Origin of the sequence: Candidatus Amarobacter glycogenicus (genome assembly GCF_016704105.1) — a bacterium.
Classification (GTDB): domain Bacteria; phylum Chloroflexota; class Dehalococcoidia; order Tepidiformales; family Tepidiformaceae; genus Amarobacter; species Amarobacter glycogenicus.
This window is the reverse complement of the sequence record NZ_JADJAT010000004.1, coordinates 223,699-280,671: the sequence shown is the minus strand read 5'-3', so window position 1 is coordinate 280,671 and position 56,973 is coordinate 223,699. Positions and strand designations below refer to the sequence as shown.

Here is a 56,973-nt window from a genome sequence, read left to right as displayed (position 1 = left end):
GAAAAGTCGGGGTTGTCGAAGTAGACGTTCGCAGTCATCAGCCGCAGCCGCGGAGCGCCAGTGGCCTGCGCGGGAATGGCCTCCGCCGGCCCGTAGTCCGGGAGCACCCAGGCGATGTGGAAGACAACGACGATGGCCGCGGCACCCGCCGGGACCCATCGCCGGCATGCGATAGCAGCAGTGGCGACCGGGTAGGCGGGGAGGTAGATCCAGAACGTATAGGCGTCGGCCCAGATCAGCAGGAGGTTCGTGTCCGGCCTGAGGATGCGCGCGCAGATGAATCCCAACAGTGGTGTCATCGCGAGGGCAGCAAGGGCGAACGCGAAGTCCAGCGCGCGGCTCCGCCGGGAGGCTTTCCAGGGAAAGCACCGGCCCAGGAAACCCCGAATCAGGCGCCCGCTCCCGCGGAGTTCACGGTGTGTGCTGCCAGTCCAGCATCATGGCATCGATCTCCTCGCCCGCCTCCACGACCGTCACGTCCTCCGGTATCACGGTCAGAGCGTTCGCGCTGCTCATCCCGGTGAGGATGTTGCTCCCCTGCGGACCGCTGAGGTCGGCATACCAGCGGCCATCCTCGCCCTGCGTGACGATGCAGCGGGCGAAGTAGCGCCGCGGGTCCGGATTCACGACGCGCTCCCGCACAATCGCGCGAACCGAGGGACGCTCCCACCCCTGCTTCCCCAGCATCTTGAAGATCGCGGGCCGCCCGAAGAGCTCGAACGAGACCATCGAGCTGACCGGATTACCCGGGAGCCCCAGGTGCGGGATCCGCCGGCCATCGGGCGCTGCGAACGCGCCGAAGGCCAATGGCTTCCCGGGCCGCATTCGCACCGTCCAGAAGTCGACCTGCCCTTCGCGGGCGAGGACATCCTTGACCACGTCGAAATCTCCGCGGGAGACGCCAGCAGAGGTCACCAACATGTCCGCATCGAGCCCTTCGCGGAGCTTGCTCGTCAGGTCTTCGATGGTGTCCTTCGCGATGCCGAGCACCCTGGGGACCCCGCCGAAACTGGCCACCTGGGCGGCGACGGCGGCGGAATTAGCATCGTAGATCCGCCCGGGGAGGAGCGCCTCTCCGGGCGGTGTCACTTCATCGCCTGTCGAGAGAATTGCGACGACCGGGCGGCGGAAGACCGCGACTTCAGTGAGGCCGAGGGAACTGAGGACGCCGATTTCCGAGGCGCGAAGGACGCGCCCTGCTTCGATGACGCGGTTGCCGGCCCGCACATCGCCTCCTCGTTCGCGTACGTTCGCTCCGTGCTTCGCGGCCTTGAAGATAGCGACTTCTCCGCCGGGCCGTGGCTGTTCGTTCGGGCCCCGCAGCACTTCGTCGGTCTCTTCGAACGGCACGACGGCATCGGCGCCCGGGGGGATCGGGGCGCCAGTCATGATCCGGGCCGCCTCGCCCGGGCCGATCGGCACATCCGAGACATAGCCGGCAGCGAGGTTGGTGATCACACGGAGGCGGACGGGTGCGGCTTCACTGGCGCCTGCTGTATCGGCCGCTCGCAGGGCGTAACCATCCATCCCCGTGTTCGCCAGGGGTGGCAGGTCGTACGGCGAAACGACATCTTCCGCGAGCACCTGGCCAAGCGCGGCAAGGAGCGGCTTCCGTTCAACGGGCAGCCGCTGGAAGTTCGCGAGGATCCGTTCGCGCGCCTCTTCGACGCTGATCATCTCGGAGTGAGTGGGCACGGGATCGATTGTCGGCCCCGTCGCGGCTGCTTGTCGATTCGCAGGCTCCGGGAGACAGCGATGCCGCCCGGGCGGGCGGCATCGCGAGAGGTCCTGAGAAACCGGCGGTCAGGCCAGGCGTACCGCCAGGCAGGTGGTGGTGCGCTGCACACCTGAGACCTTCTGGACCGCTTCGGTGATTGCATTGCCGAGACTATCGAGGTCATCGGCCTCGAGCTGGACGATCACGTCGTAGGGGCCTGTCACGGTATCGACGGCGGCGACGCGGGCGCCGGGGTAGGTGAACTCCGCGATGGCGGAACTGACCGCTTTAGCCTTGCCGACATCGGTTTCGATAAGGACGTAGCCTCGAACGGCCATGGGAGCCTCCTGAAGTCCGCGAGTCGCGGGGGCTGATCTTTCCGTGCGGTAAGGCGGCATGTCAAGAAGATGCCGGTCTGCGGCAGGTAGCGCCGAACCGGATAGCCCGGCGCACGGGTGGTTACTTCGATGCCAGCCGCACCCGGAAGGTCGTCCCCTTCCCCGGGGCCGATTCGACCGTGATCCGTCCGCCGTGCGCCTCGACGATCCATTTCCCGATCGCCAGGCCGAGCCCGGTCCCGCCCTTGGACCGCGTCCGCTCGCTATCGGAACGGTAGAACCGGTCGAAAATGTGCTTCTGGTCCGCTTCGGAGATCCCCGCACCGTCATCCGAGACTTCCAGCTCGACGTGGCCGCCTTGCGGCTGGCAGCGAACGCGGACGATGCCCCCAGGAGCCGCGTACTTCAGGGCGTTGTCCACCAGGATCATCAGGAGTTGCCGCAAGCGGACGGTGTCGCCCTGCATCGAGCTGGGGGAGATCGTGGATTCGAGGCGCGTGCCGCGAACATCGGCCAGTGCGGACATATCTCGCACCACCTCATCCGCCAGCGCGCCCAGGTCCATCGGCGCCAGGAGCAGGTTCCCACGGCCTTCGTCAGCGCGCGCCAGGGTCGTGAGGTCGGCAACGAGCACGCCGAGATGCTCAAGTTCAGAGGCGACGGCCTCGGCCTGGTCCAGCCGGGATTCCACCGTAGCCTCCGGGTCTTCGAGAAGGAGAGAGGTGTTCGCGCGGGCGATCGCGAGCGGCGTGCGCAACTCGTGTGAAGCGTCGGAGACAAAGCGGCGTTGGGACTCCAGCACGGCGCGGATTGGCCCCAGCGTCCGGCCCGCGAGCCACCAGCCACTGACGAGCGCCGCGAGGATTGCGACACCGCCGCCCAGGATCGTCACCGTCGTCAGCGTTTCCAACTGGTGCTGCTTCGAACTGAGCGACCGCCCGGTCACCAGGAATGTCCCATCGTCGAGGTCCACGACGAGCATGCGGTAGTCCTCGTCTTCGCCGCGGATGTCGCGCGGTCCCTCCACGCTGTTGACCAGCGAGGCGAGGTCGATCCCGCGAAGGTCCACGCGCCGGGGGTTCGAAAGGACATCCCCCGCGTCGTCGAGGAGGGCGTAGAACACGTCGCTCGAGATCAGCCGGAGGCGTTCATCATCGGTTTCGTGCTCGTCTTCATCGTGCTCATCTTCGTCGTCGTCCGCTGGCGGAGCCCCGGCAGAAGGAGTGGCTGCGGGCAGTGCGAGAGCCCCCGTCGCCGAGAGTTCGCGCGCCGCAGCCCGGAGGCTCTGGTCGATTTCGCGCTCCAGGTCGTCGCGCAGCAATCCATAGGTGATGGCGCCGATGCTGGCCACCGTAAGGACGAGCGCCCCGACATACCACGCGGTCAACGTCAGCCGTGCTCGACCGAACAATCAGCCCTCCCGGATCGCGTAACCGGCGCCCCGAACGGTGCGGATCAGCTTCATCTCAAAGTCCTTGTCGATCTTGGTCCGCAGGTAGTGGATGTACATGTCCACGACGTTGGAGTCCGTCAGGACGTCGTAGTTCCAGACGGTGTCGAGGAGGCGCGTGCGCGTCATCACCTGGCCGGCGTGCCGCATCAACTCTTCCAGGAGCACAAACTCCTTGGCGGTCAGGTCGATCGTCTTCCCGCCGCGTACGGCCTCCCGCGTGAGCAGGTTCAGTTCGAGGTCACCGACGCGGAGGATCTGTCCTTCGAGGGACCCCGGCGAGTTCCGCCGCCCGAGTGCCCGGACGCGAGCCAGTAGCTCCTGCGGCGCGAAAGGCTTCACGAGGTAGTCGTCCGCGCCGGCATCGAGCCCGGCTACCCGGTCCCGGACGGCATCCCGCGCCGTGAGCAGCAGGATGGGTGTGCGCACGCCGTCTCGCCGGATCCTCCGCGTGATTTCAAAACCATCCAGCGACGGAAGCATGACATCGAAAACAAAGACGTCGTACTGCTCCATCCCCGCCTGTGTCAGACCCTCGAGGCCATCGGCAACGCAGTCGACGACGTGGCCTTCGGCGGTGAAGATCCGCCTGATCGCCGTCGCGAGGCTGTCGTCGTCCTCAACCAACAGGATGTGCATGTGCGTCTCGATGACAGCAAACGACGGCAGTCGCTGCATGTGAGGATTCTTATCTTCGGCCAATCTCCATCTTAGTCCCGCCCTCCAGCATGGGATCCAACACCTGCGGAGGAACACGAGCATGGATAAGCGCGTCGCAATGATTACGGGGACGGTCTTCGCCGGAGTGCTGGCGGCCGGGGCCATCGCTGCGCCGGTTGGGCCGCTTGCCGGCGGTCCGGGAGATTCTGGCGAGAGCGCGCTCGTTCGCCTCGCAGATGCGCCGGGCGCCGTCCTCGCGGTCTTCAGCGATGAGGACGAAGACGACGACGAGTACGAAGACGAAGACCATGAAGACGGCGACGAACGCGAACACCGCGGCGAGCAGCACGAAGACGACGACGACCACGACGAAGAACACGACGAGGATGACGACTGATGGCCGCCATGCGATATCAGAACGCTCGCTGGTTCGTCGCCGGATTGACCGTGGCGGCAGTGGTGGGCGGCACGGCCTACTTCATGGATGAGCCGTATGCCGCCGCCACCGCGGAACCGGCCGCGACTGCGGTCGCACCGGTTCCCGCGAACTCGAACGCGGCGAGCAACCGGGTGACGAACACGACCAGCACCACCAGTAAGAAGTCGCGAGGCTCCTAGCCATGTCCCGTTCCACGCTCATCCTGACGTTCGCCGCAACGGTCTTCGCGACCCTGGCCCTGAGTTCGGTGGACTTCGGCCACCTGCCGTGGGCGCTCTCGAGGGCGGCGGGCCTTGCATCGTTCGCTGCGCTGACCGCGTCGGTGGCGTTCGGATTGCTCATCAGCACGAAGGCCGGCGACGGGATGCTCCCGCGCCCTTTTGTCTTCGAGATGCACCAGTTCCTCTCGGTACTCTCGCTCACGCTCATCGCGCTGCACATTGGCAGCCTGGTCTTTGACCGCTACCTGGGGCTCTCGGTCGTCGACCTCTTGGTGCCATTCACAAGCAGCGAGAACACGTTCGCGTTCGGTATTGGCGTGGTCGCCGCCTGGTTGACCGGCCTGACGACCGCCAGCTTCTGGGTTCGGTCGCGCATCGGAGTGAAACGCTGGCGAAAGCTCCACTACCTGACTTTCGCTGCCTGGGGCACGGGTCTCGTCCATGGCCTGATGGCGGGCACCGACACCGGTGCGCCGGTGGTCTACTGGAGCTATGTCGTCTCCGCCGCGCTGGTGTTGGCACTCACTGCGTTGCGCATCGTAGACGCCACGGCCAGGCGGCCCGCCGTTAAGAAACCCGCGACGACGGGCGCAGGGCGCCGTGTATATTCCGAATCGTGAGAATAACCGTCTGCGGTTCCGGCGCCGGGTGGGTCACGGCCACCCGCGCCAATTCCTGCTACCTCCTCGATGACGGCGAGCGAGGCCTCCTCCTCGACTGCGGGCCCGGGTCGCTCCTCGGTATCGCGAGGAGCGGCCTCCCGTTCCCAAGCGCCTCCGCCCTCGTCGTGAGCCACCTGCACATGGACCACATCCACGGCTTCCCTCAGTGGCTCGCGCACCTCCTGCGGCCACACGGCGTCGTTCCCCGCGTCTACGGGCCGGCCGGTACGCGTGCCTACGTGGAAGCCGCCGCCGGACTGACCGGGCTCGTCTCCGGGTGGCCCGGAAAGGACGAAGGGGTCCCGCTCGAGATCCCGGTTATCGAAATCGGCGACGGCGACGAGACTCGCCTTCCGGAAGCCGGGGTCCGAAGCGCCGTGGTGCCTCACGCCCCGGATATCACCGCACTGGCACATCGGTTGGCGTTCGCGGGCCGCATCATCACGTACAGCGGCGACACGAATGTGGTGCCCGCCGTCATGGTTCCCCTCGCCGATGGCGCCGACCTCCTCATCCACGAGGCGTACTCTGAGGCAGGCCTGGCCGACTGGACTGCCACGACAGCCGATGCCACCCGCCGGGAACGCATCCTCAGCGTCTTTGCCGCAACTCACTCACGCGTCGACACGGTCGCGAAAGTGGCGGCGGAGTCGGGGGTGAAACGGCTCCTCCTCACCCATCTCAACCCGGGCGAGCAGCCCGCGCGCCTCGCAGCCGAGGCCCGCGCCCACTTCGGCGGCGAAGTCATCGTCGCCGAGGATGGGCTATCGCTGGAACTCTGAGATCCCGATGCCTCAGGCCGGTGGAAGTTCGTAGGTGACCACGACTTCCCCGTTCGTCGAGCCGGAGACGACGGTCACCGGGATGCTGAGTTCGAACTGCCCGATGAAACACAGTGCCTCCGCTCCGGTGCGGCAGTAGTAGACCGAGGCGCTCACCGACACCGTCGTCTGGCCCTCAGCCAGCATCACCGGGATGGGGAGCGTGATCGAAGCATCGTCGCTGTTCCAGCTGAGCGACCTCTCGCCGAGATTCACCACAGCAGGGTTCCCCGAAGTCAGCTCGGCCCTCGAAGGCGCCGACCCGTTGAGGTGGAAGCTGGCGGGCGTGGTGAAGGTGAGCTGGACGTTGGATGCGCCCGGAGCCACCGTCAGCGGCGGGAGTTCGACATTCGTCATTCGCCCGGGGACATTCGTCGTCACGGCCGCGACATTCGTGAAGGAAAGTGTCGAGAGCTGTCCGGTAACGGGATCGAAGACGCGGACGACGTGGTTGTTCGTATCTGCGATGTAGAGCTTGCCGTTGGCAACGGAGAGGCCGCCCGGCTCATCGAACATCGCCGTCCCGGCGACGCCGTCTGCCCAGCCGCGTTCGCCGCCGGCCGCCGTACCAACCTGGCGAGCCGTGACGTCATAGACGCGGAGGCGATGGTTGTACGTGTCCGCGATGTAGAGCGCTCCATCGTCGTAAACGACGCCTTGCGGGTGTTGCAGCCCGGCACGCGCGGCTGCGCCATCGGTGTCGCCGTAGTCGAACAACCCGGTGCCGACGAGCGTGGCAACATCGCCATCTCCCGCGATGGGGACCTGGCGCAGCGCACTCGATTCCGGGTCCACCCAGTAGATGAGTTCACCGTCAGTCGTAATCCCAGAAGGCTGGGCGAGCGTCGCCAACAGCCTGCGGTTGCCGTCGTTGATGCCTTCACGGCTGGTGCCGGCAAACGGCGCGATTGTCCCGGTTGCCAGGTTGAGCGCCCAGAGCTGGTGGATCCCTGCCATGGAGATGAAGAGCGTCTTCTCCACGGCGACCACGTCCCAGGGCGATGCAAGCGCGGTTGCCCTCGCCTCTGCTTCCCCCTTCGGCAGACGCTGCAACTGCTGGCCGGTGCCCGCTATGGTCGTCACCTCGAAAGACGCCGTGTCGACTGCCCTGACGGCGTGATTCCGCGTGTCGGCCACGAAGAGCGTCCTTCCGTCCGCTGAGAGCGCGAGGCCCTGCGGCTGGCGAAAGGCGGATTCTTCGGCTGCACCGTCGGCGAACCCCTCTTTGCCCGTGCCAATCGCCTTCAAGAGTGCTCCGTCCAAGGTCGAGACGATGACCCGGTTGTTGCCGGAATCGGCCACGTAGAGCCGCTCCGAGCGAGCATCGGCGAGCGCCTTGCCGGGATAGGAAAGCACCGCCGCGGCGGGCGCCGAATCGAGGGCCAGCGGGATCGGCAAGGGCCGCAGGAGGCCGCTGGCCGAGAACTCCTCGTGGAGCGACTTCAGGATGGGCTGGAAGAGCGCGTAGACGCCCTCGCCGGCGTGCCCTCCGACCAGGTTCCCGGCCGGGTCGATGAGCACCAGTGTCGGCCACGCGTTCGCCCCGAAGGCATGCCAGACGGCGAACTCGGGGTCGTTGATCACCGGATGTTCGAGACCGTAGCGGCGGATGGCATCGCGGATGGAGTCGTCTTCGTGTTCGGTGGCGTACTTGCCCGAGTGGACACCGATGACCACCAGTGAATCGCCGAACTCGGCTTCGAGCCGCTTCAGGTCGGGGATAATGTGCTGGCAGTTGATGCAGCCCAGCGTCCAGAAGTCCAGGAGCACGATCCGGCCCTTGAGCTCCTCGAGTGTGAGCGGGCGCTGGACGTTGAACCAGGTGACGCCAGTCGGGATAGCGGGCGCGGTTTCCTTGCCGGCCCATGACTTGCGGGCGGGTTCATCAGCCACTTCGACGCCCCCCGCCGGCGACCCGGACCCATTCGAATCGCCGAAACACGCCGCGGCCGAGACTGCGCAAACCAAGAAGAGGCATGCAACCATGATACGGAGGGCGAGAGTGCGGCGCGTCACCCGGAAGTCGGACACCGTGACAGCGTATCCGGGAAGTAGGGCCAGGCGTGACCGCCGCGGTTCACGGACGGTAAACGAAGCGACGCCGTATACTTCAAAGTCCCATGTCTGTTGAACCGTCCCTCGAGGGCTTGCGCGAAGAGGCGCTGGCGGCGCTCGCTTCGGCTTCCAACGAAGCCGGGCTTGAACAGTGGCGCATCACGTTCTTTGGGCGCCAGGAAGGCCGCATGACGGCGCTCCTGCGCTCGATTAAGGACCGCCCCGTCGATGAGCGAGCCACTTTTGGCGCAAACGCGAATCGCCTCAAACAGGAACTCGAAGGTGCCCTCGAAGCAAAGCAACAGGACCTGAAGGATGCCGCCCTCAAGGCCCTGAGCACGGATTCCGCGATCGACGTGACGCTCCCCGGCCGCCCCCAGGTCCTGGGCCGGCTCCATCCCGTGACCCAGACCATGAGGGACTGCCTGAAGGCGTTCGGCGACATGGGGTTCCGCGTCGCGGAAGGCCCCGAAGTCGAGTGGGACCGGTACAACTTCGATGGTGTCCGCATCCCCGAAGACCACCCGGCCCGCGACATGTGGGACACGATCTGGGTGAACACCCTGATCGAGGGCAAGCGCCACATGCTCCTCCGCACGCACACCTCGCCGAACCAGGTGCGGGTGCTCGAACGGACGCCCGCGCCCCCCGTCCGCGTCGTCGTCCCGGGGAAGTGCTATCGCCAGGAAGCCACCGACGCGACGCACGAATGGATGCTCACCCAGATCGAGGGCCTCGCCGTCGACGAAGGCGTCCGCATGACGGACCTCAAAGGCGTGCTCTACGAATGGTCGCGCCAGATGTTCGGTTCCGACAGGAAGATCATCTTCCACCACAGCTACTTCCCCTTCGTCGAGCCCGGGGTTGAGATGGCCATCGATTGCTTCATCTGCAGGGGCGATGGCCGGGCATGCCACACCTGCCACGGCACCGGCTGGATCGAGATACTCGGGGCGGGCATGGTCCATCCCGAGATCATCGAGACCGCCGGCTACGACAGCTCGCGCGTCACCGGTTTCGCTTTCGGTCTTGGCGTCGAACGCGTCGCCCTCCTCCGCTGGGGCATCGAAGACATCCGCAACTTTTACGCCAACGACGTCCGCTTCCTGCAGCAGTTCTAGGAGGAGCTCCAGATGAAACTCTCACTGAACTGGTTGCGCGAGTTTGTCGACGTGGACCTGCCCGTGCCGGAGCTGGCCCGCCTGCTCATCGACGCCACGGCCGAAGTCGAAAGCTGGGAGACAATCGGGGCGCAGTGGGACGCTCAGCGCATCCGTGTCGCCGAGGTTGTTGCGATCGAACCCCACCCGAACGCCGACCGGCTCAGGCTGGTCACGGTCGAAGCCGGCCACGGCCGCCAGCAGGTCGTCTGCGGGGCGCCGAACGTCGCCGTCGGTCAGAAGATCGCGTTCGCGACCGAGGGCGCCGAACTCGTGGACGGACATACCGGCGAGCGGGCGAAGCTCAAGCTCCGCCCAATCCGGGGCGTCGAATCCGCCGGGATGGTGCTCAGCGAGAAGGAGCTCGGGTTGAGCGAGAATCACGAAGGCATCCTCGTCCTTCGCCCCGAAGCTCCCATTGGCCGGCCGCTTGTCGAAGAACTCGGCGACATCGTGTTCGACATCTCGACGTGGGCAAACCGGGCGGACCTCCTCGGCGTGCTCGGGTTCGCGCGCGAAACCGCCGCCATCACCGGAAAGGCGATGCGCCAGCCGGCCCTGTCACATACCCAGTCCGCGCACAAAGTGGCCGACGCGATTACGGTCGAGATCGAGGACCCGGACCTTTGCCGGCGCTTCACCGCCTCGCTCATCGAGAACGTCAGCATTGGCCCGTCGCCACAGTGGATGCAGGAGCGCCTGCAGAAGTCCGGCATGCGCCCGATCAACAACGTCGTCGACATCACAAACTACGTCATGCTCGAGACGGGCCAGCCCTTGCATGCGTTCGATTACGACCTGGTCCGCGGCAAACGGATCGTGGCGCGGCGGGCGAAGCAGGGCGAAAAGCTGACCACCCTGGACGGCGTGGAGCGCGAGTTCGACAACGAGATGCTGCTCATCTGCGACGGCGAGGGCCCCGTCGGCATCGCGGGTGTCATGGGTGGCGGCAACAGCGAAGTGAGCACGAACACGCGAAACGTCCTGCTTGAGATCGCCAACTTCCGGCCCGGGAGCATCCGCCGGACCTCCGCCTACCTGAAGCTCCGGACAGAAGCCTCGCTGAGGTTCGAGAAGGGCCTCGGCATGGAAATGCCGGAGTTCGCCCAGCACCGCGCGCTCCATCTCTTCGAGGCGCTGACCGGCGGCGCCGTCGCGGCCGGGCTGGTCGACATGTATCCCGGCAGGGAACCGCGCAAGACCGTCGTCGTCGAAGCGGCGCGCATCGAACAGGTCCTGGGCATCGCCGTCCCAACGGAGGACGTGCGCCGGATCCTCACCGACCTCGGCTTCGTTTGCCACTTCGTGCCGCCCGGCAAGTACAGCGTCCAACCGCCCGACTGGCGTCCGGACATCGAGATTGCCGACGACGTGATCGAGGACATCGGCCGCATCTACGGGTACGACAAGCTCCCGACGACGATGCTGCGCGGCGTATTGCCGGCGCCCGAAGTTGCGCCCGTGCGCGAATTGCGCGAGCGCGTCCGCGACCTCGCCGCCGCACTCGGCTTCCAGGAGACGATTAGCTACACCCTGACCGACATGGCGCGGCTGAAGCGGATGGTCCCCGAGAGCGACACCTTGCGTTCGAATCCCCTCGGCGTGGTGAACCCGGTGGCCGCCCAGCATGCCTACCTGCGGACATCGCTTCGCCCCTCCGTGCTCGAAACCTACGCGTTGAACCGCCGCAACATCGACGGCGCCCTTCGCGTCTTCGAGGTCGGCTTCGAGTACCTCCCGATTGAGGCCGACCTGCCCCACGAGGGGACGGTCCTCTGCGCCGTCCTCGGGGGGACGCGGGAGACCCGCTGGGCCCAGGCCGGCGGCGAACGGCTGGACTTCTTCGATGCGAAGGGGGCAGTCGAGTCGCTCCTTCGCGGGATGGGCGTGAAGGCGGCATTCGCGCCCCGCACCGAGTTCGGCTTCCTTGAAGGTCATACGGCCGAAGTTCGGGCGGGCAAGGAGGCGGTCGGTGTGGTCGGCCAGGTCCACCCCGACCACGCGGCGATGTTCGATATCGACGAGCCCGTCTTCCTGCTCGAACTCCGGGTGGAAGACCTCGTGCGGCACCTGCCCGAGCGGCCGGAGTACTCGGCGCCTTCGAAGTTCCCGGAGGTCCGCCAGGACATCGCGCTGCTCGTCGACGCGGCCGTCCCGGCCGGACGAGTGCTCGAGATCGCGCGGTCTCACCGCAGCGGCTCGATCAGCATCAGCGCCGGCCTGTTCGATGAATACCGGGGCAAGGGCGTGCCCGAAGGGAAGAAGTCGCTGGCCCTGCGGCTGCACTTCCAGGCGAACGACCGGACGCTCACCGACGGCGACGTGGCGAAGGTGCAGCAGGGGCTCGTGGTCCGGCTCTCGAAGGAGCTGGGGGCGGAGCTCAGGGGCAGCTAAGCCGGTGGTATGATGCAGGCCATGACCCGCGTACAGGAACTCCTCGAACAGGTGAAGGCGCTCACGCCAGAGGAACGGGCGGAATTCTGGCTGCTCGTTCCTTCGGCAGCAGACGGAGATTTCGAGCTCTCGACCGATTGGCGCGAGGAAACCCAACGGCGGGTAGAACGACTCGACTCCGGAGAAACTCAGGCCGTGCCGTGGGTCGACGTGACGCACCGGCTTCGTGAGCGGATTCGTGCCCATACGGATTGAGTTGGATCCTGAAGCTGAAGCAGAACTCGAAGCGGCCGTCGACTGGCACCTTTCGCACTCCCGCGATGTTGCCGAGCGGTTCGCCGACGAGTACGAGCGCGTCATCGAGGCTATTCACCGGTTTCCAGAGATTGGTCGGCCGATAGACGGTGGTCTCAGGCGCCTCAACATTGGTCGCACGGACTACACGATCATTTACCGGCTGCGAGATGACGTCGCCACTATCCTCGCTGTCGCCCACGCATCCCGCCGCCCGGGATACTGGCGCGAGCGCCTGTAACCGCGCTTGCTACCGCTGTTCGCGCATTCACGGTAGATTCGGGCCATGACCGCCAAAGCAACGAAGAAGTCCTCCACCGCCACGGAGATCGTGGTCGGCGATTTTCACCGCATCCTCGAACCCGATTCCAGGTGGGAACTCGGCGGCTTCGCGCTCCCCGACGGCAGCACCTGGCAGTACAGGGAACCCGGGGCGCTCGTCCTCGTCCGCAATGGCCGGCTCCAGGTCTCGGCCATGCCCTACACGCGCGGCAACAACAACGTCCAGATCCTCGACAACGCCAAGCACATGTACTTCTCCAGGGAACGCTTCGAGGTCCCGCCGGGCGGCCGCATCACTTTCGAAATCGAAATCTCCGCCCGCACCAGGGGGTGCGCTCCCGGCAACCTCTATGATGGTTATGTCAGCTGGAACCTCCTCGATTTCACCACCGGTTGGGCACTCGACTTCTTCACGGGCGGCGATGTCGTGGCCACGGTCTACGGACGCCTGCCGTTCCCCGGCACAGCGGTCCCCGACACCGGGCTGGCGCGGGCGTTCTGCATTTTCAACGAACTTGCATCGGTCCCCACGAAGCAAGGCCAGAACCACGCCTACCGCATCACCTACGACCAGGGCGCCGATCTCGTCGAGTTCGAGGCCGACGGTAAAGTCGTCGACCGTTATGACCATGTGCCCGACAAGATCACGGGCTTCATCGCCGCCCTCGGGCTGATGTCCGAAATCGACATCCTCGACGGCAAGTCCGTGAGCTGCCACGGCCAGGGCGTCGTGGGCCAGTGGAGCCCGATGAAGGTGACTCTGGAGCCGAAAGCGGAGTAGCCGCACCGACGTCCGGCGGCCCTTTACCGAACGTCCACCGTCGCGCCGTCACCACGTCCCTCGCGCGTTCCATCTCGAAGGCAAGAACCTCCGAGGTGATCACGATGTTTCCCGTTCGGCCCGGCGCTTTCGCCCTTGTCCTGGGCACCCTGATGCTTGTCGCCTGCTCGAGTCAGGCAGTGGTACCCCAATCACAAGTCCCCGCTGTGGCCGCGGACGGCACGGCCGAAGAGGTCCCGGGGAAGACCAGCGCCGCTCTCGGCCCGGAGATTGTCGCCGCCGCCGGCGAGGCTGCTTCGATCGGCTTCAACAACGCGGCCCAGGTCGTGACCTCCGACGATGGCAGCCAGCACTTCGTTTACATCACCGAGCGGTCGACCGTCTGGCACTACGACCCCGCCACCGGCGCGACGCCGATTTCGAGCTCGTCCGGCCGAAAGTCGCTGACGGCGATCGCCGCGGCCGACGGTGTACTCGTCGTCGCCTGGACCGAAGGCACGGGCGGCACGGAGTCCATCCGTGTGAGCGAGTCGAAGGATGGCGGCAAGACATGGACCGCGCCCAGCGTCCTGGCAACAGGCGCGACCGGTGTCTCGCTGGCTGCCGACGGCGGCACCGTCGTCGCCACCTGGCACCGCGGCAGCGAACAGAGCGCCGACATCCTCTTCGCCCGGCGCGACCCGAAGACGGGCACGTGGAGCGAACCGGTCCAGGTCGACACCTCGACGGCCGGCCCGGTCTGGGCCTCGGTCGACATCTCGGGGAACAACGTCTACGTGACCTGGCGGGACAACCGCAACGGGGCGTACCAGGTGTACCTGCGCCGGTCCACCGACGGCGGCAAGACCTGGCTCCCGGAACAGGTCGTTGGCGCGGCGAACACGGGCGACCCGACCGTCTGCGTCGGTGACAACGGCGTGGTCTGGCTGGCACACCACGGCAAAGGCAAGATCACGGTCCTGCGTTCGACCGACGGGGGTGCCACATGGGGCGCCGGACAAACGGTCGGCGACGGCTGGTTCCCTCGAATGAGCTGCGACGCCGGCGGCAACATGATCCTCGGCTGGGAGCAGGCCGAAGGCATGAGCGCACGCGCTGCAACGACCAAGGCCGCGGCCTACGTCACGGGGACCGCCGACGGCGTCCTGGGCAAAGCGCAAACGCTGGACGAAGCTTCCGGCACTACCGCCTCGGTGACTATCCGGGAAGACGGCTACGCCGACGCCGTCTGGATCCACCACCCGGAAGGCAACGACGAGGCGCTGACCGGGCAGCTCTGGCGGGCGGTCGTGGAGATCTCGTGACCGGATTCAGCCCACGGGAGCGACAGGAAACGCGCGTTCTCCACCGCCAACATCCCTCGGGGGGCCGCTCGCGAGACCGGCCCCTCTCAGGGCGCCCAGGAATTCTGCCTCGGATGGCGACTCCTCCTCCGCCTCATCCAGGACGAGCCACGCCTGGCCCCCGCCCGCGCCAATCAGCCAGTGGAGCCGAGCAAGTGTCTGGGGGTCGAAGTGACGTCTCTCTGGCCACCACACGAGCCGGGCAGCCGGCTCCGCGGTCAGTAACGTGGAGGCAAATGAGACGGTCGCGGCTTCATCGCTCCCGCTTCGGCCAACACCGAGTCGGGGGCGGCGACGATCATGATTGGTCCGTCGCGGGTGGTGAGACCGAGATCGCTGAGGGCGCCCATGCGGTCCGACCCCCGCGAAGATGCGCTCGACACGTTCGGCGGCAAACCTACCGGATCATCTTTCGGCGCTTTGCCGCGTTGCTGCCCTTGCCCTTCGGGGCGTTCTGACCACCCCCACCGAGCGTCCGGATCTGCTCGTCGCTCGGTCCGGTCGACTTCGCAAGGACGGGGACAGCCTTCTTCGCGGCCGGCTCGGAAACGGCGCCGTTTTCGGGCGGGGCGCCCGCCGGCGTGGCCGCTGGGTGCGAGGCGACGGCCTGGCCGTCCTGCTGGACGATTCGCACCTTGAAGACGGTCCGCGCGACCTGGCGCTGAATGTTCGCGACAAGCTGCTGGTACATGTCGTGGCCCTCGCGCTTGAAGGCCACGAGCGGGTCGATCTGGGCGTATGCCTGCAACCCGATGCTCTGGCGCAGCTCCTCGATTGCCGTGAGGTGTTCGCGCCAGTGCGTGTCGATCGCTTCGAGGAGGAGCCAGTGCTCCACCTTCCGCACACTCTCTTCGCCTATGGCGGCCTCGATGGCCTCGTACCGGTCTTCCGTGCGGTCGAGGATTTCGTCGCACAACTCTTCGCCGAGGTCTTGCATCTCCTGGATCGGCGGGACATCGTCGGCCGGGAGGATCTCGCCAATCTCGGCGCGCACCAGTTCAAGCGAGTCGATGTCGTTCGTCGCCACACCCTTGGTGATCCGCTCGATTTCCGGCAGCAGCATGTGATCGATCACGTTCACACGCGTGTCGACACCCTGGAGAATCATGTCTCGCTGGGTGTAGATCTGCTTGCGGTGCTCGTTGATGACATCGTCGAACTCGACGAGGCGCTTGCGGATATCAAAGTTGTGGCCTTCAACCTTCGTCTGGGCCTGTTCGATCGCACGCGTGACCATGCGAGACTCGAGCGGCATCTCCTCCGTCATGCCGAGCTTCTGCATCATCCCGGGCACCCACTCCGGCGAGAAGCGCTTCATGATGTCGTCGCCGAAGGAGACGAAGAAACGCGATGAGCCAGGGTCACCCTGGCGGCCGGCGCGCCCGCGCAGCTGGTTATCGATGCGCCGCGATTCATGGCGTTCGGTGCCGATGACATGAAGGCCGCCAAGCTCCGCGATGCCCGGCCCGAGCTTGATGTCGGTGCCTCGACCGGCCATGTTCGTCGCGATCGTCACGGCCGCGTTCTTGCCCGCATCGGCGATGATGTGCGCCTCTCGCTCGTGCTGCTTCGCGTTCAGCACTTCGTGAGCGATGCCCTTTCGTTGCAGCAGGCCAGCAAGATATTCGGACTTCTCGATGGAGGTGGTGCCAACCAGGACAGGCCGGCCTGCGGTGTGCATCTCCTCGATTTCGCCAACGACCGCATTGAACTTCGCGCGCTCGTTGATGTAGACGACATCCTGGTGGTCCTCGCGGACCATCGGGCGGTGCGTCGGGATGACCACCACGTCCAGGTTGTAGATCTTCGAGAACTCTTCGGCCTCGGTTTCGGCCGTTCCGGTCATGCCGGCGAGCTTCTCGTACAGGCGGAAGAGGTTCTGGAACGTGATCGTCGCGTAGGTGATCGACTCGCGCTGGACGGGCACCCCTTCCTTGGCTTCGCAAGCCTGGTGAATCCCGTGGCTCCAGCGCCGGCCAGGCATGAGGCGTCCGGTGAACTCATCGACGATGATGATTTCGCCGTCCTTCACCACGTAGTCGCGGTCGACTCGCTTGAGGAACTCCGCATCGAGCGAGGCCTCGAGGTGGCGGGCGAGGCGGGGGTCGCCGCCAAAGACGTTCTCGATGCCCAGGTTGCGCTCGACCCGAGAGATGCCCGCTTCGGTGAGGGCGATGTGCTTGGACTTATGGTCGATCTGGAAGTCGCGTTCTTCTTCGAGACCCTTCACGGCACGCGCGAAGCGGACGTAGGTTCCACTCGCCTCTTCGGCGTTGCCGCTGATGATCAGCGGCGTGCGAGCTTCGTCGATGAGGATGTTGTCGACTTCATCGATGATGGCGAAATAGAGGGGGCGCTGCGCCTTGTCATCCCATTCGCGGACCATGTTGTCGCGCAGGTAGTCGAACCCGAACTCGTTGTTCGTGCCGTAGGTGATGTCGGCGCGGTAGACATCGCGGCGGCTGCAGGGCCGGAGGTCTTCGAGGCCGCCTGTTGAGCCTTCCTCGCCCGGCCGGTAGCCGGGTTCGTACATGTACGAGACGCCGTTGTTCTGGATGACGCCGACGGTCATCCCCAAAGCGACATAGATCGGGCCGTACCAGGTCGCGTCGCGCCGCGCGAGGTAGTCGTTCACGGTGATCACGTGGACGCCGCGGCCGGCGAGGGCATTCAGGTAGACCGGGGAGATGGCGGTGAGCGTCTTGCCCTCGCCGGTCCGCATCTCGGCGATGCGTCCTTCGTGAAGGGTGATGCCGCCCATCAGCTGGACGTCGTAGGGCCGTTCCCCGACTTTGCGGAGCGACATCTCGCGGGCGACGGCGAAGGCCTCGGGCAGCAGGTCCTCGAGCGTCTCATCGGCTGCCAGGCCTTCCTTGAACTCTGCGCTCTTGGCGGCGAGGGCTTCATCGGAGAGGGCGGCAATCTCGTCCGCGTAGCTGTTGATCTCATCGACGATTGAAGAAAGCCGCTTCAGTTCCTTCTCGTTCGAGTCTCCGAGGAGGCGGCCAATGAATCCAAGCTTTGGCATATGGCCCAGTGTACTTCAAAGCGGAAAGACGGAAGAAAAGGAGGCGGGACTGCTACACCAGTCGCGCCAGCGCGGTCACCGCAGCCGCGGCAACCACCGCAACCAGCAGCGGAGCACGCCCCCAGACACAGAGCGCGGCCGCCACGAGCCCGAGCGCCCGTTCATCGATGACGACGCTGCGACCCGTGGAAAAGGCGCCGGTGACGACAAACGCCGCCAGCAGCGCCGGTGCGAGCGCGGCGACGAGAGGGAGCACCCGAGGAGGCAGTTCCCGGCCACCGGCCACTACCGGGCCTGCCGACTTGAGTGCCATGGCGGCTGCACCAACGATCAGGACTGCCATCCATGGGTCGCTCACCGCCGCCACCACCCCGCGAAACACGCGAGCGACGCCGCGACGATAGGCACCCCGGCTCTCGTGAACGGCACCAGCAAGAGGGCGATGCCCGCACCAGCGAGTGCGGCGACTGCCCCCTCGCGGCTCTTGAGCTGCGAAACCAGCAACACGAAGAAGAGGGCAGGGAAGGCGGCATCGAGTCCGTAATCTCGCGGGTCGCCGAGGAAGTTGCCGCCGAATACCCCGGCGACTGTCCCTGCCTGCCAGGAGAGATAGAGCACTACCCCGGCGCCGAGCAGCGTCCCCCGGTCGAACGTGCCGTCCCCCCGGTTTGCCACGGCCCACGATTCGTCGATCACAAGCTGTGCCTGCCCGAAGCGCGCGGCGCGCGATCCGCGGAGGACCGGCGCTACCGAGAGACCGATGGGGAGATACCGGCTCGCCAGGAGGATGGCCGCCACCACCGCCGCGCCAAGGCCACCGCCATCCCCAAGGATCGAGACGGTGGCGAACTGCGACGCCCCCGTGAACGTCGTTAGCGACATCACGATCGGCGCCATCACGCCGAAGCCGTTCGCCCGCGCGAGCACACCGAAAGAGGCGCCAAAAGCCACCAGTGCGACACAGAGCGGAAGCGCCGCCCGCACACCGTAGGCGAACCCGGCCTTCTTCCCGGCTGCGGGACGGTCACTGCTCATGCCTGCGAGCGAACCACGAACCCGGAGTAGCCGCTATCGCCGCCCTCCGCCGGCGGCACGTCGCCTCAGACCGCCGAAATGGCGCGCTCCCGGTCGAACGCGCGCAGCGCCATCCTCCAGAGTAGGAAGTCGAGCACGACGATTGCAGTGACGAACACGAGCCAGGTAACCGGCGTCGCCGGGATCGTCCGGGTGACGACGAGCATCACCGGGAGCATGGCCGGCAGGAGCACGAGGCCGCTGAGGTGTTCGGCGACGCGAATGTCCTTCGCGCGTGCCGAAAACGCCATCCCCACCAGCGTGGAGAAGGCTGCAAGGGCGGGCGCCAGCAACACGAAGCCCATCGGCCACGTCCAGTCGAGCACCGGCTCGCGCACGGGTCCGTGGACTGCGAGGAGCACAAAAAGCATGTAGGCGGTGTAAATCGTGAACGAAGCGCTGATCGTCGGGATGAGGATGGCGATAACCTTCCCCGCGAGGAACTGCCGGTCGGTCAGCGGAAGAGTCAGCAGCGGTTCGAGTGTGCCCTGGTCGCGTTCCCCGATCACAGCGAACGCGGCCATCGTCGCCGGGATAATCACCGGCGAGAGGAAGAAGCAGAACATCGCCTGGCCGACCGCGAGGTTTGTGCCGCCGACTGAACGGTCCGGGTCGAACAGGGCGAGGTTCGCCATCGGGAGGATGAGGAAGACGATCGGGAGGATGGTCGCCGTGAGGACGATCATCCGGTGGTGGCGGTATTCGCGGAGTTCCTTGCGTACGAGAGCGCGGACCGGTGGGGCGATGGGGAACGCGGTCATGCGGCAGCCTCCAGGACAGCGGTTTCGGTGCGTGCCATCAGCTCCAGGTACGCCTCCTCGAGGTCACCCGCCTGGACGACTGAGAGGATCTGCGCGCCCCCACCAACAAGCCCCGACACCAGGCGAGGCGTGTCGCGGCCGGCGTCTTCCACTCGGCATAGGAGGCCGTTACCTGTCCAATCGACACCGGCGACGCCGGGAAGGGACTCCACGGCGTGCTGCAGCCGGGTATCCGGCGGCGCGGCCAGCTCGACTCTGACCACGCCGCCGAGAAGACGGTTGCGGAGCTGCCGGGGCGTGCCCAGTTCGAGCAACGTGCCGTGGCGCAGGATGGCCACTCGGTCACAGAGGCGTTCGGCTTCCGCCAGGCGGTGGGTATTCATCAGGACCGTCGAACCGCCTGCGACGAGCTCCCGGATCATCCGTTCCATGGCGGTCGCCGCGGAGGGATCGAGGCCGGAGGATGGCTCATCGAGGAGCAGGACCTTCGGCTGATGGACAATCGCGCGGGCGAGCGAGACCCGCTGCCGCCAGCCTTTCGAGAGTTCCCCGACCCGCTCGCCGGCGCGTCCGCCAAGGCCGACGAACTCGAGCGCGCGAGCGATGGCGTCATCCACCCGCGGGACTGCGTGTGCGTCCGCCCAGAACGAGAGGTTATCGCGGATCGTGAGGCGCTCGTAGAGGCTCGGCTTTTCGGGCATCACGCCGATGACTCGGCGGACTTCCATCGCTTCGGCGACGACATCGTGGCCGAGGACGCTGGCGCTGCCGATCGTGGGCCGAATGAGCGTCGCCAGGATCCGCAGTGTCGTCGTCTTTCCCGAACCGTTCGGGCCGAGGAGGCCGAACACCTCCCCCGGCGCGACGGCCAGGTCGAGCGGTTGCAGAGCGACTCGCGTCCCGAAGTTCCGGCCGGTGGACCGGAGTTCGATCGCGGGGGCAGAAGGTGTCACGTAGGGATAGTCGGCGCGATCGGGTGCGGCGGGCAGTCTCGCTGCTTTACCGTGCCATCCGCCCACCATCGATCGGAAAGATGCCGCCGTTCAGGTAGCTCGCCTCACTCGAACAGAGGAAGGCGACGAACGCCGCGACTTCGCCCGGCTCGCCGTAACGGCCCATGGGATTTCCCGCGGCCATCTGCTGATGGGCCTGTTCCGGCTCGTCCGGGTTCATCCCCCGTTCGAGGGCGCGCATCATCCGGGTTTCGATCGGAGAAGGGCAGACGGCATTCGTCCGAATGCCCCTCGGGCCGAACTCGAGTGCCGCCGACTTCGTCATCCCCACGACCGCGTGCTTGCTCGCGCCATACGCGAAGATGCTCGGCGTGCCGGAGAGCCCTGCGACCGACGCGGTGTTCACGATCGCGCCGCCGCCGCGTTCCAGCATCGCCGGGACCACGTACTTGATCCCGAGGAAGACGCCCTTGAGGTTCACCGCGATCACCTTGTCGAAAATCTCTTCCGGGTACTGGGTGGTCGGGCCAATCCAGCCTTCGATCCCGGCGTTGTTGAAGAAGGCATCGATCCCGCCGAAGCGCTCCTTCGCGGTCCGCACGTACCGCTCGACATCGCTGGATTTCGACACGTCCGCCGGCACCCCGACCGCGCGGGCTCCCGCGGCGTCAACGAGTGCGACGACTTCGTCCAGCGCGCTCCCGGCGAGGTCCACCGCGACGACGCTCGCCCCTTCCCGCGCGAACCGCTCCGCGGCGGCCCTGCCGATTCCCCCGGCTGCCCCGGTGATGACGACGACCTTACCTTCGAACCTGCGTTCCATGGACGGTACTCCTATTCCTGGATAGCCGGCGCCACCTGGGAGGCCGGAGGCGTGACGGGGCGAGCCTGCTTGCCCCGGAAGGACGAAGCCACGATTGCGAGGCTCGAAACGGCAGCTGCGGCGAGGAACGCAGCCGTTACACCATCGAGGATAGCCTCGGCCGGCAGGTCCGCGACCCGCGCCGCGGTGAACCCCGCCGATGTACTTGCGACGCCTACGAGGATGGCGCTTGCCATGGCCAGCCCGGTCGCGTTCCCGATGTTCCGGGCTGTCGCCACGCTCGCGGAGGCGGTCCCGAGCCGCTCCTTCGGCACGCTGCCCATGATCGACGCGCTGTTCGGCGACATGAAGATTGACGTACCGACCCCGATGACCGCGAGACGCGCCATCACCAGCCCGATCGGCGTCGATGCGTCGATCGTCGACATCAGCAGGAGCCCGATCGAGACGAGGACGATACCGGCTGTCGTTTGGTGGCGGAACCCGAACCGGTCCGAAACCCGCCCGCTGATCGGCGACAGCAAGAGCATCATGCTCGGGACCGTAGCGATCACGAGGCCCGTCTGGCCGGTCGAATAACCGCGCACCTGCTGGAGGTAGAAAGGCATCAGGAACGTGACGGCAGACTGCCCCGCGAAGTTCAGGGCGAGACTCGAGACACCCACCGCATAAGAGCGGACTTTGAAGAGCCCGAGAGCAATCACCGGGCTCACGGCGCGTGACTCCACGCGCAGGAAGCTGGCGAGCGCGCAGGCGGAGAACGCGAACAGCCCGAGAATAACCGGCGAACCCCAGCCCCAGGACGTCCCCCGGTTCACGGCGAGCAGCGCACTCGAGAGCGTGGCGAAAAGCGTGATCGCCCCCGGGATATCGACCTTCCGGCTGGTGAGCTCGCTGGACGGCGCCGACGGCCTGATGAACAGGAATGCCAGGGTCATCGCGATCAGGCCGATCGGCGCCCGCAGGTAGAAGATGGCCTGCCAGCTCAGGCCTTCGAGGATGAGTCCCCCGACGATCGGGCCCGTCATCAGGCCGGCCCCGACGACCGAACCGGTCGTGCCTAGCGCCTGCCCGCGCTGCTCCGGCGGGAATGCCTCGGCCACGATCGCGTTTCCGTTTGCGATGGCGAGCGCCACGCCGATGGCCTGGAAGAACCGGAACGCAATCAGCTGTTCGATCGTCTGGGCGAAGCTCGCAACAAGCATGCCCACCGTGAAGATGACCCATCCCGTGATGTAGACGCGCTTTCGGCCGTAGAGGTCGCCGATGCGCCCTGCCGTGAGGGTGATGCCGGTGACCATCAGGCTCGAAGCGAGCGCTACCCAGACAACCGTGTCCGGCGGCTTGTCGAACTCACGCGAAAGCGTCGGCAGCGCCACGTTGACGATGCTGAAGTCCATCGTCGCCATGAACGTACCAAAGCAGACGGCGATGAGGCAGCGCCACTTGTATTCCATCTCGCCGGAATCTACGGCAGCGGGAGTGAAGCGGAAAGCGACGCACTGCGGGACCCGGGAGCAGCGTTACTGAGCGCCCGGCCCCTGGACCAGTACTGGCCGCCTGGCGTGCCGGATGACGCCTTCGGTCACGCTTCCGGCCAGCAGGTGGGAGAGGCCAGAACGTCCGTGAGTCGCCATCACGATGACATCTGCATCAATTTGTTCGGCAAGTTCATTGATCGCCTCCGCGGTGTGTTCGGACCATGCAACGTGAGTCACGAACGACGCCGCCGGTATCTCGTTCCGGGCCAGATCGGAGAGTTCGGCCCGCGATTCGATGCTGCGGCGCTCCATCGCCTCCCCGTGTGACTCCACCAGGCGGGGCATCGGTGCACTCACGCTCATCCGCCCTATGACCTGGGCCGGCGCTTCGCTCACAGCGTGGTCAGTCCTGCCCCTGGTGGCGTGGGGGTCGTGGACGGTCACCAGGTGCACTTCGATCGCGGGTTGCATCGCCAGCAAACGGCGCACCGTGAGGAAGATCCGGTGGGAGTTTTCGCTTCCGTCGAGTGGGACAAGGGCTTTCATCGGTTCGGGGCCTCCTCCAGAGGGTTAGCCGCATTGTGCAGCCCTTGGCAAGCCCCCGTGAGGACCGAAGCGCCCGCCGAGGCGTTCGAAAAGGGCCATCCCACGATTCGGCCGGCGTAATCGGGCCCGTCGTTCCGCCCTGCAAAACAGATCGTTGTGTGTTTTCAGCGGCCACCCTACTTGCGGAGCGACTGAGCGGGTGCTAAAACTAAGACCGGGTCGCGCTGGATGCTGTGTCCGCTCCACACATCCACCGGCCCCTTTTTCATGCCCCGACGGCGGGGTGGTTCGATGGGCGCGAAGAACCTAGACTTCTCGAACGTATGAAAGCTCTCGTCCTCCGTATCGGCGTCGTCTCCATGCTGCTGGTCTCCCTGCTGGCCTTCGTGCCTGCCGCCTCCGCTCAGGAGCACGGCGAGGAAGAAGCTGCCCACGGCGACGGTTCCAGCCTCATCGGCGGCCCGGATTGGGACGACGTCCGGAGCGTGACGCTCTGGTCGCTGGCGAGCATCGCAGGCGGTTGTGCCGCTCTTGGAGTGCTGTACCTCTTCAAGCGCAAGGTCGGCGGCTTCCCCGAGAATCCCTCGTGGGTCGCGCCGATTTCGATCATGCCCTCCAGCGGTCTCCCCCAGGACGGCGACACACCGCACGACGCGCACGGCAGCCACGCTCCCGCACACTAACCCTTCCCGAACGCCCGGCAGGCGACTTCTCTCCGCCAGTTACGCGGAAGAATCGTGGCCGCCTACTGCGACTGGTCGTCGACGCTGGGCGGTAGGGATGCCGCATTCGCACTGATCAGCGCCTCCCGCATCTGTGCTGCCAGGTCCGACATCCCGCCCGGCGAATACGGCACGAAGATCGTGTTGGCCCGTGACGACGCCCCGATCTCCTTTACGGTGTCGTAGTGCTGCGTCATCAGGACGAGCTGCATGATGCTTTCTGGCGTGGTGCCGGAGATGCTCTGGGCGAACTGGTCGACCGACTCGCGCAACCCGTCGATGATGGCGCGGCGCTGGTCGGCGATGCCTCGGCCCTGGAGCGCTTTGCTCTCGGCTTCGGCTTCCGCGGCCTTCACCTTCAGGATCTTGTCCGCCTCTCCTCGTTCCTGCGCTGCTTCCCGCAGCCGCTTGGCCGCGTTGATCTCGTTCATCGACTCCTTGACCTTCTTGTCGGGGTCGATGTCGGTGACGAGCGCCTGGACGATGATGTAGCCGAAGGTGTCCATCTCGCCCGAGAGTTCCTCTTTGACGGCGATGGCGACCTCGTCCTTGCGCTCGAACACGTCGTCGAGCTCCATCTTGGGCACCCTCGCGCGCACGACATCGAAGACGTACGCCGTGATCTGGACCGTCGGCTGGTCGAGCCGGTAGAAGGCGTCGTAGATCTTCTCTCCGAGCACCATGTACTGGACAGCGACGATGATGTGCACGAAGACGTTGTCTTTGGTCTTCGTTTCAACCGTGACATCGAGCTGCTGGACGCGCAGGTTGATCCGGCCGGCCACTCGTTCGATGAACGGGACCTTCAGGTTGAGGCCCGGCCCGGCGACGCGCCGGAACTTGCCGAACCGTTCGACCACCGCGGCAGTTTGCTGTTCAACGGTGAAGAGCCCGGACAACAGGACGACGAGGGCCAGCACGGCGAAGACGACAAGGACGATGAGACTGGTTTCCACACATCTCCCTTTCCGCCCGGGAGAGCCCGGGCCGCTCGGATGCGCACCAGTATGGCACCTGGGCCCGCCCGCCGGTTACCCGAGCGTCGCCTGGCGATAGCGATCGAGCAGGCGGCCAAGCTCGGCGTCGGGGTTGCGATACCAGCTCGCCGAGAACGTGCGATGCACGTTCCATCCCATCCGCGTGAGGACGGCGTCCCTGCCAAGCTCGCGGTCCCGGGCCGCGGGCGCACCCGAGTACTTCGGCCCGTCGCATTCGATCGCCAGGACAAACCGCTCGGGGTCTGCGGGGTGGCGGACAGCGATATCGACCCGGTACCCGCCGACGCCGACTCGCGGCACGCATTGCAGGCCGCTCGCCGTCGCGGCGGCGATGACGGCCGTCTCGAAGACGCTCAGCGGTGACACGGCGTTTGTCCCCAGCGGGGGAAGCGATTGAGGGCCGCGTTCGGCATAGTCCAGGTAGTCGCGCAGGCGCAGTGTGCCAACTGAGCCGGTCCGGGAGGGGTCGATGTCGCCCGAGCGGATGCTGCTGACGAGCACCGTCTTCCATTTCGCCCGCGTGATGGCGACGTTCAGGCGCCGTTCACCTTTCTCCTGCCCGAGCGGGCCGAAGTTCAGGATAAGCCGGCCCTCAGAGTCCCTGCCGTAGCCCACGCTCAAGAGCATGACGTCGGACTCATCCCCCTGGACGGTTTCCAGGTTGCGGACGAGCCCGCCGCCTTCGAGCCAGCCGCGGATGAGTGGGTCGAGTGCAGAGGCACCCTCGATCTGCTCGAGGATTTCCGATTGCTGGGCCAGCGACATCGCCGTGATCGCGACCTGGCGCTTCCCTTCGGAAGCCTGCAACTCACGCCGGAGGACATCGATGACTCGCTGCGCTTCGGCCGGGTTCGCCCGGCTCTGGCCACGGCCATAGACAGCGTCATCTACGAACTCAAATCTCACACCCGACTCGGGGCGATCGCCCCATGCGTCGGGGAAGGCGATCAGGCGGCCGTCGTAGAAGTGCACGTTGGAGAAGGCGATCAGCGACTCATCCCGGGAACGGTAGTGGGCGCGCAGCATCGTCGAGGAGAGCAGTGGGGCGGCTTCGTCGAGGATGCTCTCGAAGGTGACGTCGGCCTCCTCCGATTGGTCATCGGCGAGAGGGCTGATCTCCTTGTTGAAGAAATTCGTGGGAGGCATCTGGCGGGAGTCGCCGACGATGATCGCCTGCTCTGCCAGGCTGAGGGCCACGACCATATCGGGCGTCGGGATCATGCTCGCTTCGTCGACGATCACCGTGTCGAAGCGGTAGGTGGCACCATCGCCATGGCAAAGATACTGGGCCGCCGCGAGCGGGCTCATCAAGAGCGTTGGCTTCAGCAGCTGCACCGCTTCGCGGCTGTTGCCCAGCATCGTTCGAAGCGCCGGGCGGCGTTTGGCGTGCGCATACTTCACCAACGGGGCCATCGCCCGGTGATTCACGGAGCGCGGCCTGTTCGACCGAACCGTGCTCAAGACCTGGGTGCGGGCCCAGCCGATCATCTCGGAATCGAGGCGTCCGAAAGCGTCAATCAGGCGTGCGTGCTGCTCCGGCGCGAGCGAGACTCCGGCCTGGATGAGCTGGTCCGCCCAGCCGCCAAATGCCGAGGCCGGGACGACTGTCGCCATGTGTCCGTGGTTCGCGAGGTCTGCCAGCAGAGTCGTAAAGGCCGCGCGCATCCCCAGCGGCTCAGTTGCCTTCAAGATCGCGGCCATGGCGGTGATCGTGGGGAGGCGGTCTACGGCCGGCAGCAGTCCGCTCGCCCAGGCGGAGATCGCCGAGATCGGGCCATCCACAGGCGCGGCCGGGCCAAACGCATCTTCCACCACGCCCAGCGCCGACCCGATTGCATCGGCTTGTGCCCGGAGCCGAAGCCCGAGCGAACCCTCATCGCCGGTCTCAAGGTAGCCATCGGCCAGGTAACGCCGGAAGTTGCCACGTGCCGCATAGAACCGGGGATTGAGGAACCGAAGGGCGGACTTCGTCCTCTCCCGGTAGCCCCCAACCTCTCCCAGCCGGACTACGAGCGTCTCGAGCGCGCTCAGGTTGAGGGCAGCGGCCGGGCCTGTCGCCGGTCCCAGCGCGCCCCCGGCGAGCGCCTCGATTTCGACATCGATAGTCGCCAGCTTCACCAGCTGCGAGCGCAGCGATTCGTGGCTCGCCGGATCGTAGACGGTCCACCGCAGGTCTACCCATGGCCCCGCGAGGCAGGCGAGTTCGTCAGCCGCGAACGCATCGAGGTCCCGTCCTGCATCGACTGCGTCCTCGAGCCAGAAGCGGCTGGTCCCGGCGACTGGTGGGATCGGCACAGCACAACGCTCGCCGGATGTCTCGATCGCTTTTCCGAATACCTCGAAGGCGGTTATCCAGCCGCCCTCGCCGAGCTGCTGGCCGATGCCTTCGGCGTAGCCATTCAGCCGCTGGCGTAGCTCGGCGTAGCGTTGGGGGACCGCCGGGTCCGGCTGGGGTGGCGGCGGGCCGGCGTCAAGCGTGTCGACGATTTCCTTGATCACCTGGGCCTTCGCATCGGCGCGGTTGGTCGCGCCGGCATTCGAGGCGAGGTGGAGGCAGGCTTCGGCGAGGCCCGCCTTCTCCAGGTTCTCGAGCACCACTTCCCGCGCCACACGTTTCTCAGCGACAAAGAGGACGCGCTTTCCCTGCGCCATCAGCTCGGCGGCGATGTTCGTGATGGTCTGGCTCTTGCCCGTGCCGGGGGGCCCTTCGATGACGAAGCTCGCCCCCGAGGCCGCCATCGCCACAGCCTCCAGCTGGTACGCGTCTGCCTCTACCACAACGCGAAGCGCGCCCGGCGCATACCGCCCGTCGATCGGCGTGGACGGCGCCTCGATGGCGGGGAGTTCACCCTCGCCGGCGAGCGCCCGAAGGATCGGATGCCTGGCCATCCCCGTCAGCGAGCGTTCAATCTCATCCACCATCGCCAGCTTGGCGAACGCGAACACGTCGACAACCGCGCCGTCCTTCTCGACGCTCCAGCCCGGCTGCTTCGCGACAACCTGCGCCACCGCCTCGAGGAAGGCGTCGAGCGAGTCGTGGAGCGGCTCGCCTTCTTCGTCTTCCAGGCGGGGGAGCCGCACACCGTACTGGACGTGGAGCAGGTAGGCGAGCGACGGGTTCACTTCGGGCGGGTCGTCGGCCGCCGCCTGGATGTCGACTTCCTTCTGCTGCCGGTCGTAGGCCAGCTCAACCGGGACGAGGACAAGCGGCGAGCGTAGCAGGTGGCCCTCGGCGTCTACCCAATCGAGCCACCCCAGCGCGGCAAAGAGCACCTGGATCCCCTGTTCCCGGTCCGCGAGTCGTGCGCGTTCCGCGAGGCGGGTTGTCGCTGCAAACGCCGCGAGCGCGCGGTCGTCCTCGGTCGGGCTGGCCGCGTCCGGGGCGAAGTTCCGCGCGCTGAATGACGTCTGCCCCTCGTTCACAACGAGCGTGTCCCAGAGCCCGTCCGATGAAGCGGGCAACGCCAGGGTCGCGCGGGAGGGCCGATGGTTGATGGCGCGGTTGCGACGCGTGACATCCAGCAGTTCGCGCTTCCAACGCTCAGCGCGCCGCCGGAAGGCTTCCGAAACAGGCTCTGGAGGACTCGCCTCGGCTGCTTCGGGCCCCTCAGCCGCACCGGGCGGAGCGTCCTCATCGCCCGCCGAGGGGACGCGAAACCCGAAGTTCACGACCGGCTCTCTCTGCTCTTTCCGCGCCACCTCCTGAGTCTACCAGCCGGCCGCGACGGCAAGCCCGGTCCAGCCGCTGCCCAGAGGCCAGATTCCGGTAGAGTTCAGGGCGATGAGTCGCACCGTCCTCGCCGCCGACTTTGGAGGGACGCATCTCCGCGCCGCCGTGGTGGATGAAGCCGGAGGCATCCTTCAGCGGTCTGACCACGCCACGCCCGCCAACACCCCGCAGAATGTTGCCGCTACGGTCGTCGATCTCCTGGCGGAGGTCGCCCGGGCGGCGAGCCCGCAGCCTTCGGCGGTCTGCATCGCCACAGCCGGGCTCATCAACGCCGACCAGGGCAAGGTCATCCTCGCGCCGAACATTCCCGGCTTCCGAAACCTCGTCCTCACGACGCCGGTCGCCGAACGGCTGGGTATCCCTGCCTTCATCGAGAATGACGCGAGCGCCGCTGCGCTGGGCGAATTTCGCTTCGGCGCCGGGAGGGGAACGCGCCACCTCCTCCATGCCACGCTCGGCACGGGCATAGGCGGCGGCATCGTGATCGACGGGAGACTCTATCGGGGGGCATCCGGCCTCGCCGGCGAGATCGGCCACATTATCCTCAACCCGGCCGGGCCGAAGTGTAACTGCGGCTCGCGCGGATGCCTCGAAGCAATGGTCAGCGGTGTGGCATTCGCGCAGCGGGCGAAGAAGATCCTCGAACAGCGCAAGTCGCCGGTCCTCCACGAAATCGTCGGCTATGGCGAACCGACGGCGGCCCACCTCCACGCCGCCGCGGCCAAAGGCGACGCCCTCTGCGAGGCCGAGATCCGTCACGGCGGCCATCTCCTCGGGCTCGGCCTGGGCAGCCTGGTGAACGTCCTCAACCCGGATGCGGTCACCCTCAGCGGCGGCCTGCTCGCCATGGGCGACATGCTGATCGGCCCGATGCGGGAAGCGATGTACTCGCTCGCCTACGGCCCGGCCGCGGGCACGCTTCTCCGGACCAGCACCCTCGGCGAGGACGCGGGACTGCTCGGGGCCGCTGCGGTGGCCTTCGAGCGACTAGACGGTTAGCAGGGGGCTTTTCGCCCGCATGCGGGCGGGCCGCCATGCGCCCGAGGTCACCGCTAAGGCGCGTAGGGAAGCTCTCCGCCCAGATTTTGCAGTCGCTTTACTGAGAATAAGGGATATCCCGGTCGTTCACGTCCTTCCCGAGGACTAGCGTCAGTTGCGGTGGCCCTCGGGAGAATGTGTGAACCACAAACTCACCCGGGCGCTTGGCGCATCCCTGGTGTTGCTCGGCGCCCTCGCGTGGACCGCTGCCGCGCCCCCGGCGGCGAACGCTCTGACGAACTGCACCGTCGATGACCTGACCGTCGATGGCGAGGAGCAGGCATTCCTGCGCCTCATCAACGACTATCGGGCCAAAAACGGTATCACGGCCCTTTCGCTCGACCCCGCCCTCACGCGGGCCTCGACGTGGATGGCCTCGGACCTCAGCAGCCGTTCGACGTTCGCCCATGCCGATTCCCTTGGGCGAAGCCCATGGGTACGGATGCCGGATTGCGGCGTCACGGCGCCAGGTGGCGAGAACCTCGCCGCAGGGACCAACTACTCGAGTGCGCAATCCGCGCTCGATGCCTGGATCAACTCGCCCAAACATCGCGAGTTGATGCTCGCCTCAGATTTCAAGGCGATTGGCGTCGCCAGGGTCTTCCGGGAGGGTTCGACTTACGGCTGGTACTGGGTAACGGACTTCGGCTACAGCGGTGGGGATACTTCAACAGCGGCCACCACCACCCCGCCTCCAACGCCGGCGCCCACGATTGCCCCGAAACCGGCCCAACCCGTTGCGGCTCCTGCCGCCGCCCCACCGCCGCCGCGGCGGATGCTCGCCCTCGAGGCTGGCGTCAGCCTCCTCACATGGGACGGTGGGTACGTCCATCCCGCGCAGGTCTTCGGCGGCAAGGCCAACTGGGTCTCGATGGTCTACGTCTTCGACCAGGGGTCGCAGACCTGGCTGCGCTGGGGCCCGGGCCTCGATCCCCAGATGCAAACGCTCACCGAGCTCCGGAACGGCGTGCAGTACTGGGTAGTCGTCACCCGCTCCATCGAGGTCGAGGTCATCGATTAGCCTTCAGCGTCCGCGGTTGCGCCGCCGCTTCGGGGCGGCGCCCATCTTCTTCAGGCGCTTGCTAATGGCCGCCGGCTCCACGGTCAGCAGGCCCCGGCCCTGGACCGTCATCCGGCGGCGCTTCGCATCAATCTTCCTCGCGCGCTCTTCCCAGCCCATGCGGAGAAGGTTACCAGTCGAACACCTGATTAGCCTGCGCCCGAGTGCCGATAGTCATCCCGATGGGCGGCTTCTCCCTTCCCCAGCACCTGCGGTCGTGGAAAACCCTCGCGGCAATAGTCCTGTTCGCGGTGGCGCTGAACGGCGCCACGTTCTTCTGGGCGGTCAGCCACTGGGCCTCGATCGGTATTTCAGCAGGCCCTTCGATGCAGCCGAATTCCGATGACGGCGACATCGACCTCGTGTTCAAGTTCTATGGCAACTTCTGGGAACCAAAGCGGGGCGAAGCTGTCGGTGTCACCGGAGGCCTCGGCGGCGATGAGAAGTGGGGAAAGCGCATCGTAGGCATGCCGGGCGAGGCCATCGAAATCGACGGCACGCGGGTGCTCATCAACGGCGTCGAGTTGGACGAGCCGTACGTCCGCAACGCCTGGGTCGACCCCGACTACGACGCCTGGGAGCTTTTCGACGACGAGTACTACGTCATGGGTGACAATCGTGACGCGAGCTTCGACAGCCGTTACATCGGGCCTGTCACGCGTGACCAGCTCGTCCCGCTCCTTCCCCTGTGGCCGTTGGATCAGATTCGGCCGCTGGCGATAACCGGGCTCCTGGGACTGGTAATCCTGTTCCCTGGCGTGCCAACCGCTTGCGGAGTACTCACATCGCGAATCGCGCGTGGGCGTAACCGGACGAGGCACTGGTTCTGGGCCGGGGTGATCTTCGGAGGGCTTGCCACGGCGCTCGTCCTCCTTCTGCAGCCGAAAGATGACCGCGCAGACGAAGCGTCGGAAGCCGAGGCTGCACGAAGGACAGTCACCCTCCGAATTGTGGCATGGGGCTATGCCGTCGCGGGCGCGTTCATGGGAGCATCCATCGCCGAAGCCATCAGGCCCGGGTCGATGGTCTTCGGAGTGGTCGCTGTGGCGGGGCTGTACGTCGCCCTCGAAGCGCTCATTCGGCGAGGACCAGTACCTGAAAGCACGCGCGTTTGGGTCGTGAGTTCGTTCCTGGTGTTCGTCATCGCCCATACCCTTGGGGGCGTCACGATGTCTTCGGATCGCATAGTCACCGCATTCGCGTCGGTGGTGGCCTTCGGGCCGCTGTTGTGTCAGCCGTTGTTCCGCTATCCGCCCGTCTTACCGCCGATGCCCGCGGTAAAGGGCTGGACGCACTGGCTGGGGTCACAGTCGGTCTGGTGGGCGATCGGCGTCGCGATGCTGTCGCTCCCTCATGAGTTCCAGTACCAGTTCATCGTTTCAGCCACGCTCTTCGGGTACGTGACGGCGTGGTACGTGGGCCGCGAGCGAAGTTGGCGGGTGGAAGTCGCGAGCGCGCTCGCGGTCTGCGGGGCGCTTGCCTTCGGAGGCGAGGATGTCATCGGCGCGGCAGCCGCGGGCTGGACGCTCCGAGCACTCGCCGCCGGGTGGCTGCTGCTCAGTGTCTGGCAGTGCCGCAAACCGCCGAAGCCAGAACCAGGACCAGAAGTGGAGTTGCTCCAGGCAGCCTAATCGTGGTGGTTCGCGTGGATGACGCCCATGTGTTCATCCAGGTGCTCGACCATCTCGTGGAGCTCGCGGATCTTTTGGTCGAGGTCGTTCATCCGTTCCCATTCCGGGTCGGGGAGCCGCTGGATGGCGCCGTTTGAGTCATCGTGGAAGGCCACGATATGGCCGGGGACGCCGACGACGGTCGCGTTCGCCGGGACATTCGTGACCACCACCGATCCGGCGCCGATGCGCGCGTTCTCCCCGATCTCGATTCCCCCGATCACCTTCGCGCCCGCCCCAACCGTCACCCGGTCACGCAACGTCGGGTGGCGCTTGATGCGCCGGGTGCTCGTCCCGCCGAGCGTCACTCCCTGGTAGAGCATCACGTCGTCGCCGATTTCCGCCGTCTCTCCGATGACGACGCCCATGCCGTGGTCGATGAAGAACCGCGATCCGATCGTCGCACCGGGATGGATCTCGATCCCCGTGAAGAACCGGGCCAGGTGCATCAGCCCGCGGGGGACCACGGGGATACCCGCGCGATGCATGGCATGGGCGGCACGGTGCGCCAGCCGCGCGTGGAAGCCCGGGTAGAAGAGGACTACCTCGAGGACGTTCCGGGCCGCGGGATCGCGCTCCATCGTGGCGCGGATGTCTTCCCGGATCTCCTGGATCAATGCCATCCCCTCCACCTTAGCAAATGTAGGCGAGCGAATCTCCGCGGCTCCGCCTTCCGCGACATCGGCTACGATCAGAACGTGCGAATCGAGCGCCGGCGTCTCTGGTACCTGGCCTCGTTCCCGGAACGACTCATCCGGGCGCTTTCGGCCGCGCTTTTCGGCGGCGTCCACGAGACCGCACAGCTCGTCCTGCCCCGGCTCGTGCGCCGTTCCCGCCTCTATGACGTCACCGCCAAGAACCTCCTCCGGATCGCGATCGAACTGGTTGGCGGCGTGGAGAACGGCGCCGCCACAGAAGCCAACCAGCCGGGCGCCGGCCGGGTGGCCGTCAAGAAAGCCGCCGGAAACGTCGTCGAGTTCGGCTCGATAGCGGCCTTCGGGTTCTCACCGCTCTGGTTGCTTGCCGCGGCGAGCGACATCCTCAATGGCTCGAAGGCCTACCTCAGCGCCCTCGAACTTGAGCTGACCAGGGCCGGTGTCCTCGCCGATGGCGTCCACTTCAAGTCAGTCGATGACCTCCTCGGCGCGCTCGAAGGCACCACGGGCAACGCGGCCGGTCTCATCGACATGCCCCCACTCGAACTGAAGGAACTGCGCGCTTCGATCTCCGAGTTGAAGCGCGACGCGAAGAGCCTGCCGACGCCCGGGGAACTTGCCCGGCTCTTCGACGGGCTGGTGCGCACGGCCCGGATGGAAAACCGCTCGCTGCTGGCGGTCTCGAGCGGGGTGGGCTTCGCCTTCCTCACTTCGGCGAAGAACGTCGGCAAAGACCACGTCGTCGCTCCCTACCGGGAGGACTGGCAACCCCTGCGCGATGAAGGCTTCGCCGCCTACGCGGTGCGAGTCTCGGGACCCTACCGCTCCGCCGTGGGAGGCCATTTCGACTCCTCGCGGAAGACCTGGACCGAGCGCGGCGCGCGCGGCACGCAGGGCTGGCTGGGGAAACTGAAAGGCCGCTTCCGCTAAAGCGTCTCGTATTCTTCGCGCCCGCCGACATCCGGCACGCCGCCGAGGCGGGCCGGTATCCAATCCGAGAGCAGGTCATCGATCTGCTGTTTCGCCTGGATGAGCGAGTGCCCAGCTTCCGCGTAGAGAACAATCCGCTTCGGCTCGAGCGCACGCCGGTAGATATCCTCGCTCGCCTCGTGGCTGAGAATGCTGTCGGACATCCCGTGAATCAGCAGCAGCGGCTTGTTCAGGTTCTCCACCTGGCGGGTGCCGTACAGCTGTGGCGACATCGACGCGACGCCACGGACCGACTCATGGAGTTCGCCCGCTTTGATCACGACTGCGCCGCCGAAGCTGTGTCCGACGAGGACGAGGTCCGCGGCGCCGATGCCTTTCATGAACGAGCAGCCGGCGAGCGCATCGAGCACGCACTCCTCGAAGTCGTTCGGCTTGCGGTACTCGATGCGAAGGACGGTCACTTTCGCGCTGGAGAGGAGAAGCGGAAGCCGCGCGTAGAGGCTGTCCGCCGGGCCTTCGACACCCCCCATGGCGCCTCCGACGCAGATGACCGCCGTCGAGCCGCCTTCGACCGGGTGGAGGATACCCTCAATCTGGCCGCGCGTCGTTTCGAGGAGTACGCGGAGCGTTCCCGAGTCGTCGATCGGCTGTGCGCCGACGCGCAGAAGCTTCAGATCGAGGTCCTGCTGTGGAGCCTCCTCTGGTTCGTCCCACATGTTGCCAGGCACAGAATTACTATACGGTGAGCGGGCCCGGCACGGATTCATCGTTCACGTGACACGAGATTCCCCTAACGAAATCCGCTGCTAGGATCGCCCCTCGACCGGCCCACGGGCGGCTTGCGGCTGCTGGAACAACGACTTTTCGCGATGGAGTTGCGAGCCAACATGTGCGGCATCTCAGGCATCTTGCGCGCGGGCGGCGAACCGGTCCCACCCGGTCTCATCGATGCGATGATCGCGACTCTGCGCCACCGGGGCCCGGATGGCGAAGGCAGCTACTTCGCACCCGGCATCGCCTTCGGCCACACGCGGCTCGCAATCATCGACCTCTCGGCCGCCTCGGATCAGCCGTTCATCGATGACGAAGCAGGGCTCGCGTTGAGCTTCAACGGCGAGATCTACAACTACATCGAGCTTCGCGATGAGTTGCGGTCGCTCGGCCAGCAGTTCCGGTCCACCGGCGACACGGAGGTCCTCCTCCGCGCCTACCAGCAGTGGGGCCCCGGGTGTCTGCCGCGGCTCAACGGGATGTTCGCCTTCGCCCTCTGGGATAACAGAAAGCGGACGCTCTTGCTCGGACGCGACCGCTTCGGAGAAAAGCCGCTCTACATTGCTCGCTCGCCGAAAGGCCTCGTCTTCGCCAGCGAAATGAAGGCCATCCTGGCCGTGCGTCCGGAACTTCGCGAAGCGAACCGGAAAGCGATGTACCGCTACCTCTCCCGCGGCGACCTGGACCTGGACCACGAGAGTTTCTTTGATGGGATCGAGAGCCTCCCCGGCGGCCACTACCTGCTCCTGGACCACGAAGGCCGCGGTGAGCCCCGGCGCTATTGGGAGCCAACGGCCTGCGAAGTCCCCGGCAACCGCGCACACGCGATCGAACGCTTCCGCGAGATCCTGTTCGACAGCATCCGCATCCGCCTCCGGAGCGACGTGCCCGTCGGGAGTTCTCTGAGCGGAGGGATCGATTCCTCCAGCATCGTCTCCACCATCAACGCCCAGAAGACGGTGCAGTGGCTCCACCAGAAGACGTTCAGCGCCCGCTTCCATTCGAAGGCGCACGACGAGGGCAAGTTCATCAAGGTCGTGACTCACCGGGTCGAAGCCGAGACACACGAGGTCTGGGTCGAACCGGAGCAGTTCATCGATGCCTTCGAGCGGCTCCAGTACCACCAGGAAGAACCGATGGCGAGCGCCAGCCCCTTCGCCCAGTGGCTCGTGATGCAGTTGGCCCGGGAAAACGATACGACCGTCCTCCTCGATGGCCAGGGCGCCGACGAGATCCTCGCCGGCTACGACCAGGCCCACGGGATGTTCCTCGCCCACTGGCTTCGCCGGGGCCGCCTGGACAAGGTAGGACGGGAGCTTTCCGCCTACGGCCGCAGATACCGCGGCATTCGCGAGCCCGCCCTCTACGCCGCCTACTACTCGCTCCCCGGGACTCTCCGCGACGGCCTCGTCGAACGCTACTACCGCTCCTCCAAGGTCGTCTCCGAGGAGCTGCATCGAGAGTTCGCACCCGGGCATGTCGATGGCCCAAGTCCGTTCCCGGACCGGCTCCGCAACGAACTGGTGCGCTGGCAGACCACAACGCAGCTCCCGGAATTCCTGCGCTATGCCGACCGGAATAGCATGGCCTTCAGCCGCGAGGTGCGCCTGCCGTTCCTGGACCACCGTCTCGCCGAGTACGCTTTCGGGCTCCCGCCCGACCTGCTGCTGAAGGGCGCCACGACCAAGGTGGTCCTCCGCGAATCGATGCGCGGCATCGTCCCCGATGGCATCCTCGATCGGAAAGACAAGCTTGCCTATGCGCCCCCACAGCACCAGTGGAACCATGGCCCGCTGCGCGCCTGGATCCTCGGGAAACTCCAGAACGCCGTGCGGCGCGGGGAATTCTTCAACCCGGAAACCGTCCGCGAGATCACGGCGAAGTTCGATTCCGGCGGGGATGACACACTCGCCTGGCGGATCGCGAGCGCTGAAGCGTGGTTCGAAACGATGGTCGAACGGCCGGCGCTGGCCGCCGCCGCCCCTGCAGAAATAAGCCCGATAAGCTGGTAACCTCCAACCTTGCAAGGCACCCATCGGCCCCGAATGGCATTCGAATGCCAGGGCGGGAACCGTGTGGCGAACGCAGACTGAACCGAACTGGAAGGATTTCACCCAATGTCAATTTCGTTTGAAGGCCAGGTCGCCCTGGTCACCGGCGCAGGGGCCGGCCTCGGCCGCGCCTACGCGATGGACCTGGCCGCCCGCGGCGCTAAAGTCGTCGTGAACGACCTCGGCGGCGACCCTCACGGAGTCGGCGAGAACCGCGCCGCCGCCCAGAAAGTGGTCGATGAGATCAAGGCCGCCGGCGGCGAAGCCACCCCGAACTACGATTCCGTCGCCGATTACGACGGCGGCTTCAACATGGTCAAGACGGCCATCGACGCGTACGGCCGTCTCGACGTGGTCATCTGCAACGCAGGCATCCTCCGCGACATCGCCTTCCACAACATGAGCGAAGACGACTGGGACAAGGTGTTCGCGGTCCACATCAAGGGCTCGTTCACGGTGCTCCGCGCTGCCTGGCCGGTCTTCCGCCAGCAGTCCTACGGTCGCGTCGTGCTGACTACCTCGTCGTCCGGCATCTACGGCCAGTTCGGCCAGGCCAACTACGGCGCTGCCAAGACGTCGATGCTCGGCCTCATGAACGTCCTCAAGCAGGAAGGCGCGAAGTACAACGTCAACGTGAACACCGTCGCCCCGGTCGCCGGGACCCGCCTCACGCAGACGGTCATGCCCCAGGAAATGATCGACCGCCTGAAGCCGGAGCTCGTCGCTCCCGCGGTCGTCTACATGGTCTCGAAAGAGTGCCAGGACAGCGGCCTCATCATCGAGGCCGGCGCGGGCAACTTCAACCGGGCAGCCATCGTCAAGGGCCCCGGCCTCCAGCCGGGCATGGCTGATGCCATGTCGGCCGAGTGGTGCCAGGAAAACTGGGGCAAGATCACGAGCCTCGAAGGCGCCGAGCCGATGTGGCGCACCGGCCAGACCCTCGCGAACTACCTGGCGGAGAAGGCGAAGGCCTGATCGGCCCCGCCCAGGTCAGCCACGGAGAGAGGGAGGCACGCACTGCCTCCCTCTCTTGTTTCTCGGCCGTGCCGTAGGCTTCGCGGGCATGGAACGCGAGCGTCTCCCCGCGATGGACGACTACTTCATGGGTATCGCCATGGCCGTCCGCGAACGCGCGAACTGCAAAGGGCAGCGCGTTGGCGCGCTGATCGTGCGCGACAAACGCATCCTCGCAACCGGCTACAACGGCACACCTTCGGATATGGATAACTGCCTCGATGGAGGCTGCTTCCGCTGCGACAACCGCGATGGCCAGTTCCAGCCCGGCACGGCCTACGACATCTGCATCTGCGTCCATGCGGAACAGAACGCCGTCCTCTCGGCCGCCCGCTTCGGCACGCCAACCGAGGGCGCCACGATTTACACCACCACCCGTCCCTGCTTCGGCTGCACCAAGGAGCTGCTACAGGCCAAGGTGATCTCGGTGAACTTCATCCACGATTGGACGCACCCGGACGACGAATTCATGCGCCAGTACCGCCTCATCCAGGCGCGGTTCACGGGCGGAATCCGCCAGGTCGCGATAGACGACCCACGCGCGGCCTGGGCCCGGGCAGGACGCGTCTTGCCGGGTGAGACCGGCCACCGGATTCCCTGAACATGCCTAACCCGCGTGGCGGTTCCGGTTGCGGGCTTCGCGATAGGCGTCGGCGAAGTCCTTCATCTCCCCACCGGGGTAGTAATCCTTCACGAGCTGCTCCCGCAGGCCCCGCGGGTCCGAGGCGGTGGCTGTCCGAGCGCCCGCCGCCCGGGGCGTCGCTCGGGCATGACATCGCCGCCGGCGAGGCTGAGGAACTCGAGCGGGCCGCGGAAACGGCTGGCGTCATACTCCAGCGCATTCACTTCCACGCCCACATACAGGGGAACTTTCACATGGGAGGCCGACTTGAGCGGCCGGTTACTCACCGCCAGTGACAGGCGGTCGCCGTAGAGGGCTGCCTGGCGGCCGGTGCACTGGAGCAACACGACGGCGAACGTCGAATCGTCGAGACGGCAATGGAAGTCCGAACCGCGCGTGATGCGGACGAGCGTTTCCGCCACATGGTCGACGGCAAGACGAGCCGTGCCTTCGCCCCAGGCCCCGCGCAGCTCTTCGAACTGGCTGACCTTGATGACCGCGAGCGTCAGCGCGTGCGCGTACCGCTCACTCCGGGCGATATCGCGCGAGAGCGTGTCGATCAGCTGCTGACGGCCGACCGCCCCCATCCGCTCGTCACCATGGCCGTCCCGCGCGTCCCCCGTGTCCCGGTCAGGGTCGAGCGCCTGGATGCCCCGATAGACGAAAGCGCTGAGACCTGCCGTCGTGACGATCAGGAGAAGCCCAATGTGACCGGAATAGCGGATTGCCACCGAAGCTTCGCCGACGAGCAGCACCATCCCTGCCGCCACCGCTGCCCGGCGCGTGATCGCGGCGCCCCGTCCCGGCCCGATGGGGATGGCAGCCGCCATATGCAGCCAGCGGCGCACCGTTCGCCTCATATTCACCTTCCCCGCCCGAGAGAAATCGCGCGTTCGGGGGGATTATCGTCGCTGAAAAGAGTCCGCGCCGTCGCCAAAGGGTGGACGGCAGTGAGAGTCCGGGATCAAACGGGTGGACGCCTTTAGCGCCGGCGTGTAGCGTGGGCGCCGAACAACCACAAGCTGTTCGGGATCGCTGGGGGTGCCCTCGCGGGCTGAGATCAGACCCCTTGAACCTGACCACGTTGAAACGTGCGGAGGAAAGCGATCGGAACCGTAGCACCCAGGTGCGCGGAGTCCGGCTTTCCGGGCTCCTTTTTCTTGCCCGGGAAGTGCCCCCGGCCCTCGGGCAGCAAGAAGGAGCCCTTCATGCGAAGGTTCAGTCTGCCTGTCATCCTGCTCTTGATTTCCTGCCTCGCGGCCCTTCCTGCACTCGCCTGCGGCGGTGACGACGGAGGCGACTCCCTCACCGTCATCACCCACGACTCGTTCAACCTCAGCGAGGAACTCATAAAGCAGTTCGAATCCGAGAACCACGTAACGGTGAAGCTCCTCCCGAAGGGCGATGCCGGCTCCATGCTTACCGCCCTCATCCTCACGAAGCGCAACCCCGAGGGTGACGTCGCCTTCGGAGTCGACAACACCCTGCTCTCGCGCGCGCTGGATGAAGGCGTTTTCGCGGCCTACACCTCGCCCCTCACCATCAAGGTGCCGGCCGACCTGCGCGGCGAGGGTTCAAACCTCGTGACCCCGATCGACTACGGTTACGTCAACTTTAACTACGACATCGAAGCGCTCAAGAAGCTCAACATCGAGCCGCCGAAGAAGCTCGAAGACCTGACCGACGCGAAGTACCGCGGCCTCGTCGTCGTCGAGAACCCCGCCTCCTCATCGCCGGGCCTCGCCTTCCTCATCGCAACCGTGGATTACTTCGGCGAAAGCGCCTACCTGAACTGGTGGAAGGCGATGCGCGCCAACGACATGAAGGTGGTCGACGGCTGGGAGACGGCCTACTACACCAACTTCTCCCTCGCCGGGGGCAGCCAGCCGATCGTGCTCAGCTATGCGACCAGCCCGGCCTTCGAACAGCTCTTCGCCGATCCGCCCCGCAAGGACGCGCCGACGGCCAACATCCTGGTGGCAAAGGGAGTGTTCCGCCAGGTCGAGTACGCCGGGGTGCTGAAGGGCGCCAGCAACGAAGCCCTCGCGCGGAAGTTCATCGACTTTCTCTTGAGCGTGCCGGTGCAGGAGGATATCCCGGGCCAGATGGCGGTCTACCCGGTGAACCAGGACGCGATGGTGCCCGAAGCCTTCGCCGCGTTCTCAAAGGTGGACGTGGCGCCCGCTTCGGTGAGCGCCGAAATGATCGCCGCGAAGAGGGACACATGGATCGAAGCGTGGACGAAGGCCGTCCTTCGCTGACGGCCCGCGCGCGGGGGCGACGTCCGCTCTTGCTCGTCGTGCCCGCGGGCCTGCTACTCGCCGCCTTCCTCGCCTACCCGCTCCAGGGCATCCTCCGCGAGTCGTTCCAGAGAGACGGCGGCATCGGCCTGCTCGTCGAAGACACTTACTACCTGGAGCGGGGGTGGTTCACCCTCTGGCAGGCGACGGTCTCGGCGGCGCTGACACTGCTGCTCGCCGTGCCCCTCGCCTGGCTCCTCGCCTGCCATGCATTCCCGGGAAAGCGCACGATCGAAGCGGTCCTCATGGTCCCGTTCGTGCTCCCGACGATCGTGGTGGCGGTCGCCTTCTCGGCGTTGATCGGCCCTTCTGGCGTGGCGAACGACCTGTTGACCCGGATCCCCGGCATCGAAGAGCCGCCAATCCGCATCCTCAATACCGTCTGGGCGATCCTGCTGGCCCATGTTTTCTACAACGTTGCCGTCGCGGGACGCATCATCGCCACCGGCTGGCGCGGTCTCGATTCCCGCGTCGAAGAATCCGCCGCGATGCTCGGCGCGGGGCCGGCCGCCCGGTTCTTCCTGGTCACGCTCCCGGCGCTGCGAAACTCGCTTCTCGCGGCCGCTTCGCTGGTCTTCCTCTTCTGTTTCACCAGCTTCGGAGTCGTCCTCATCCTGGGCGGTCCGCAGTTCGGCACGCTGGAAACCGAGATCTACCGGGAGTCGCTGTTCCTCTTTCGCCTGCCGGTCGCCGGCGCCCTCGCCCTCGCCCAGCTGGTGGTCACATTCGCGGCAATCGTCATCAATGCCCGCCTTCAACAGACAACCCCCCAGCGGACCGAGGCACGCTCGACCACGCCCTGGGACCGGAAGTCCGCCGCCCTCGGAGCAGCCATCCTCGCGCTCCTCTTGCTGCTCACCGCCGCCCCGATGGCTGCCCTCGTCGAGCGCTCGTTCCACGGCGACGACGGCTACACGCTCCGCTACTACACGATGCTCGATGACAACGTCCGCGGCCAGGCGCTGTTCGTCGCACCGATCGAGGCCGTCCGCAACTCCGTGGTGTTCGCCCTCGCGACGGTCGCCGTCGCGCTCCCGGTCGGGACGCTGGCTGCCATCGGCTCCGTGCGCGCAAGGTCGACACTTGCGGAGGCGCTGGTGCAACTCCCCCTCGGCGTGTCATCCGTCACACTCGGACTGGGGTTCCTCGTAACCATGGACCAGCCGCCGCTGAACCTCCGCGAAAGTCCGGCGCTGGTGGTCATCGCGCACTCCCTGATCGCCGTGCCCTTCGTCACGAGGACTGTCTCTGCCCGCCTTCGCAGTCTCGACCCGCGGTTGCGCGATGCGGCCGCGATGCTCGGCGCCGGGCCGGCACGGACCTTTTTCGCGGTCGAAGCGCCGCTCCTGAAGGGCGCGATCGGCGTCGCCGCGGTCCTCTCCTTCGCCACTTCTATGGGAGAGTTCGGGGCAACGCTCCTGATCGCGCGCCCCGAATACCCGACCATCCCGGTCGCCATCTTCCGCTACCTCGGACAACCAGGGGCGCTCAACTACGGACAGGCACTCGCGATGAGCACCGTCCTGATGGCGGTCACTGGCTCCACGTTCTTCCTCGCCGAACGCCTCGTCCGCGTTCGAACCGGTGGGGTCTCGTGACTGGCCTGAGCGTGCGTGGCGCCACATTCCGCGCAGGGGGCCGGGAGATCCTGAGCGATGTCTCGCTCGACGTCGTCCCGGGCGAAACCCTCGCCCTCCTTGGCCCCAGCGGCTGCGGGAAGACGACGCTCCTGCGCATCATCGCGGGGCTGGAAGCGCCTTCGGCCGGGGTCGTCGCGTTCGATGACCGGGATGTCTCCAACAGCCCGCCCCACCGGCGTGGTTTCGGGATGATGTTCCAGGACCATGCGCTCTTCCCCCACCTCGATGTCGGCGCAAACGTCGAGTTCGGCCTGAAGCGCGCCCACTGGCCGGAGCCTCGCCGCCGGGAGCGCGTGCAGGAGCTGCTCGATCTCGTGGGCCTGCCGGGTTTCGAACGGCGCCGGATCGACAGGCTCTCCGGAGGAGAACGCCAGCGGGTGGCGCTCGCAAGGGCGCTGGCGCCCGAACCCAGGCTGCTCATGCTCGATGAGCCGCTCGCCTCGCTCGACCGGAGCCTGCGCGAGCGCCTGGCGGGCGAACTTCGGGAGATCCTCGGCCGCCTCGCTATCCCGGCGATCTACGTCACCCACGACCAGGCCGAGGCGTTCGCCCTCGCCGATCGGATCGCGATCATGAACAGCGGCAGGGTCACGCGTGTAGGCCGGCCGAGCGAGGTCTGGGAACACCCGGAGACGGAATTCGTCGCCCGTTTCCTCGGCATGGGCAACGTCGTGAGCGGCGAACGCGAACCAGACGGATGGGTCCGCACGGCGTTCGGCAGGTTCGGACCTGTCGCGGGGCCGACCGGACCGGCGAGGCTGCTGCTGCGGCCAGAGGGCGTGACCCTTGTGGCGGCTCCCGGCGACGCCGTGGCCGAAGGTATCGCCGAGACAGTTGCCTTCGGGGGCGAGCGAACCACCGTGACGCTCACCGCCGGCGGACAGCGAGTCGAGTTCTCGCTGCCATCGAGCGCGGAACTGCCCGCTCGCGGCGAGCGCACCCGGGTGGCCGTCCCGCGCGTCCAACTACTCCACTGATGGATGCCGCGCCGTCCGCATGTTGTACCCTCTGACTGTGCGACACACAGCCGCGACTCACGCCCTCCAGGAGAAGCTTTTCCGTTGAACGGGCCCCTCGAAGGCATCCGCGTGCTCGACTTCACCTGGGCCCTCGCAGGGCCATTCGCCACAATGCAGCTCGCGGACCTCGGCGCGGAAGTTGTGAAGGTGGAGTACCCCGAAACCCACGAAAAAGAACGTGGCTTCGGCCCTTACCACGACGGGATTTCGACGTTCTTCTTCAGCGCGAATCGGGGCAAGAAGGGCATTGCCATCGACCTGAAAACCGAAGACGGCAAGGCCCTCGTGAAGCGATTGGCACGGCGGGCAGACGTTGTGGCCGAGAATTTCCGGCCCGGCACAATGGACCGCCTCGGGCTGGGGTACTCGGCACTCCGCGAAGTGAACCCCCGGCTGATCTATGCGGCCCTCAGCGGCTTCGGACAGACCGGCCCCTACAGTGCCATGGCCGCCGTCGATGCAGTCGCCCAGGCCATGGGAGGGACGCTGTCACTCAATGGCGAAGCAGACGGCCCCCCAATGCGCATCGGCGTCAGCATCGGCGACATGGCCGGCGGACTCTACCTGGCCATCGGCATCCTCGCCGCCCTGCGGGCGCGAGATATCACCGGCGAGGGCCAACTCCTCGACGTTGCATTGATGGAGGCCCAGATCGCCCTCTGCGAAAACGCCATCGTGCGTCACTCGGCCTCTGCTGAAGCGCCGACCCGCCAGGGGAGCCGCCATCCGCTCGTCGCCCCCTTCGGGCCGTATGAGACGAGCGACGGCTGGATCGTGATCGCAAACGTCAAGGAGTGGGAACTCTTCTGCGCCATCATCGGCCGCGACGACATGGCCCTCGATGAGCGGTTCCTCACCAACCGCGCCCGGCTGGAGAACGTCGATTCGCTTGAGTCCGAGTTGGCGTCCGTCATCGCGACCCGGACAACCAGCGAATGGTTCGCAATCATCGAACCGGCGAACGTCTGTGCCATCGGGAAGGTGAATACCATCGCCGACCTGTTCGAAGACCCGCACGTCGCCGGCCGCCGAATGCTCGTCGATATCCCGATGCCATACGGCAAGCCCGGGACGTTGAAGCTCCCGAACTCCCCTGTCCACCTCTCCGGTACGCCGGCAATCGTGGCTCGGACGATGCCCGAACACGGCGGGGATACCTCCGGCGTCTTCGCGGACTGGCTCGGGATTTCGGCCGAGGAGACGGCGGAGCTTCGCGCCCGCGGGATTGTGAAATAACCCCCTGACACTCGCTCCATCCATGGAGTACGGTACATGGGCGAGTCCCGAGCCCAACGGCCCCTTGTGGGAGTCGCGGGACCGGCCTTCAAGGAAAGGGCTTCAACCGCCACAAACACGGCGAGAAGGAGCCTGACATGCCAAGCACCTGGGACCCCGACCAGTACCACCGCTTCCGCGACGAACGCAGCCGCCCTTTCTTCGACTTGCTGGACCTCGTCGAACCGTGCCCCGGCGGGGCCGTGATCGACCTGGGATGCGGCACCGGCGAACTCACCCGCATCCTCCATGAACGTAGCGGAGCGGCGACCACCCTGGGTCTCGACAGCTCGGACACCATGCTGGCGAAGGCCGGAGAACATGCCGGTCCCGGCCTCCGGTTCGCGACCGGCGACATCGCCCAGTTCAGCGGCCAGTACGACCTGGTTTTCTCGAACGCGGCGCTCCAGTGGCTCGATGGGCACGAAGCCCTCATCCCAAAGATTGCGGCGCACGTGGCGCCCGGCGGGCAGCTCGCCTTCCAGGTCCCCGCGAACGCCGACCATCCGTCGCACCTGGTTGCCCACTCCGTCGCCCGGGAAGAGCCGTACGCGACGGCCCTCGGCGGTTACGTCCGCGATTGGCCGGTCCTGCCCCCTGAGCGTTACGCCGAGATCCTCGACAGACTCGGTTTTCGCGACCTGACCGTACGGCTCGAGGTCTACGGCCACCACCTGGAGTCCTCGGGAGGTGTCGTCGAGTGGGTGAAGGGCACGCTCCTGACCGACTACCAGAAGCGCATGCCTGCCGGACTCTTCGAACGGTACCTCGCCCGTTACCGGGAGCTGCTCCTGGGGGAGATCGGGATGAAAGCGCCCTATTTCTATGCGTTCAAGCGGGTGCTCGCCCGCGGCCGGGCGGCCGATTAGCCCATGACCGTGACAATCGAACCGGTCGCCTACGCAGACAAGAGCGTTCTCGGCCGCCTGCTGCAGCTCTACCTCTACGACTTCACGGAGTTCCAACCCCGGGAGCTCAACGCCCACGGCGAATTCGAATACCGCTACCTGGACCTCTACTGGGCCCCGGACTACGGTGAAAAGCGGTACCCCTTCTTCATCCGCAGCGAAGGCAGCCTCGCCGGGTTCGCGATGGTCCGCTTCGTCAATGGCGTGAACGTGATGTCCGAGTTCTTCGTCCTGCGGCCGTACCGCCGCCGGGGGGTGGGCGCGGCCGCGGCGCGAGCCGTCTTCGCCGCGCTTCCCGGCCGGTGGCTGGTGCCGGAAGTCACGGCCAACCTCGCCGCCCAGGCCTTCTGGCACGGAGTCATCGACGGGGTGACCGGTGGTCGCTTCGACGAAGTCCGGGACGAGAACGGGTTAACTCAGCGCTTCACCACCTGAACCAAACAGGAAGGCCCCGCTCAAACGAGCGGGGCCTTCCTGGGCTGAGAGGACGCTCCGGGATTACCGGAGGAGGCTGAGGGCAGCCTGCGAGGACTGGTTCGCCTGGGCGAGGACGGCGGTGCCGGCCTGCTGCAGGATCTGGTTGCTGACCATCATCGTCGAGAGTTCGGCGACGTCGGCATCGCGGATTCGGCTCTCGCTGGCGGTCAGGTTCTCGACGCTGACACCGAGGCTGTTCACCGTGTGCTCGAGGCGGTTCTGCGCAGCACCAAGGTCCGACCGGCGGGTGTTCAACGTGGTGATGCCCGTGTCGATCTGGTTGATGAACGCCTGTGCAGCCGTGTTCGAGGCCACGATCGTCGCCGAAGAGGTCCAGTCCACGCCGCCGCCCGTGACCAGGTTCAGGCCGGTCGCGGCCGTCGCGCGGACGTCGTTGAACGAGATGTTCATGCTGTCGTAGGCGGTCGTGTTCGCACCGACCTGGAGGGCCGCGGCGCCGGTACCGGTCACCACGATCGTGTCGTTCGCCGCCAGGGCGAGGGCAGCACCGATGTTGTCGGCAGTGTCGCCCGCCGAGCTGTTCAGCGTGACCTTGATGCCGTGCTGCGAGAAGTTCAGCACCTGCGTGCCGTTCGCCGCGACCGCGCCGAGCGTCAGGTTCTGGGCGATGCCCGCGGAGTTCGTCAGCGTGAGCGTGTCGGTCGCTGCGGCATAGCTGAAGGTGTAGGTGTCGGCCTTGGAGCCGGCAACTTCGATGTTCGAGGCGATCGTCGCCGCAACCGCGTCGTTCACGACCAGGTCGGTTGCCGTCGCGCCGCCGAGCGTACCGGTGAGGGTGCCCGTCAGGAGGTTCTGGCCGTTGAAGTTGGTCGCGTTCGCGATCCGGTCGATTTCAGTCCGGAGCTGCACGAGTTCGGTGCCGATTGAGGTCCGGGCGGCGGAGTCGTAGGTGTCGTTCGCGGCCTGGACGCCCAGCTCGCGCATACGCTGGAGGATGCCGTGGACTTCGTCCATCGCGCCTTCAGCGGTCTGGATCATCGAGATGCCGTCCTGGGCGTTGCGGATTGCCTGGCTGTTGCCACGGATCTGCGCGCGCATTTTTTCGGAAATGCCGAGGCCGGCGGCGTCGTCCGCGGCGCGGTTGATGCGGTAACCGCTGGAGAGCTTCTCCAGCACCTTGCCCATCTTCATGGTGGTGCTGTTGAGGTTGCGCTGCCCGTTGAGCGCAGCCACGTTCGTAACGATTGAAGACATTTCTGAGTCCCCTTGTTCCGACCCTGCCAGCCTCCCCTCGGAAGGTCTGGCCCCTGCCCCTGGTGGATTTGGGCAGGTCTGACACGTTGGTTATCGCGAGAACAGCGGGGGCTAAGGGGTACAGACGTGGATACGGAGGGGATACACCGGTGACGAAACGGGGGCAACGGGTAACAGGAGGGGAGATGGGCGGTGGCGGGAGGGTGGCGGGGCGGCTGAATTGGGCTCTCCCGTAAGCGCTGAGTAAGAACTCTGTTGGAGTCGTGCATTCGCGGTTGAAATGCAAGCGGGGCTGAACAAGCCTGAAACCCGCCGGAGATTGCCTGCTGACAAGCAAGCGTTCCGTGGAGATTTGCGCGGGGCATACGGCCGGACATGGCGGCCTGCAAGTTGCGCTCTGCAACGCAAGCGCGACGGCGATGCTGCGCGCCGAGCGCCAACCGCGACAACGCTGGTTCCAGGTCCCGGAAGGGCACAGAGGTGTCTCTTCAGTACCTGGACCAAAGCCAGAGACTGACTCAACCTCGCCACCTGGCGCACACGAAGAAAGGAGGCTCCTTGCGGAGCCTCCCTTCTTCACTCGGAGAGCGGCCTGGGTAGCGGGTAGAGGAGAGAGGCTAGAGGTTCGTGCCCCAACCCCACCCTCGGAGTTAGCCCTGGAGGAGCTGGAGGACGGCCTGCGGGGTCTGGTTCGCCTGGGCGAGGACCGAAACGCCGGCCGACTGGAGAATGTTCGCAGCGACGAGGTCGCTCGAAAGCTCAGCGATGTCGGCATCCCGGATACGGCTTTCGCTGGCGGTCAGGTTCTCCACCGCCACGCCAAGGCTGTTGATGGTGTGTTCCAGGCGGTTCTGGGCCGCGCCAAGGGTGCCGCGGCGGCTGTTCAGCGTCTGGATGGCGCCATCGAGCGAACTCATCAGGTTGTGCGAATCCTGGATGGTCCGCACCACCTGGTCGCCCAGCGTCGTGATGAGGCCCGTCGAACCGCCGAGCTTGTAGGCCGCCGAACCCAGGTTCTCGCTCAGCATGCTCACGAACTGGAGGGAGAGCGTGTCGGGCACGTTCGCGCCAACCTGGAGGGTCGAGGTGTTGCCGGTGCCCTGGATATCGAGCGTGTTGTTCGTCGCCCCCGTGAGGTCCGTCACAACCTGGACGGCAGTCCGGCCAGCGGGGCCCGTCTGGAGCGTGATCGCGATGCCGAGCTGGTTGAAGTCGAGCGTGCGCGTCTCGTTCGCCACCATGTCGGCGACTGAGAGTGTCTGCGAAGTGCCATCCGCTCCCGTCAGTGTCAGTTGGCCGGCGCCGGGAGAAGTGAACGTGTAGGTCTGGGGCCGTGCCGTCGTCGCGGTGAGCGTGGTGCCGGTGAGGCCGTTGATCGAGAGGTTCTGGTTGCCCCCGACGGCCATGTCGCCGAGAAAGCTCGTCCAGTTGTAGGCGGCCGCATCGGCGGTCACCGCGATGGCAAAACCGTTGGTGAAGGTGACGCTCCCGGCCGAGGCCGCTGCGATGCTCGACCCGGAGGCGAAGCCTGCCGCCGTGCCGACGAGCGCGCCGGTCGCGCTGCCAAGGCGCATTTCGAGGATCCCTCCGTTGTTCACGAAGGCGTAAGTGCCGGCCGGGGCCGTCGCGAAGGTCGCCGTGCGGGTGCCGCCCGAAGGTAGCGAGTCGCCCGTAACCAGGTGGGTAGCCGTCACGCCGGCGTTGGCGTAGCCGATGGTCTCACCCTCGATGAAGTTCGTGCCCGCCACCCCGGCGGAAACGCTGGAGAGCGCGCCGGTGAGGACCTTCTGCCCATTGAACTCGGTGCTGAAGGCGATGCGGTCGATCTCCGACCGGAGCTGGACAATTTCCTCGCCGATGCTCGTGCGCTCGGGCCCGTTGTCGGCATAAGTGCCGTTCGCCGCCTGGACGGCCAGTTCGCGCATGCGCTGGAGGATGCTGTGCACTTCGTCCATCGCGCCTTCAGCGGTCTGCAACATGGAAATGCCGTCCTGGGCGTTCCGCAGGGCCTGCTTGTTTCCCTTGATCTGCGCCCGCATCTTCTCGCTGATGGCGAGCCCCGCAGCGTCATCGGCGGCGCGGTTGATGCGGTAGCCGCTGGCCAGCTTCTCGAGCGTCTTGCCCATCTTCAGTCCGGTCTTCGCGAGGTTCCGCTGGCCGTTGATGGCGCTCACGTTCGTCATGATCCGTGTCATTGTCGTTCTCCTTTGGGGGCTTCCGGGCCCGCATGGCTGTTGCCCCTCGGCGAGAGTGCCGCTCTCCCGAAGAGTGTCTCTGCGGTGACTATCGGGTGAACAAAGTGGCCATTGAGTGGCAAAACGGTGGACGCGACGAACTTGAGGGAAACCACTTAGGGACGGACGGACAGCGACGCCGTTCATTCCGTCCGCTTAGAATTCGGCCAACAACCCGGGAGCAGGCATGAACAATGTCCTCGCGATGATCCTGGCCGGTGGCCAGGGCGACCGTCTTTCCATCCTCTCCGAACAGCGCGCGAAACCGGCCGTCGTGTTCGGCGGGCAATACCGCATCGTCGATTTCGCGCTCTCCAACTGCTCGAACAGCGGCATCACCAAGGTCTCGGTGCTCACCCAGTACCGCCCGCGTTCGCTCGTGAACCACATCGGGGCCGGGCGCCCGTGGGGCTTCGATACGCTCGATGGCGGCATCCAGATCCTCCAGCCCTACCTGGGCCGGGCCGATAGCGACTGGTACCAGGGCACCGCCGATGCCATCTACCAGAACCTCTACGTCATCGAAGAGTCGCGCGCCCGCGAAGTCCTCATCCTCGCCGGCGACCACATCTACCTCACCTCTTACCGGAACATGATCGCCTACCACCGCAGCCAGGCGGCCGATGCGACCGTGGCCGTCTACTCTGTCCCTCGCGAAGAAGCCCACCGCTTCGGCGTGCTCGACCTCGATGCAAACGGCCGCATCATCGACTTCCAGGAAAAGCCAAAGAACCCGCGTGGCGCCTGGGCATCCATGGGCGTCTACGTCTTCAACAAGGATGTCCTCGTCGAGCAGCTCCAGTCCGATGCGGACATGGGTGAGAACAGCTCACATGACTTCGGGAAAGACATCATCCCTCGCATCTTCCAGACCCACCGGGTGTTCGGCTACCAGTACCAGTCGTACTGGCGCGATGTCGGGACCATCGAGTCGTACTGGACCGCGCATATGGACCTGCTCGCGCCCAATCCCTCGCTCAACCTGGAGGAAGCCGAGCTGAAGCTCCGCACGGCCGGCGCCATCATGCCGCCGGCGCGCTTCGGACGCGGCGCGATGGTCCGGGAATCGCTCATCTCGCCCGCTGTGCACATCAACGGCGAAGTGACGCGCTCCGTGATTTCGCCAGGGGTCGTAATCGAGGAAGGGGCGGTCGTCCGCGACTCGATCATTCAGCATCGCTGCGTGATCCGCGCCGGCGCCGTCGTCGACCGTTCGATCCTCGACAAGGAAGTGACCGTGGGGCGGGGAAGCATCGTCGGAGAAGGCGATGCCGCTATCGCCAACTTCGAACGCCCCGACATCGTGAACACCGGCATCAACGTGATCGGCAAGCGGGTCACCATCCCCGCGGGGATGTCCGTCGGACGGAACGTCGTCATCGGCCCCGGCGTCCACGACGAACTCGTGGAACGCGCCTCCCTCGAAAGCGGCGCCTCAGTCCACCCCACGACGATGCCGCTCCACCTGTTCGTCTAGATGCGGCGATACACTCTCGCCGAAGCCACGGCCCTGTTGCCTGAGGTGATCCCGGTCCTCGAAGGGCTCCGCGATGCCTATCTCGAAGTGCGCGCGGTCCAGGCGGCCGTTTCGGCCCAGGCTCGCGGCGCCTCGGGCGATGGCCACCTCCTCGCCGACCCCTTCGATGAAGGCGGAGGCGAGAACCACATCGAACGGCTCAACCAGCGCATCCGGCAGTCCGCGGCGCAGTTGGACCGCTGGGGAATCGAACTCAAGGACCCGGAAAAGGGGCTCATCGATTTCTTCCACGAGCGGGACGGCAGGATGGTCTACCTGTGCTTTCAACTCGGCGAAACGGCCATCGCCCACTGGCACGACCTGCACACGGGATTCGCCGGTCGCCAACCAATCTAGGCGGCAGCCAGTCGCTCCCAGCGCTCAGCCTTGTGGGTGTAGAGGTCGGCATCCGCTTCGCGGAGGAGCCCATCACTTTCCATGCCCGGCCTCCAGGTCGCGAACCCGCTCGAAACGGAGAGACGCTCCGATTGCGCGCCGAGAACCAGCGGGGCGCCGCGCACGGACACGTCGATCTGGCGCCGCAACACCTGCCCATCCACTGCGGCTCCATCCCAGAGAATGGCGAACTCGTCGCCACCGTGACGCGTGACGCACGCTCCCTTGGGGGCGGCCTCGCTCAGTGCGGCCGCGATCGTCCGGATCGCCACATCGCCTGCCGCGTGCCCCAGTGTGTCGTTGATTCGTTTTAGCCCGTCGACATCGACAAGGGCAAGCGAAAGCCCGGTCGTCCCTGCTTCAGCTCGCCCGATCCATTGCTCGACTGCGACATTGAAGAGCCGGCGGTTGTAGAGGCCGGTCAACTCGTCCCGCACCGCCAGTTCGTGAAGCGCTTCCGCCCAGCGCATCCCGCGCTGCTGCTGGCGCTCGCGTGTGTAGTTCGCCAGGAAGTTGATGATGACTGCCAGGCCGGCGCTGCCGGCAAGATAGCCGGCGAACCACCAGCGCGAGCCAGTGAGCCACGCCATCGTCGCGGTGCCGATCAGGAGCACGGCGAAGGCATTGCCGATGATCCGGCTCAGAAGAAGTTCCCGGCGAAGCTCGCCGGACTGGATCTCCAACAGCGGGCCGGTATCGAGTGTGTTCATGTGTCCTTCCGGAAGGTTCGGCACCGAACCTCCCTCCCTGAAGGTTCGCAATCAGGACACAGCGGCAAGTTCGACTACAATGCGCGCCAGTCGCAATCCGAGAGGCCTGCATGCCGAACCCGCTCCCCGTCCGTGACATCTTCGTCGAGGCAAACGGTCTCCGGCACCACCTGGTCGCCCGGGGCACGCCCGGCTCGCCCGTGGTGATGATGATCCACGGGCTGGCCGGCCAGGCGCATGCGTTCGATGGCATCGCCAACCACCTCGCGGCGAGCTTCCACGTCTACTGCCTGGATGTCCGCGGACGGGGCGAAAGTGCCTGGGGCCCGGCCAACGGTTACGGCATCGACACCTACGTCGCCGACCTCGAGGCCGTCCGCGAGGCACTCGGTCTGCATCGGTTCTCGCTCGTCGGGACATCGATGGGTGGGCTGATCTCGATGAACTACGCGCCGCGCTTCGGCGAACACGTTGAGAAGGTCGTCCTCAACGATGCCGGGCCGGAAGTCGACCCCGAAGGCCTCAAGCGGATCCTCACCTACGTCTCCACTGCTCCCGAAATGTTCGCCGACATGAAGGCGGTCATTCGCTACTACAAAGAGCACTATGCCCCGATGGTCGAACACCTGGCAGACGACCAGATCGCCGAATTCGCTCGCTTCAACGTGCGCAAGAGCGACAGCGGCGTGTATGTCTGGAAAATGGACCCGGCGGTACGGGCTGCCGCCGCGCCCGCGGCTTCGATGGACCAGTGGGAAGCACTCAAAGCGATAACCTGCCCGGTGCTCATCCTCCGCGGCAGCTTGAGCGACGTCCTCAGCGCTCCGATCGCGCAGCGGATGCTCGAAGCGCTCCCCAACGGCCGGCTCGTCGAAGTCCCGGGAGTCGGGCACGCACCGGTGCTGACGGAGCCGGCGGCAGTCAAGGCGCTCAACGAGTTCCTCGCGAGTTAGTCCGGTGCGACCAATTCGACTTCCGGAAAGTACGTCCGGTATCGCCTTGCATCGCGAGTCAGCAACTTGAATCCGGCGAAAGCGGCGTGGGCGCCGATGTAAAAGTCCGGCAGCGGAGACGTCTTGACACCGTCGCTGTCCCGGTACGCTCGAAACGCCCGCGCCGCCGTGAACGCTGCCTCCCACGGGAGGTTGACCCGTTCGATTCCCAGTCGATCGATGAGCCCATCGAGTTCCCGACCAGAAGCATAAGCAAAGCAGACTTCCGTATAAATGACCTGGTTGATGGCGAACGCCTCGCCGGAGAGTTCGTCGAGCCGTTCAGCGCCCCAGTCCGCCCAGGGAGAGTCGGTCGCGAGGTCAATCACAACGTTCGAATCGATAAGGACCGTCAATCTTCACCCCGCGTCATCGCCATGAGCTGTTCCGTGGTGAGTGCCCGGTTCGTTGCGCTCCCGCGCAGCTGTTCGGCGATCCAGCGTCCGCGGCTCACACCCCCTTCCTTCGCTCGGACCACCACATCGCCATCCTTCTCCACGACTTCGACTTCTGTGTGAGGCAGAAGTCCGAACTTTCGGCGAAGCTCTATCGGGATGGTGACCTGTCCCTTCTCGGTTACCTGGCCCATGCGGATACCTCCATGACGTAACACTCGCGCGGAGTACTACATGGGCAGGATACCACCGGCAGCCAGAAACGGTTATTGACAACCCGCCGCGCCACTCATACCTTGTTGGCTCAACTGAATATTGACTGCGTTGATCGGGAAGAGTAGCCGGTCAGGCGGGCCTCCAGAGAGCCGGGATTGCTGAGAACCGGTGGCTGCGCGACAGGTGAATGGGCCCGGGAGCACCAAACCCGAACCGTCCGTCCATGCGCGGCGCAGTAGGGTAAGGCGGAGTGGCACCGTTATCACAGCCATGGCCCTCACGGCTTGCCGTGGCGGCTGAAAAGGGCCTTCGCGGCGCAAGCCGGGAAGGAACAAAGGTGGCACCACGAGAACCCCTCGTCCTTTGATGACGAGGGGTTTTGTGATCTCCGCCATAACCCCGGCGCTGCCGCAACCGGAGACCATCACCGCACGCCCGGTAAACCGGGAACCTGGAGGCAATCATGGCAACGCGTAAATTCTTCCTGGAAGAGTCGGAACTCCCGACCCACTGGTACAACATCGCCGCGGACCTCAAGAACCCGCCGGCGCCGCCCCTCCACCCGGGTACGCACGGCCCGATCGGCCCCGCCGACCTGGCGCCGCTCTTCCCGATGGAACTCATCAAGCAAGAAGTCAGCACCGAACGGTTCATCGAGATCCCCGAACCCGTCCGCGAGATCCTGAAGATCTGGCGTCCCGCCCCGCTCATTCGCGCCACCTTCCTGGAGAAAGCGCTCGATACCCCGGCGCACATTTACTACAAGTACGAGGGCGTCTCGCCCAGCGGTTCCCACAAGCCCAACACCGCCGTCGCACAGGCGTACTACAACAAACTCGAAGGCGTGAAGCGCATCGCCACGGAGACCGGGGCCGGCCAGTGGGGTTCTTCGCTCGCCTTCGCCTGCAAGCTCTTCGATATCGAATGCAAGGTCTACATGGTCCGGATCTCCTACAACCAGAAGCCGTACCGCCGCTCGATGATGCGCGTCTGGGGCGGCTCGGTTGTGGCCAGCCCGAGCGACGAAACCAACGCCGGCCGCCAGGTGCTCGGGGAAGACCCGGAGAGCAACGGCTCGCTCGGCATCGCCATCAGCGAAGCGGTCGAAGACGCCGCCATGCGCGAAGACACGAAGTATTCGCTCGGCAGCGTCTTGAACCATGTCCTTATCCACCAGACCGTCATCGGCCAGGAAGCCATGAAGCAGATGGAAATGGCCGGCGAGTACCCGGACGTCGTCATCGGCTGCGCCGGCGGCGGCTCCAATGCAGCTGGCCTGCTCTTCCCCTTCCTCCGCGACCGCCTCGATGGCAAGACGAAGACCCGCTTCCTCGCGGTCGAGCCGTCGTCCTGCCCGAGCCTGACCAAGGGCGAGTACCGCTACGACTTCGGCGATGTCGCCGGGCTCACGCCGTTGATGAAGATGTACACCCTCGGCCACACCTTCATGCCGCCCGGAATCCACGCCGGCGGCCTCCGCTACCACGCCATGGCCCCGATGCTCTGCCACCTCTATGACGAGGGCTACATCGAAGCGAAGGCATACCCCCAGAACCCCTGCTTCGAAGCAGCCACCCTCTTCGCCCAGACCGAAGGGATTATCCCGGCGCCGGAGAGCTCGCACGCCATCCGCGGCGCAATCGACGAGGCACTCGCCGCGAAGGCAGCCGGCGAAAAGAAGGTCATCCTCTTCAACCTCAGCGGCCACGGACTCCTCGACCTCCAGGCCTACGACGACTACCTCGCCGGCAACCTGGTCGACGACCACTACCCGGCAGAAAAGGTCCAGGAGGCGATGCGGCACCTCCCGGTCATCTAGGACGCCCGGCAGACCCGGGATGGATGCCGTTTCCATCCCGGGTCTCCAACACCCGCACACCAGCGGGAGGAGTTTGGCCCACGTGACAACAGCAAACCTGAGCACCCTGGCGGCCTCCTGATGGCCGAAGGTGATCCGCAATCGATTGAGGCCTGGAACACCAGCGTCCGCCTGGCGGCCGCCGTTGGCCGCCTGAAGATTGGCTCGAACCTGAAGGCATCCGCCGATGCCCAGGCGAAGGCGTTCGAACTCGCGGGCATCGCCTGTGGGCTCATCGCCGAAGCTGCCGGGCGCGATGGCCCCGCCCAGGCGGGCATCCTCCGCGACGCCCGCGGCGCACTCGCCCAGTGCAAGTCGTGGATCCACGTCCTCGCAGCCGTCACCAACGAGCAAGAGAGCGTCTTCGGTAACGAAATCGACCTCGTCGACCAGGCCTCGCGCCAGATAACCGCCTACGTCCGGTCGATCGAGCGCGGCCCCGCCCAGGCTGGTCCGCGCCCGCCGATGCGGCCAGGCGGCGGACAGCCTCCGCGCCCCGGCGGACCGCCGCGCAACCCCGGAGGCCCACGATGACTGAGCGCAAACGCATCCTCACGGGCATCCGGCCGACCGGCGCCCTGCACCTCGGCCACTATGCCGGGGCGCTCGAAAACTGGGTGCGCTTGCAGCATGACTACGAGACGTACTTCCTCATCGCCGACTACCAGGTCTCGGACTACGCGGATGACATCAAGCGCGTCCGCGACGCAGTCTGGGAGGTCGCGCTCGACTGGCTCTCCGTAGGCCTTGATCCGGAGGGAAGCTCCTTCGTCATCGAGAGCCTTGTGCCCGAGCACACGGAGCTCGCCACCTGGCTCGGCTGGTTCCTTCCTGTCGCTATGCTCGAACGGAACCCCCACCCTGAAGGCCGAAATGGCGGCCATGGAAGAACCGGAAGAGGGCCAGGAACGGAAGCCTGTGCCCGTCGCGTTCTACACGTACCCGGTCATGCAGGTCTCGAACATCCTGCTCCCTCGTGCCCACCTCGTCCCCGTCGGCGAAGACCAGTTGCCGCACATCGAACTCACACGCGAGACAGCGCGCCGCTTCAACCATCGCTTCAAGGAGGTCTTCCCGGAACCTGAAGCACTGGTCGGGCGTGTCGCTCGCCTCGTGGGGACCGATGGCAACGCGAAAATGAGCAAGTCGCGCGGCAACACCATCGACCTCAAAGACGATGCCGCGACGGTCTCCCGGAAGGTGAAGCGGATGTACGCCGGGCCGCCCCGCGAACTCGATGAACCCGGGAATGTCCAGGACAACCCGATCTTCCTCTA

Annotated in this window: 56 protein-coding genes, 1 riboswitch and 1 other annotated feature (2 of these 58 cut by a window edge); of the genes, 30 read left to right on the top strand and 26 right to left on the bottom strand. The window is 66.0% G+C overall.

All coding sequences use genetic code 11. From position 1 onward, the window contains the following. The 5 genes from IPG14_RS08765 to IPG14_RS08745 all read right to left on the bottom strand — a co-directional run. On the bottom strand, positions 1-299 hold the beginning of the coding sequence (locus IPG14_RS08765; protein WP_343391547.1) for an endonuclease/exonuclease/phosphatase family protein. Its footprint begins 619 nt before the window's first position; only the first 299 of its 918 coding nucleotides appear in the window; it begins with the start codon at positions 297-299; its stop codon lies beyond the left edge, outside the window. Positions 300-411: 112 nt separating this feature from the next. Next, positions 412-1,695, bottom strand: coding sequence for a gephyrin-like molybdotransferase Glp (gene glp, locus IPG14_RS08760; protein ID WP_343391546.1), 1,284 nt, complete (start codon positions 1,693-1,695; stop codon positions 412-414). Positions 1,696-1,803: 108 nt separating this feature from the next. Next, the gene (locus tag IPG14_RS08755) at positions 1,804-2,055 is read right to left on the bottom strand and encodes an Lrp/AsnC ligand binding domain-containing protein (RefSeq protein WP_343383760.1); all 252 of its coding nucleotides are present in this window, start codon (positions 2,053-2,055) and stop codon (positions 1,804-1,806) included. 121 nt (positions 2,056-2,176) lie between these two features. Further along, entirely contained in the window at positions 2,177-3,466 is a 1,290-nt protein-coding gene (locus IPG14_RS08750; protein ID WP_343391545.1) for a HAMP domain-containing sensor histidine kinase, read from the bottom strand. Continuing rightward, a complete protein-coding gene (locus IPG14_RS08745) occupies positions 3,467-4,183 on the bottom strand; it encodes a response regulator transcription factor (protein WP_343391544.1) in 717 nt (238 codons plus the stop codon). It abuts the gene before it with no gap. Between the two features lie 82 nt (positions 4,184-4,265). On the opposite strand from IPG14_RS08745, the gene IPG14_RS08740 reads away from it, so the two are divergent. From IPG14_RS08740 to IPG14_RS08725, 4 genes are read left to right on the top strand one after another with little or no spacing between them, the layout of a single operon-like run. Further along, entirely contained in the window at positions 4,266-4,562 is a 297-nt protein-coding gene (locus tag IPG14_RS08740) for a hypothetical protein (RefSeq protein WP_343391543.1), read from the top strand. Then, positions 4,562-4,783, top strand: a complete 222-nt coding sequence (locus tag IPG14_RS08735; RefSeq protein WP_343391542.1) for a hypothetical protein — start codon at positions 4,562-4,564, stop codon at positions 4,781-4,783. The genes IPG14_RS08740 and IPG14_RS08735 overlap by 1 nt, the downstream gene beginning before the upstream one ends. Before the next feature lie 2 nt (positions 4,784-4,785). After that, positions 4,786-5,445, top strand: coding sequence for a hypothetical protein (locus IPG14_RS08730; RefSeq protein ID WP_343391541.1), 660 nt, complete (start codon positions 4,786-4,788; stop codon positions 5,443-5,445). Next, on the top strand, positions 5,442-6,269 hold the full coding sequence (locus IPG14_RS08725; protein WP_343391540.1) for an MBL fold metallo-hydrolase: 828 nt from the start codon (positions 5,442-5,444) through the stop codon (positions 6,267-6,269). Before IPG14_RS08730 ends, IPG14_RS08725 begins: the two co-directional genes overlap by 4 nt. Before the next feature lie 12 nt (positions 6,270-6,281). Here IPG14_RS08725 and IPG14_RS08720 read toward each other — a convergent pair whose 3' ends face one another. Then, positions 6,282-8,201: a thioredoxin-like domain-containing protein gene (locus IPG14_RS08720; RefSeq protein WP_343391539.1), complete on the bottom strand. Its 1,920-nt coding sequence runs from the start codon at positions 8,199-8,201 to the stop codon at positions 6,282-6,284. A gap of 227 nt (positions 8,202-8,428) precedes the next feature. Here IPG14_RS08720 and pheS point away from each other — a divergent pair, with 227 nt between their 5' ends. The 6 genes from pheS (at position 8,429) to IPG14_RS08690 (ending at position 14,578) form a co-directional block, all read left to right on the top strand. Then, complete coding sequence (gene pheS / locus IPG14_RS08715) at positions 8,429-9,484, top strand: phenylalanine--tRNA ligase subunit alpha (RefSeq protein WP_343383752.1); 1,056 nt, start codon at positions 8,429-8,431, stop codon at positions 9,482-9,484. A gap of 12 nt (positions 9,485-9,496) precedes the next feature. Then, complete coding sequence (gene pheT, locus IPG14_RS08710; RefSeq protein ID WP_343391538.1) at positions 9,497-11,917, top strand: phenylalanine--tRNA ligase subunit beta; 2,421 nt, start codon at positions 9,497-9,499, stop codon at positions 11,915-11,917. Positions 11,918-11,938: 21 nt separating this feature from the next. Beyond that, positions 11,939-12,172: an addiction module protein gene (locus tag IPG14_RS08705; protein WP_343383750.1), complete on the top strand. Its 234-nt coding sequence runs from the start codon at positions 11,939-11,941 to the stop codon at positions 12,170-12,172. Position 12,173: 1 nt separating this feature from the next. After that, the gene (locus tag IPG14_RS08700; RefSeq protein WP_343383749.1) at positions 12,174-12,452 is read left to right on the top strand and encodes a type II toxin-antitoxin system RelE/ParE family toxin; all 279 of its coding nucleotides are present in this window, start codon (positions 12,174-12,176) and stop codon (positions 12,450-12,452) included. 45 nt (positions 12,453-12,497) lie between these two features. Next, positions 12,498-13,274: a DUF6081 family protein gene (locus IPG14_RS08695; RefSeq protein ID WP_343383748.1), complete on the top strand. Its 777-nt coding sequence runs from the start codon at positions 12,498-12,500 to the stop codon at positions 13,272-13,274. 104 nt (positions 13,275-13,378) lie between these two features. Further along, entirely contained in the window at positions 13,379-14,578 is a 1,200-nt protein-coding gene (locus IPG14_RS08690; RefSeq protein WP_343391537.1) for a sialidase family protein, read from the top strand. A gap of 257 nt (positions 14,579-14,835) precedes the next feature. Here the strand turns inward: IPG14_RS08690 and IPG14_RS08685 are convergent, their stop codons facing one another. The 9 genes from IPG14_RS08685 to IPG14_RS08645 all read right to left on the bottom strand — a co-directional run bounded on the left by IPG14_RS08685 (position 14,836) and on the right by IPG14_RS08645 (position 23,283). Next, complete coding sequence (locus IPG14_RS08685; RefSeq protein WP_343391536.1) at positions 14,836-14,967, bottom strand: hypothetical protein; 132 nt, start codon at positions 14,965-14,967, stop codon at positions 14,836-14,838. A gap of 47 nt (positions 14,968-15,014) precedes the next feature. Next, a complete protein-coding gene (secA, locus tag IPG14_RS08680) occupies positions 15,015-17,645 on the bottom strand; it encodes a preprotein translocase subunit SecA (RefSeq protein ID WP_343391535.1) in 2,631 nt (876 codons plus the stop codon). 52 nt (positions 17,646-17,697) lie between these two features. Further along, positions 17,698-18,003: an AzlD domain-containing protein gene (locus IPG14_RS08675; RefSeq protein ID WP_343388877.1), complete on the bottom strand. Its 306-nt coding sequence runs from the start codon at positions 18,001-18,003 to the stop codon at positions 17,698-17,700. After that, positions 18,000-18,680 (bottom strand): AzlC family ABC transporter permease, encoded by a 681-nt coding sequence (locus IPG14_RS08670; RefSeq protein ID WP_343391534.1) that lies wholly within the window; start codon positions 18,678-18,680, stop codon positions 18,000-18,002. Before IPG14_RS08670 ends, IPG14_RS08675 begins: the two co-directional genes overlap by 4 nt. Before the next feature lie 65 nt (positions 18,681-18,745). Next, positions 18,746-19,480 (bottom strand): ABC transporter permease subunit, encoded by a 735-nt coding sequence (locus IPG14_RS08665; protein ID WP_343391533.1) that lies wholly within the window; start codon positions 19,478-19,480, stop codon positions 18,746-18,748. Then, entirely contained in the window at positions 19,477-20,433 is a 957-nt protein-coding gene (locus tag IPG14_RS08660; protein ID WP_343391532.1) for an ABC transporter ATP-binding protein, read from the bottom strand. The genes IPG14_RS08665 and IPG14_RS08660 overlap by 4 nt, the downstream gene beginning before the upstream one ends. Before the next feature lie 46 nt (positions 20,434-20,479). Then, complete coding sequence (locus IPG14_RS08655) at positions 20,480-21,256, bottom strand: SDR family oxidoreductase (RefSeq protein ID WP_343391531.1); 777 nt, start codon at positions 21,254-21,256, stop codon at positions 20,480-20,482. A gap of 11 nt (positions 21,257-21,267) precedes the next feature. Then, on the bottom strand, positions 21,268-22,713 hold the full coding sequence (locus IPG14_RS08650; RefSeq protein WP_343391530.1) for an MFS transporter: 1,446 nt from the start codon (positions 22,711-22,713) through the stop codon (positions 21,268-21,270). Positions 22,714-22,779: 66 nt separating this feature from the next. Continuing rightward, positions 22,780-23,283 (bottom strand): universal stress protein, encoded by a 504-nt coding sequence (locus tag IPG14_RS08645; protein ID WP_343383738.1) that lies wholly within the window; start codon positions 23,281-23,283, stop codon positions 22,780-22,782. A gap of 323 nt (positions 23,284-23,606) precedes the next feature. Here IPG14_RS08645 and IPG14_RS08640 point away from each other — a divergent pair, with 323 nt between their 5' ends. After that, the gene (locus IPG14_RS08640; RefSeq protein ID WP_343388882.1) at positions 23,607-23,966 is read left to right on the top strand and encodes a hypothetical protein; all 360 of its coding nucleotides are present in this window, start codon (positions 23,607-23,609) and stop codon (positions 23,964-23,966) included. A gap of 62 nt (positions 23,967-24,028) precedes the next feature. Here IPG14_RS08640 and IPG14_RS08635 read toward each other — a convergent pair whose 3' ends face one another. After that, a complete protein-coding gene (locus tag IPG14_RS08635; protein WP_343391529.1) occupies positions 24,029-24,961 on the bottom strand; it encodes an SPFH domain-containing protein in 933 nt (310 codons plus the stop codon). Positions 24,962-25,036: 75 nt separating this feature from the next. Beyond that, positions 25,037-28,702 (bottom strand): DUF4011 domain-containing protein, encoded by a 3,666-nt coding sequence (locus IPG14_RS08630; RefSeq protein WP_343391528.1) that lies wholly within the window; start codon positions 28,700-28,702, stop codon positions 25,037-25,039. 82 nt (positions 28,703-28,784) lie between these two features. Between IPG14_RS08630 and IPG14_RS08625 the strand changes: the two genes are divergently transcribed. Next, positions 28,785-29,732 (top strand): ROK family protein, encoded by a 948-nt coding sequence (locus IPG14_RS08625; protein WP_343391527.1) that lies wholly within the window; start codon positions 28,785-28,787, stop codon positions 29,730-29,732. A 178-nt stretch (positions 29,733-29,910) separates the two neighbouring features. Then, a complete protein-coding gene (locus IPG14_RS08620) occupies positions 29,911-30,792 on the top strand; it encodes a CAP domain-containing protein (RefSeq protein ID WP_343391526.1) in 882 nt (293 codons plus the stop codon). A 3-nt stretch (positions 30,793-30,795) separates the two neighbouring features. Here IPG14_RS08620 and IPG14_RS08615 read toward each other — a convergent pair whose 3' ends face one another. Beyond that, positions 30,796-30,951: a hypothetical protein gene (locus IPG14_RS08615; RefSeq protein WP_343386722.1), complete on the bottom strand. Its 156-nt coding sequence runs from the start codon at positions 30,949-30,951 to the stop codon at positions 30,796-30,798. 44 nt (positions 30,952-30,995) lie between these two features. Between IPG14_RS08615 and lepB the strand changes: the two genes are divergently transcribed. Next, complete coding sequence (lepB, locus tag IPG14_RS08610) at positions 30,996-32,462, top strand: signal peptidase I (RefSeq protein WP_343391525.1); 1,467 nt, start codon at positions 30,996-30,998, stop codon at positions 32,460-32,462. Here lepB and cysE read toward each other — a convergent pair. Further along, the gene (gene cysE, locus IPG14_RS08605; protein WP_343386724.1) at positions 32,459-33,124 is read right to left on the bottom strand and encodes a serine O-acetyltransferase; all 666 of its coding nucleotides are present in this window, start codon (positions 33,122-33,124) and stop codon (positions 32,459-32,461) included. The genes lepB and cysE overlap by 4 nt on opposite strands. A 75-nt stretch (positions 33,125-33,199) precedes the next feature. Between cysE and IPG14_RS08600 the strand changes: the two genes are divergently transcribed. Beyond that, entirely contained in the window at positions 33,200-34,087 is an 888-nt protein-coding gene (locus IPG14_RS08600) for a hypothetical protein (RefSeq protein WP_343388888.1), read from the top strand. Here the strand turns inward: IPG14_RS08600 and IPG14_RS08595 are convergent. Beyond that, positions 34,084-34,815, bottom strand: a complete 732-nt coding sequence (locus tag IPG14_RS08595) for a dienelactone hydrolase family protein (protein ID WP_343386726.1) — start codon at positions 34,813-34,815, stop codon at positions 34,084-34,086. The genes IPG14_RS08600 and IPG14_RS08595 overlap by 4 nt on opposite strands. A 159-nt stretch (positions 34,816-34,974) precedes the next feature. Between IPG14_RS08595 and asnB the strand changes: the two genes are divergently transcribed. The 3 genes from asnB (at position 34,975) to IPG14_RS08580 (ending at position 38,524) form a co-directional block, all read left to right on the top strand. After that, positions 34,975-36,870, top strand: a complete 1,896-nt coding sequence (gene asnB / locus IPG14_RS08590; protein ID WP_343391524.1) for an asparagine synthase (glutamine-hydrolyzing) — start codon at positions 34,975-34,977, stop codon at positions 36,868-36,870. Between the two features lie 105 nt (positions 36,871-36,975). Continuing rightward, positions 36,976-37,884: an SDR family oxidoreductase gene (locus tag IPG14_RS08585; RefSeq protein WP_343386728.1), complete on the top strand. Its 909-nt coding sequence runs from the start codon at positions 36,976-36,978 to the stop codon at positions 37,882-37,884. Between the two features lie 88 nt (positions 37,885-37,972). Beyond that, on the top strand, positions 37,973-38,524 hold the full coding sequence (locus IPG14_RS08580) for a dCMP deaminase family protein (protein ID WP_343391523.1): 552 nt from the start codon (positions 37,973-37,975) through the stop codon (positions 38,522-38,524). Positions 38,525-38,613: 89 nt separating this feature from the next. Here IPG14_RS08580 and IPG14_RS08575 read toward each other — a convergent pair whose 3' ends face one another. After that, positions 38,614-39,405, bottom strand: a complete 792-nt coding sequence (locus IPG14_RS08575) for a diguanylate cyclase (protein ID WP_343391522.1) — start codon at positions 39,403-39,405, stop codon at positions 38,614-38,616. Positions 39,406-39,572: 167 nt separating this feature from the next. Further along, positions 39,573-39,664: riboswitch (TPP riboswitch) on the top strand. An 89-nt stretch (positions 39,665-39,753) separates the two neighbouring features. On the opposite strand from IPG14_RS08575, the gene IPG14_RS08570 reads away from it, so the two are divergent. From IPG14_RS08570 to IPG14_RS08545, 6 genes are all read left to right on the top strand, one after another. Beyond that, positions 39,754-40,806 (top strand): thiamine ABC transporter substrate-binding protein, encoded by a 1,053-nt coding sequence (locus tag IPG14_RS08570; RefSeq protein ID WP_343391521.1) that lies wholly within the window; start codon positions 39,754-39,756, stop codon positions 40,804-40,806. Then, positions 40,770-42,443, top strand: a complete 1,674-nt coding sequence (locus IPG14_RS08565) for an iron ABC transporter permease (protein WP_343391520.1) — start codon at positions 40,770-40,772, stop codon at positions 42,441-42,443. The genes IPG14_RS08570 and IPG14_RS08565 overlap by 37 nt, the downstream gene beginning before the upstream one ends. Further along, complete coding sequence (locus IPG14_RS08560) at positions 42,440-43,462, top strand: ABC transporter ATP-binding protein (protein WP_343391519.1); 1,023 nt, start codon at positions 42,440-42,442, stop codon at positions 43,460-43,462. Before IPG14_RS08565 ends, IPG14_RS08560 begins: the two co-directional genes overlap by 4 nt. Before the next feature lie 84 nt (positions 43,463-43,546). Beyond that, entirely contained in the window at positions 43,547-44,740 is a 1,194-nt protein-coding gene (locus IPG14_RS08555) for a CaiB/BaiF CoA-transferase family protein (protein WP_343391518.1), read from the top strand. A gap of 137 nt (positions 44,741-44,877) precedes the next feature. Next, positions 44,878-45,648 (top strand): methyltransferase domain-containing protein, encoded by a 771-nt coding sequence (locus IPG14_RS08550; RefSeq protein WP_343391517.1) that lies wholly within the window; start codon positions 44,878-44,880, stop codon positions 45,646-45,648. A 3-nt stretch (positions 45,649-45,651) separates the two neighbouring features. Continuing rightward, positions 45,652-46,122: a GNAT family N-acetyltransferase gene (locus IPG14_RS08545; protein ID WP_343386736.1), complete on the top strand. Its 471-nt coding sequence runs from the start codon at positions 45,652-45,654 to the stop codon at positions 46,120-46,122. Positions 46,123-46,185: 63 nt separating this feature from the next. Here IPG14_RS08545 and IPG14_RS08540 read toward each other — a convergent pair whose 3' ends face one another. Both IPG14_RS08540 and IPG14_RS08535 read right to left on the bottom strand, forming a co-directional pair. Next, complete coding sequence (locus IPG14_RS08540) at positions 46,186-47,379, bottom strand: flagellin (protein WP_343386737.1); 1,194 nt, start codon at positions 47,377-47,379, stop codon at positions 46,186-46,188. A gap of 650 nt (positions 47,380-48,029) precedes the next feature. Continuing rightward, positions 48,030-49,574, bottom strand: a complete 1,545-nt coding sequence (locus IPG14_RS08535) for a flagellin (protein WP_343386738.1) — start codon at positions 49,572-49,574, stop codon at positions 48,030-48,032. 226 nt (positions 49,575-49,800) lie between these two features. Between IPG14_RS08535 and IPG14_RS08530 the strand changes: the two genes are divergently transcribed. Further along, positions 49,801-51,090, top strand: a complete 1,290-nt coding sequence (locus IPG14_RS08530; protein ID WP_343391516.1) for a sugar phosphate nucleotidyltransferase — start codon at positions 49,801-49,803, stop codon at positions 51,088-51,090. Further along, entirely contained in the window at positions 51,091-51,486 is a 396-nt protein-coding gene (locus tag IPG14_RS08525; protein WP_343386740.1) for a DUF2203 domain-containing protein, read from the top strand. It begins immediately after the preceding gene. Here the strand turns inward: IPG14_RS08525 and IPG14_RS08520 are convergent. Continuing rightward, positions 51,483-52,259: a GGDEF domain-containing protein gene (locus tag IPG14_RS08520; protein WP_343391515.1), complete on the bottom strand. Its 777-nt coding sequence runs from the start codon at positions 52,257-52,259 to the stop codon at positions 51,483-51,485. The genes IPG14_RS08525 and IPG14_RS08520 overlap by 4 nt on opposite strands. Before the next feature lie 86 nt (positions 52,260-52,345). Here IPG14_RS08520 and IPG14_RS08515 point away from each other — a divergent pair, with 86 nt between their 5' ends. Then, entirely contained in the window at positions 52,346-53,188 is an 843-nt protein-coding gene (locus IPG14_RS08515) for an alpha/beta hydrolase (protein WP_343391514.1), read from the top strand. On the opposite strand, the gene IPG14_RS08510 is transcribed toward IPG14_RS08515, so the two are convergent. Both IPG14_RS08510 and IPG14_RS08505 read right to left on the bottom strand, forming a co-directional pair. Then, positions 53,185-53,583 carry a PIN domain-containing protein gene (locus IPG14_RS08510; RefSeq protein ID WP_343391513.1) on the bottom strand — a complete coding sequence of 133 codons (399 nt, stop codon included), beginning with the start codon at positions 53,581-53,583 and terminating at the stop codon, positions 53,185-53,187. The genes IPG14_RS08515 and IPG14_RS08510 overlap by 4 nt on opposite strands. Next, a complete protein-coding gene (locus IPG14_RS08505; protein WP_343388904.1) occupies positions 53,580-53,816 on the bottom strand; it encodes an AbrB/MazE/SpoVT family DNA-binding domain-containing protein in 237 nt (78 codons plus the stop codon). Before IPG14_RS08505 ends, IPG14_RS08510 begins: the two co-directional genes overlap by 4 nt. 121 nt (positions 53,817-53,937) lie before the next feature. After that, positions 53,938-54,205, top strand: a binding site (T-box leader). 96 nt (positions 54,206-54,301) lie between these two features. Here IPG14_RS08505 and IPG14_RS08500 point away from each other — a divergent pair. The 3 genes from IPG14_RS08500 to IPG14_RS08490 all read left to right on the top strand — a co-directional run. Further along, positions 54,302-55,657, top strand: coding sequence for a TrpB-like pyridoxal phosphate-dependent enzyme (locus IPG14_RS08500; protein WP_343386745.1), 1,356 nt, complete (start codon positions 54,302-54,304; stop codon positions 55,655-55,657). Positions 55,658-55,777: 120 nt separating this feature from the next. Continuing rightward, on the top strand, positions 55,778-56,230 hold the full coding sequence (locus tag IPG14_RS08495) for a hypothetical protein (RefSeq protein ID WP_343388905.1): 453 nt from the start codon (positions 55,778-55,780) through the stop codon (positions 56,228-56,230). Between the two features lie 339 nt (positions 56,231-56,569). Continuing rightward, positions 56,570-56,973: the 5' portion of a hypothetical protein gene (locus IPG14_RS08490; RefSeq protein ID WP_343391512.1), read on the top strand. The gene runs 277 nt beyond the window's last position; only the first 404 of its 681 coding nucleotides appear in the window; its start codon is at positions 56,570-56,572; its stop codon lies off the right edge, out of view.

Coding starts and splice junctions, on each gene's coding strand:
- IPG14_RS08755 (WP_343383760.1), bottom strand. CDS start 2,055: ATGGCCGTTCGAGGCTACGTCCTTATCGAAACCGATGTCGGCAAGGCT.
- IPG14_RS08745 (WP_343391544.1), bottom strand. CDS start 4,183: ATGCAGCGACTGCCGTCGTTTGCTGTCATCGAGACGCACATGCACATC.
- IPG14_RS08740 (WP_343391543.1), top strand. CDS start 4,266: ATGGATAAGCGCGTCGCAATGATTACGGGGACGGTCTTCGCCGGAGTG.
- IPG14_RS08735 (WP_343391542.1), top strand. CDS start 4,562: ATGGCCGCCATGCGATATCAGAACGCTCGCTGGTTCGTCGCCGGATTG.
- IPG14_RS08730 (WP_343391541.1), top strand. CDS start 4,786: ATGTCCCGTTCCACGCTCATCCTGACGTTCGCCGCAACGGTCTTCGCG.
- pheS (WP_343383752.1), top strand. CDS start 8,429: ATGTCTGTTGAACCGTCCCTCGAGGGCTTGCGCGAAGAGGCGCTGGCG.
- pheT (WP_343391538.1), top strand. CDS start 9,497: ATGAAACTCTCACTGAACTGGTTGCGCGAGTTTGTCGACGTGGACCTG.
- IPG14_RS08705 (WP_343383750.1), top strand. CDS start 11,939: ATGACCCGCGTACAGGAACTCCTCGAACAGGTGAAGGCGCTCACGCCA.
- IPG14_RS08695 (WP_343383748.1), top strand. CDS start 12,498: ATGACCGCCAAAGCAACGAAGAAGTCCTCCACCGCCACGGAGATCGTG.
- IPG14_RS08690 (WP_343391537.1), top strand. CDS start 13,379: ATGTTTCCCGTTCGGCCCGGCGCTTTCGCCCTTGTCCTGGGCACCCTG.
- IPG14_RS08685 (WP_343391536.1), bottom strand. CDS start 14,967: ATGGGCGCCCTCAGCGATCTCGGTCTCACCACCCGCGACGGACCAATC.
- secA (WP_343391535.1), bottom strand. CDS start 17,645: ATGCCAAAGCTTGGATTCATTGGCCGCCTCCTCGGAGACTCGAACGAG.
- IPG14_RS08670 (WP_343391534.1), bottom strand. CDS start 18,680: ATGAGCAGTGACCGTCCCGCAGCCGGGAAGAAGGCCGGGTTCGCCTAC.
- IPG14_RS08665 (WP_343391533.1), bottom strand. CDS start 19,480: ATGACCGCGTTCCCCATCGCCCCACCGGTCCGCGCTCTCGTACGCAAG.
- IPG14_RS08655 (WP_343391531.1), bottom strand. CDS start 21,256: ATGGAACGCAGGTTCGAAGGTAAGGTCGTCGTCATCACCGGGGCAGCC.
- IPG14_RS08650 (WP_343391530.1), bottom strand. CDS start 22,713: ATGGAATACAAGTGGCGCTGCCTCATCGCCGTCTGCTTTGGTACGTTC.
- IPG14_RS08645 (WP_343383738.1), bottom strand. CDS start 23,283: ATGAAAGCCCTTGTCCCACTCGACGGAAGCGAAAACTCCCACCGGATC.
- IPG14_RS08640 (WP_343388882.1), top strand. CDS start 23,607: ATGAAAGCTCTCGTCCTCCGTATCGGCGTCGTCTCCATGCTGCTGGTC.
- IPG14_RS08625 (WP_343391527.1), top strand. CDS start 28,785: ATGAGTCGCACCGTCCTCGCCGCCGACTTTGGAGGGACGCATCTCCGC.
- IPG14_RS08615 (WP_343386722.1), bottom strand. CDS start 30,951: ATGGGCTGGGAAGAGCGCGCGAGGAAGATTGATGCGAAGCGCCGCCGG.
- cysE (WP_343386724.1), bottom strand. CDS start 33,124: ATGGCATTGATCCAGGAGATCCGGGAAGACATCCGCGCCACGATGGAG.
- asnB (WP_343391524.1), top strand. CDS start 34,975: ATGTGCGGCATCTCAGGCATCTTGCGCGCGGGCGGCGAACCGGTCCCA.
- IPG14_RS08585 (WP_343386728.1), top strand. CDS start 36,976: ATGTCAATTTCGTTTGAAGGCCAGGTCGCCCTGGTCACCGGCGCAGGG.
- IPG14_RS08580 (WP_343391523.1), top strand. CDS start 37,973: ATGGAACGCGAGCGTCTCCCCGCGATGGACGACTACTTCATGGGTATC.
- IPG14_RS08575 (WP_343391522.1), bottom strand. CDS start 39,405: ATGAGGCGAACGGTGCGCCGCTGGCTGCATATGGCGGCTGCCATCCCC.
- IPG14_RS08570 (WP_343391521.1), top strand. CDS start 39,754: ATGCGAAGGTTCAGTCTGCCTGTCATCCTGCTCTTGATTTCCTGCCTC.
- IPG14_RS08565 (WP_343391520.1), top strand. CDS start 40,770: ATGGATCGAAGCGTGGACGAAGGCCGTCCTTCGCTGACGGCCCGCGCG.
- IPG14_RS08550 (WP_343391517.1), top strand. CDS start 44,878: ATGCCAAGCACCTGGGACCCCGACCAGTACCACCGCTTCCGCGACGAA.
- IPG14_RS08545 (WP_343386736.1), top strand. CDS start 45,652: ATGACCGTGACAATCGAACCGGTCGCCTACGCAGACAAGAGCGTTCTC.
- IPG14_RS08540 (WP_343386737.1), bottom strand. CDS start 47,379: ATGTCTTCAATCGTTACGAACGTGGCTGCGCTCAACGGGCAGCGCAAC.
- IPG14_RS08535 (WP_343386738.1), bottom strand. CDS start 49,574: ATGACACGGATCATGACGAACGTGAGCGCCATCAACGGCCAGCGGAAC.
- IPG14_RS08530 (WP_343391516.1), top strand. CDS start 49,801: ATGAACAATGTCCTCGCGATGATCCTGGCCGGTGGCCAGGGCGACCGT.
- IPG14_RS08525 (WP_343386740.1), top strand. CDS start 51,091: ATGCGGCGATACACTCTCGCCGAAGCCACGGCCCTGTTGCCTGAGGTG.
- IPG14_RS08515 (WP_343391514.1), top strand. CDS start 52,346: ATGCCGAACCCGCTCCCCGTCCGTGACATCTTCGTCGAGGCAAACGGT.
- IPG14_RS08505 (WP_343388904.1), bottom strand. CDS start 53,816: ATGGGCCAGGTAACCGAGAAGGGACAGGTCACCATCCCGATAGAGCTT.
- IPG14_RS08500 (WP_343386745.1), top strand. CDS start 54,302: ATGGCAACGCGTAAATTCTTCCTGGAAGAGTCGGAACTCCCGACCCAC.
- IPG14_RS08495 (WP_343388905.1), top strand. CDS start 55,778: ATGGCCGAAGGTGATCCGCAATCGATTGAGGCCTGGAACACCAGCGTC.